The organism is Pseudoxanthomonas wuyuanensis, from assembly GCF_900215535.1.
Taxonomy (GTDB): Bacteria; Pseudomonadota; Gammaproteobacteria; order Xanthomonadales; family Xanthomonadaceae; genus Pseudoxanthomonas_A; species Pseudoxanthomonas_A wuyuanensis.
The window spans coordinates 1-57,007 of record NZ_OCND01000003.1; the positions used below are offsets into that span (position 1 = coordinate 1).

Sequence of the window (57,007 nt, forward strand, 5' to 3'; positions counted from 1 at the left end):
CTCCCGGTATCGACGAGACAAGCCTTGTACCGTCCTTCCCACAGCGTCCCAGTGCGTCCATGGCGAGTGTTGAACAGCGCCACATAGTTTCGCCCGAAAACACGGCAATCGGTTGTTGCCGCGCTGCACGATATGCTGAGGAATACCCGGGAGGTCGAGTCGTGGAAGTCTCGCCATACCTCCAGCATCCATGTCTCAGCGGGCGGGTGAATTGGCGCCAGGCCGATAGAGGTGTAGGAGTTCCCCGCACCATACCGTAGGAAAGTGAACCTGACCCAGTTCTCCCGCATGCGGGACATCAGTCCCCTTCTTGGGAGAGGGTGCCGAAGGCGGGCCAGGGAAGAAAAGGCGGCCATTGGCCGCCTTTTGCATATCTGTCAAAAGGAAGTTTGAACCTGACCAGGTAGAGTGGAGCTTGCTCCGCTGCTCCGCGCAGGCAAGCGGAGTCCCGAAAAGAGCTGCAAGCACAGGCTCCACGTTGAAAAGCATGAGTTCTTGATCCGATGTCCTCTGCGTCCGGATTGCTCCTGTGGGAGCGCCGACAGGCGCGATGGGGCTTTTTCATGGGAGCGCTTCATCGCGCCTGTCGGCGCTCCCACAAGGGAGATCTGCGCTTCCTGCAGGCGCTCGCGACTGGATTGGAGCAACAACTTGAAAGGGATGGTTCTTATGTCCCTTCAGCGAGGAAGTCCAGCAAACCCCGGCGTCGCGACGATGACAGCGCGCGGAAGCGGGTGAGCAAGGCCATCTCGTCCTGGCTTTGCGCCAGCCGCGGAGATTCATCGGCCGCATCCCTGACATAGCGGCTCGCATCCACATGGGACTTCGCCGCAACCGCGTCGTCGATCAGGTAGTCCAAGGTCAGGCCATCGAGCGCGTAGAGGCGGCGGATCTTCGCCAGGTTCCCCAGGCCTGGCTCGGCGCGTCCGGTCTCCCACTTCGAGATGGTGGCCTTGGTTACCTCCAGTTCGAAGCCGAGGCGCTCCTGGGACCAGCCGCGCGCGTCGCGGAATTCCTTCAGCCGGGTACCGAAATTGCTCATGGGCGCCATTCTCGGTGCCCTGGAAACGCTTGTCGTTTCCTTTTAGTTGACAAATTATATATCCATAATGGATACTTCGGATGAAGCCAAAACGGAAACATGCCACATGACCCGTGCAGCCATCCACAGCGCCGACGCATTTCCTCCAGGCCCCACTCCCGGCGACGGCTCCAGTCCATCGATCCTGGCGCTCGACCTGCTGCTCAAGCGTGCTCTCGTCGAACTGCCGCCCGAGTGCCGCCTTGCCTTCATGCTCAGCCGCTTCGACGGACTGGCCCATCCACAGGTGGCCGCCAGGATGGGGATCTCCGTGAAGCGGGTGGAGAAGCACATCAGCCATGCCTTGCTGGCCTTCCGGGCCGCCGTGAGGGAGCCGGGCGGCTAGATCCGACCATGTTCGCCGCGCTATCGGCACGCCAATTCACGCGGTCCGCCATTTCCCGATCGGCGTCGGGATCACGGACGCCAACGACCAACGGAGCCAACCATGTTCAATGACACCCAGGCGGCATTGCCGCATCCTGCACCCTTTCCGCTCGCCGCTGGCTGATCGCCAGCGGAGACGTGAACAGCTGCCGTCTATGCCCGGCGCCGTTCGTTGCCTGTTGCTTGCCGCTGATGGCCACGGCCGTGTCGAACGCGACCGCGTCCCTGACGGCACAAGGAGCCCGCTGATATGACACACGACGGCTTGATCTATGGCGTCACCATTCGTCAGCTCGACGAGCTCAACATCGCGGTCGGGAAGATCAGCGCGCTTAGCGACATCATCATGGTCAGCGACGATCGGCTTGGCGATGACAACAGTCTTCCCGTGCTCGGGGAGATGATCTACAACGCCGCCCGCACGGCGCGGGGCTTGGTGCGTCAGGTCAACGTGCAGAGAATCGAAAACGCTGGCCGGAACGCCGTTCTTGCCGAGACGACAGATCTCCCGGCGTTCGCCAGCGACATGCTGCACAGTCTCCTGAGGGCTCATACGATCATGCTGGAGATGAAGATCACGGCAGGCCAATCCGATGGAATTGGCGAGCTTTTTGATTCCTGCCGAATCGTAAGCAAACTGGTGTGGAGGGTGAGCAAGTACGTCATGGAAAATTTCGAAACGTCCGCAAAGCCAGACGATGAGCCATGACAGCCAAGTCCATCAACTAGCCCGATGTGCTGCGTCGGGCCTATTGAGAGGAGGGCGCTTGAGGGACGAGGACGGGTGGAATTGCTGACGCCAATGCCTCTCACTGAGGCGCCCATGCCGACGGCGCAGTCCCATCGGCTTCCGATATTCCAGTTGCTCAAGTGCGCCCTCGTCGAACTGTAGCCCGAGAGGCGCTTGGCAGTTTCATTCTCAAGCAAGTGAACCGGACCCGTTCTTGTCCATCTCCCAACTGAGCGCGCGTACGCGCGTAGCGGCCAACCTCCGCCGGATACGCAAGGAACGAGGTTTGAGCCAGGAACGGCTCGCCGAACTGGCGCAGTTCCATCGCACCTACGTGTCGCAGCTGGAGCGCTGCGTCGCCAACATTTCCATCGACGGGGTCGAGCGGCTGGCGGGCGCGCTTGGTGTGGATGTGTCGGAGTTGCTCGCTTCCACACTATGAAGACCAAAGGGGACGGAGGAAGGTGTGCCACGAGCACAAGACAGGAAGTTTTGTGAAGCTGTGCCAATGATGGGAGTCGGTCTCCCGAAGTCGGCGTACAGGCGTTGGCTTCAAACCGCTGCGGTGCTGCTGCGCTAAAGAGGCGTGGTGGTGAGCGACTGTAGAAAAGGCGTTCAAAGAGAACGTCAGGTGAGTATCGGAAAGATGAGCGCAAGCGAACTACTGTTTCACAGGCGCAAGCCGACGCGATGCCTGCGTCGGGAGGGCGGCTAATACAACACCCGCAAGGGGAATATGCCCGCCGGCTACGTGCGGTTTCGAACCTCCCGACTTCCCGTCCGCCGTGGGCGGGTCACTTAATGGAATAAGGAGGCAACGATGTCGAAGCATGAATCAAACGATTTGGGCACGCCAGGCTATTTCCTGCCGGAAGACAGCCAGTTCCGGCTGAAGAAGCTGCGCGATTACACGGATTTCCTGTCTCGATTGGCGCGGCCGCGCACGTCGGACGAGGCGAACGAAAGCACGCCCGACGTGCGGGTAGGAGAGATTGCGATCTGCCTGGAGTTGCTGTCAGAGCAGGTCGAACTGGTGTTGGAAGAGCTGTCGTGGCCCGCGGAGCGGAAGGCGAGGGCGGTTAAGGCGGATGCCGATGCGGAGGAAGAGGAAGAGGAAGAGGAAGAGAAAGACGAAGAGGAAGACGAAGACGAAGACGATGCGCCCGAGAAGATGCAGGAAATTTCCGCCGCAGTCGCCAAACGTTATTCCTTCGGTGTCACCCTGGCTCAGATTGATTCGCTGGACCTGCTGACTCAGACCATCTCGGCGCATGGTGATGTGGTGGCGGGCAGCCACGAGGCCGAATTCGCCGACCATACGCTGCCGCGGATAGGGCAGGCCATCTATGACGGGGTGGAAGCCGTGCGCGCAATCCTGGACGAGGTGGAAGACCAACCGCTCGGGCCGTCGCGGCGTCCGCCGAACCGCGTGGGTGAAACGCGGGCGGTGTACGACGCGGGGTTTGCGCACCCGCCCGCAAGGCCGGGGGCGCAGTCCGGCTTCCGCCACGGCCAGAACCGGACGCTGCAGTAACACACCTGCCGTGTTTCACCGTCGGCCCGGCTTGCCCGGGCCGACGCTCGATTCAAGGGGCCGCAGGCAGCTGATCCGCGGTGAGCCGATGTAGCCCGGGTAAGGCCAACGGCCGCACCCGGGGAACGGAAAGGTTACGTGCAGAGCGCCCCGGGTGCGGCCGTTGGCCTTACCCGGGCTACCGGCTGAATCGCCGGTTAGGGCGGTGATGCTTAAACGGATTGCGCCCGAGACCGGGTGATCTGTACCGCGGTCCCGCCCGGGTGCGGCCTCCGGCTTGCAGCCCCACCTCAAAGTAGTAGGATTAAATCCTACTGTTCCCTACTGGAGTTGGCCATGCGCTCAACCCAACAATTCAGCATCACCTTGCCGAACGAAATGGCGGACCTGGTGAAGTCGAAGGTCGCCGCCGGCGAATACGCCACTGAAAGCGAAGTGATCCGCGACGGGCTGCGCACCCTGCTGGCCCGCGACCGTGCTGTGGAAAGCTGGTTGCGCGAAGAGGTGGCTCCGGCCGCCGCCGCGCTCAAGGCGGACCCCGGCCGTGCACTGTCCGTTGACCAAGTGCGCGATCACTTGACCGGCAAGCGCCAACGCCGAGGCGCAGGCAAGGCGTGACCTATACCGTCGTCTTCGCGCCCGAGGCGCTAGACCAGCTCGATGCGTTGGAAGATTTTATTGCGAAGGCTGGCTCGCCTGTCATTGCCGCCCGTTACATCGATGCCATCGTGGCCTACTGCGAAAGCTTGGCCACATTTCCCCTGCGTGGCATACGGCGCGATGATCTCGCACCGGGACTGCGCGTAACCAACTATCGGCGCAGTGCGGTTATTGCCTTCGTGGCAGACACCGACACTGAGACAGTGTCGATTCTCGGCATTTTCTGCGGCGGCCAAGACTACGAAACCATCTTGCTGGATGAAGTTGGCGACTAAGAGGATCCCGAACCTGCACCGGTTGTTCGGCATGACGAACAACCCGGCCAAGCCGCAAGAGCAGCGGCAAACGCGCTCAGCGAGTCGTTGGCCAGTGAAGTCGAAGCGTTTGGTGTGCGCGTGCATACTGTGCTTCCGGGTTCCTCGGGCGAGACGAGCTTTCGTGACACTGCGCTGACCAACCTGCGCGGCATTGATGACGAGGTCTATGACGAGTTCATGAGACAGACCATTGTCCGCATGCTCAAGTCCGTCGGGCCGGGGACGCGCTCGAAGGAGGTGGCCGAGGCCGTGTGGCGCGCGGCCACCGATGCATATCCCCGCCGGCGCGGATGCTGGGCAGTGGGCCGCGGAAGCCGCTGATCTAGCGTCCGATCAGCCTCGATGCTCTTTAGTAATGACGGCCTGCCGCTTGGTGGATCGGAAGCATGGGCATTAGCCGATGATATTCCGAATAGCGTCGCGTTCACGGTGCTCAAAGGCATCGACGAACTGGTCAAGCTCGGTATTGCTCATCCCGATGGAATGGCCGACCTGGCGCCACCGGCTGGTCGCTCGTTCTACGTCGCCCAGGATCCGGATGGCAGCGTCTTGGTCGATCCGGAAATACGGGGCGACCGACATCAAGGCCTTGATTGATGCTTCGGGGCCGGTGTCTTCCGATATCCAGGTTTTCAGTTCGCGAGCGCGCTCGGGGAAGGGATTGATGTCGAAGGCTGGCGCCAGGGTCCATTGGCCCTGTTGGCTATGCAGGAAACCGTGGTTGTGCAGATGGTCATCCACGTTGGTGATGAGGATAGAGAAGGCGATGCGTCGCCACAGCTCTTCAATGTCCGTCTTGGGCCGTGCACCCTGTTGCCGCAGGGCGTCGACGATCTCGGTGTAGGTATGTTCGCTGCCATCGCTGGTGTCTACTCCGAGCATGGTCGCTGCCGAGATGTACATCAGGCGGCCACCGTCGTCCGGTCGATCGAATCGGCGGATCAGGGCGACCGGGCTGCCATCGCTGTCCACCAACTTGGCCTCGGCGGCATTGATGCCCGCTTCCCGCGCCAGCCGGAGCGCCAGCACCTCGCCCTTGGTCACGGCCCGGTCGTCTTGCACGCTCGGGAATTTGCCGATGGACAATCGACCGTCTTCGTCGATCACCGTGCATTTGGGGCGCAAGCCGGCCAAGGAGGTGCCCCGGCCGCGCAGGTAGGCCAGGTCTGCAGCCGTTTCAGTGTGCTGCTCCACCGCCCGCGATGCGGAAAGCAGCAGGCCCAACTCGATCAACGGTGGCGTCGTACGTTTCTCAGGTTCCGGTGTCCGCTGGAAGATTCCGTCTTCATCGCGAAAGCGCAGTGCCCCGACACGACTGCTGTCATCGACCGCCAACAGGAAATCCAGATGGTTCAATGCACGTGTTTCAACCGCCGCACCGCTCTCCCGCGCTTGTTGGCGTTGTTTGGCATGGTCGCGCAGGATGACCTTGCGCCCCCAGCCATCGGGTTCGGTGTCTGCGATGGCGCCGTGGAATAGCGAGCCGTCGCGCGCCTGCTGGTGGAACTGCATGCCCGATACGAGGGGCAGCCCTGGCTCGAGTGCGAAGCGGTCCTCGTCCACCAACCAGTCCGCGTGATATTCGAAGCCCGCGCTCTGGCGCGCGCCCTGGGCTTCGAATCGGAGCGTGCCGATCTGGTGGGTGGTTTCGCCCAGGAAAACGTCGAGGACCCGTTTCATAGCGATTTGGCTTTCTTGGGCCGTACCCGCTGCGGCAGGCGGCTGCTGTCCATCAGCAGTCCGGTATCGTCGCTGCGACTATCGGCGATCTCGGCCAAGGCGTTGGAGAATCCGAGCGTGAACAGGGTCATCGCATAGACACCCATGGACACGCTGGGGTCGCCTTTCTCGACCTTCAGGTAGGTCGCCTTGGAGACGCCGACGCGTTCGACCATCATTTCCACGGTCAGGCTGCGCTTGCGCCGGGCGTCCTTGAGATCCTTACCGAGTTTGGCAAGGGAGCGTCGGACCCGAGGAGGTAGGATGTCGATGACGGAGGATCGCATGGATAAGGTCTCATAAAATGACCCTTAAGCGACTTAAGGGCTAAATTATTAGCCCTTATCCTCCTGCATGGGAGTCAAGTCAAGTCGCTGGGCCGCGCGGGGCGTAGCCGGTGAACAAAAAAGGGGTACAGATGTGTCCCATGTCCGCCCTCAGCCCCCGCTGCGTCGCCGTGGCGCGCGGAGCAGCGCGTGCCGGCGTTGTCCGAGGCCGGCCGGATCGAGGTCACGACCGGGCACGCATGGAGCATCCGCCCGGCTGGGATGCGGGCGCAAGCCGACCTGCTGCGGGTGCCGGCGCCGGAATGGATCGCGGCCGGTCCTCCGAGCGGCGCCGATGCCGAGAAATGTGCGCGCATTTGCACACGGAGTTCGCTGCATCGCCAATGATCGCCATTGCCGACGATGCGATCAGAGCAGCCACGCAACCGTTGTCATCCGCGTTGACATTTCAAGCAGGCGTCAGACTATACGTCTCACCTTCTCTCGCTTGCACAAGGGCACATGTCGATTCGAACCAGCGACCACACGCTGCCGCGGATAGGGCAGGCCATCTATGACGGCGTGGAAGCCGTGCGCGCCATCCTGGACGAGGTGGAAGACCAGCCGCTCGGGCCGTCGCGGCGTCCGCTGAACCGCGTGGGTGAAACGCGGGCTGTGTATGACGCGGGGTTTGTGCACCCGCCCGCAAGGCCGGGGTCGCAGTCCGGCTTCCGCCACGGCCAGAACCGGACGCTGCAATAACACACCTGCCGTGTTTCACCGTCGGCCCGGTTTGCCCGGGCCGACGCTCCGGTCACGCCGACCACGTTCGCGGCCGGCTTCACCCTCAACCCAACGGCCGAATTTTCCAGTTCACGCCGGACCCGATAAGGGGAGAACGTCAGCCCTCACCTTTTCCGGTTGCTCTGTTTTCCGGTTGGGTGGCAAAGCCTGGTGATCACTGGCGGTCCATTGATCTGGACTATGCGTGACACGATGTACTTTCAGATAGTTTGTAGCTACGGCCCGAGCATCGAGGCGCTACAGGGGAGCTTTCCCGGATGTCGCCAGATGTACCCCGCAGCGTTATCGTCGCGGATAGTGCGGTATGCGATGGTTCAGGAAAATCTCGGCATCGGTCGTCGCCATTGGGAGCTTGCCTGATAGACCTTGAGAGTCGACCTGTTCAGGTAGTTGAAGAGCGGTCTTGCTTGGGCTGAAATAAGTTTGCTATAAAACACAACATATATTTTATAGTAATTTATTATGAAACTCCCAGTTCCCGCACCGCAAGTCACTGAATTGATTGAACAACTTGGGGAAAAGGCTGCTCAGTTGCTATTTCGAGGAATAGGCCCCGAAGTTGACGGGGCGTATGAGCACTGGGACAAAGTGCGCCACAGGGTCCCTCCGGAGGGACTCTCAAGCGAAGCCTGGTGGCTGGGGATCAGGATGGCGCGCTCCACGTTGGCAAGGCCTTTGCGCTTGCTCGACAAGCATGGAAGTCGATTCCGGGTATCCCTGACCGACTCGATGCTTAGACGGCTTCACTACATCGATCGTGAGGCAGCAGGAACCATTCAAGGCGACGATGGTGCCGATCATGGAAGATTCCTGATCCGATCTCTCATCGAAGAGGCTATGACATCTTCCCAACTGGAAGGTGCTTCAACAACACGCGCGGTAGCAAAGGAGATGCTATCCACAGGGCGCCAGCCTAGAGATACCAGCGAGCGCATGATCTACAACAATCATCTGGCGATGCAGATGATTCGTTCAAGAGGAAAACGACCTTTCACGGTAAACGAGATCCTCGAGCTACACAGCGTGCTCACTGACGGCACCTTGGATTCCCAAGCCGACTGCGGAAGATTGCGGACCGCTGAAGACAATGTCGTTATCTATGACCGAGGTTCACCTCCAACCCTGCTTCATGTACCTCCTCCTGCCAGCCAGGTGAGAGAGAGATTGGAGGCACTGTGCGCATTCGCCAATGACAAAGGGGAGGAAGAGTTCTTGCATCCCGTAGTCCGGGCGATCGCCGTTCATTTCCAGATCGGATACGACCACCCCTTCGTTGATGGAAACGGACGCACTGCACGCGCCCTGTTCTATTGGTCCATGATGAACTCCGGCTACTGGCTGACAGAGTACCTATCGATTTCCAGCGTTCTCAAGAAGCATCCCGGCAAGTACCTCAAGGCGTATCTCCATACGGAAAGCGATGGGCAGGATCTGTCCTATTTCATCGCCCAGCAACTTGAGGCCATCGAAGGATCAATTGCGGCCTTCCACAAGTACGTCGCGAAGAAATCGGAAGATGATCGAAGGGCCAGGGCGCTTCTGCGAAATGCGACAGTGGGTGGAATCTCGCTCAATCACAGACAACGTTCCCTGCTGGCCAACTCGCTACGCGACCCGGATCGCGCGTATACGGTGGCCAGCCATCAGGCGGCGCATTCGATCACCTACCCGACAGCATTGAACGATCTGAACAATCTGCTAGCCGCGGGTCTCTTGCAAAGAATACGAGTAGGAAAGGCCCATGAGTATTTCCCCGTCGTGGACCTTCCTGCCCGATTGAAGTAGCGAAGCGCCGACCACCGTGCGGAAATAGTTTCGGCGTAGACCGGTGTCGGCCAACCTTGAGGTTCCACAGCTGTGGATTCTGGGGGGGACAGGACCGCGATGCGCCAGTTGGTGAAACCTTGCGTCGCCTGGTCTTGCTGAGAAACGCTGGCCACCCGGTCACGACGGCGGTTTTCCCCGACGCTGAGCATGGCTTGTACGAGTTCGAGAAAGGTCCCGATGGGGAACGTCTCTCGACGCGGCAACCGGATGGTTACTTCGACATGATGAGGGACTTCATCAACGCGAAGGTTCTGGCCTCCGGATATGGAAACGCTGAAATGTCGGATGGACAGCCTTGAGAAGGTACTCGTGACCAAATTCAACACCAGCACACAGATGTCCGCGTCCTGCCCAGGAACTGCCAGCCGCCGTTGGCTTGCGACCCAGCGATCATTTCGTCAGCACGGATCGACATGAAGGCGTCAGTTTTGGAAATATCAATAAATCGTAGCCAAGCTACTATTCACGTATAAATCTCAAGTTGGCAACACTTTGGAAAAGTGGTAATAATCGTAGTATGACTACGATCCAGAAAAGCAAATTAAACACTCTCCTGTCCAGCTGGGCACCCGGCGCTCCCATGACTTCGGAGGATCTGGCAGCGCGGGGGGTGTCTGCCGACTTGGCTGTCCACTACGTGCGGGCCGGCTGGCTGACGCGGCTGGCGCGTGGTGTGTTCTGCCGCCCCAACGACACCTTGGCACTGCATCCCAGCCTGCTGCTATTGCAGCGCAGGCTCACGGGGCTGCACGTCGGCGGCAAATCGGCGCTCGATTGGTACGGGGTGCGCCACTACCTGTCCGAGCGGCCGGTCCTGACCCTGTACGGCTGGGCGGCCGGCAAGTTGCCGGATTGGTTCGTCTCGCGTTTCCCGGCGGAGTACCACCGCAAACGGCTCTTCGACGAACTCCCGACCGCCATGCTGCATGTCGGGCCGTTCGAGCAACGTAGCGGCGCGCCGGAGGTCTCGGCGCCCGAACGGGCGTTGCTGGAACTGCTGAGCGAGGTCGGCGTGCGGCAGCCGTTGCAGGAGGCCCGCGAACTGACCGAAAGCACCTATGGTCTCCGCGCCGATGTGCTGCGCGAACTGCTGCAGCGTTGCACCAGCATCAAGACCGTGCGGTTGTGTCTGCAGCTCGGTCGTGAACTCTCCCTGCCGTGGGCCACCAAGCTCGACCCGACCATGCTGCCGACCGGCAGCGACCGGCCCTGGGTGTCCCAGTCGGGCGATGGCCTGCTGGTGCTCAAGCCATGAACCGCATCTACCTCGAGACCGCGCGCCTGCTGACGCAGATCGCGCCGCTGGTGTTCGCGGACGAGACGTTCGCGTTGAAAGGCGGCACGGCCATCAATCTCTTCGCACGGGACATGCCGCGCCTGTCGGTTGATCTCGATCTGGTTTTCCCCGACTACACGGTGCCGCGCGATCCGGCGCTCGCGCGTATCGGCGAAGCGCTCCGGCAAGCCGAAGCACGATTGAACGCGCGGGGGTTCAATACGCATGTCCTCGGCGCCGGCGCCGGCGAAACCAAGCTTCTGGTGCGCCGCGGCGACATCGAGGTGAAGATCGAAGTCAACTTCGTAATGCGCGGTACCGTACGACCGGTGCAACGCGTCCCGCTCACACCCAAAGCGCGCGCGACGCTGCTGGCGGACCTGGAGATTCCGGTGGTGTCGCTGGAGGATATGTACGGCGGCAAGCTGGTGGCCGCACTGGACCGGCAGCATCCCCGTGACCTGTTCGACGTGATGCAGCTCTTTTCGCACGAGGGCATCACCTCCGACATCCGGCGCGCGTTCGTGGTCTATCTGGCCAGCCACAACCGGCCGATCCACGAAGTGCTGTTCCCATCCCCGCGCGACGTGCAGGGCGACTACGCGCACGGATTCCAGGGCATGACCATCGAGCCCGTGCGGCTGGAAGCACTGCTCGCGGCACGCGAGCGCATGATGAGAGAGTTGCAGCAAGGGCTCGATGAAAGCGAACGCCAATTTCTGCTCTCGCTTGCGGCAGGCAACCCGGAATGGACGCGACTGGACATAGCCCACCTCGATCAGCTGCCAGGCATCCGCTGGAAGATGCATAATCTGGAGCAGTTGCGGAAAGCGAATCCGCGCAAGTTCGCCGAGCAAGTCGATGCATTGGCCGCTCGTCTGGATTCCGGAACCGAATCAGACAAAGCCCGCGAAAGTGGGGCCGGCCGCGAGTCGTGATTTCGGCGTCGTGACCACGGAATTTCCATGACTCAATGGGCTGCATCAGCCTTTCGAAGACTGGTGGGCCGGCCAATCCAGGCGCATCCGTGTTCGGCAAATCATGAATGTGGCATCTTTTTCCTGATACATCAGCGATACCGACCAGAGCGGCTCGATGGCGGCGAATTCTTGCTCGGATTCGTCAGCGCGCGATCTCGACGAACACCGGATTGGAGTAGAACCACAGATCCTGCCAGGGGTCTTCTCCCGGTACATCCGCCAGCGGCGTTGTCTCTGCGGTGCTGCTGCCGCGGGCACGCACGAAGGCACCGTGCTGCGGCACCGGCAGTTCCCAGGACACCGTTCGCCATTGACCCTCGCTTTTCCATTGCTCGGGGCCGAAGCGCTCGACCTGCATCTGCGGTCCCGCTTCGCCGTCGCCAGTGCCGACAATCACGTCGATATGGTGCAACGCCGGCCGTTGGCCATTGAAGTTCGGCTGCGTTGGCTGGCGGACCTTCACGTCCACCCGCAACGTGGCGCCCGGCGGAACGGCCAGGGTTTCGCCCATGCCGGCGCTGCGGTCGGCGGTGCCGCTGGCGTGCACCGTCAGATCCAGCGCATCGATCAGATCGCCGGTTACCGCGAACATTCTTCCTGCACGCATGCCCTCCAGAATGTCTTCGGCTTCATGCCGCGCCCAGACGTAGGTTTTGCTGTATTGGCCGGGGTCGAAGTCGCGCCCGCCATCGCGCAGGTTCACATGCGAATCGGAAGTCGCGGTAATCCAGAAACGGCGGCCCTCGGCCAGCAGGGTGTCCCAGACGCCGCCGACCTGTGCTGTCATCTGGTCGAAGCCGCCGAACGTGGGCGCAGCCTGGTTGCGGTACAGGCCGCGATGAGCGGGGGCGGCCTGATGTCCCGGCGCGCCTTCCATGCCCACCAAGATCTGCGGCGCGGCATCGTGCCAGGCGCGCAGTTCGGCCGGGTCCACATCGCCCCATTGGCCGACGCCGCTGGCGGTGCGGGAAGGATGGTTGACGAAGACCAGCGGTGGCGCTGGCAGCGTGCGCATGTGCGCCAGCGCGTCCAGCATCAGCTGCCCGTCGTCGCGGCCGCCGGGTTGCAGCGGCTCATTGCGGCTGTAGTCGCGTTCGATTGCGATCAACTGGTCGCGTTCCTCCGGTCCCGGCGCGATGATCAGCGAGGCATGCTCGGCCGCCGGGACATCGAACTCCATGCCGTTGAACTGGATCAGCGACGGAACCTCTCGCCTGGCCTGCAGCAGCGCCGGCCAGGCATGGTCGCGGGTGACCGCCGAGTGGCCCGGGCCGCCGTGGTCGGTATGCACCATCCAGCTCAGGCCATGCGCCAGCGCCTGCTGCGCATTGCGGGTGCGCGTGTAGGGCGAGTCGCCGCCGCGGATTGGCGTAGGCGGGGTGGTCGAGCGGTCCCAGTCCACGCTCCATTCGCTGTGTACGTGGTGATCGCCGGCAAGCCAGCGGCGGCCGTCGTCTGCAGCGGCGCGCGCTTGATCGGCGCAGGCGGCCAGCGCCAGCAGCGTGAGCAGGGGCAGGGTGCGCATCGGTAACTCCTTGGTTCTTGACGAGGATGGCAGCGGTTGCGTGGTCCGCCACTGGTCCCGGCAGCGCGTCAGTGGCTATCTCGTGGGAGTGGTGCCGGCATGCCGGCACCGGTCAGTCGCGACGTGATGCGTCCGTCGCGACTGACGTCGCTCCCACAAGGATGCTGTTCGTGAGAAGTGCGGGGATTCAAGGCGTAGATGCGCTGGAGCAGGCCTGAACAAGTCCATCCATGGACGTGTCCGGAGGTCTCTCAGAAATCCGCGCGTATGCCCAGGCTGATGCGCCGGCCCGAACGTTCGTACATGGTCGGGAACGACGGATCCATCGTGTAGCCGGTGGTCTCTTCGTCGGTCAGGTTGATGCCCTTCAGGCTCAGCTTGATGGTGTCGGTGAGCCGGTAGCCGATGGACATGTCCAACTGGCCATAGGCGTCGCGCCAGATCGGGTACATGTTGTAGCCGATGGACTCCACGTACTCGTCCTTGTGGTTGTAGGACAGGCGGGCGTCGAAGCGGTCGTTCTCGTAGTACACGGTGAAGTTGTAGGTCTTCTCGGCCAGGCCGGGCATCGGCGTGCTGATGCCCAGGTCGGATTCGCCGGCCAGCGAACTGTCCAGCATCGTGTAGTTGGCGTTGATGCCGAAGCCTTCCAGCGCGCTGTGCAGCATGCCCAGCGGCAGTTGGGCGATCAGTTCGATGCCGTCGACGTCGTAGGAGCCGTCGGCATTGACCGGCTGGTAGACATCGAAATCGTAATAGCCGTTGAGCGTGCCGTTGGCGTTGTACACCGCCACGTCCTCGACCACGCCGGTCAGCGAGTTGACGACCACGCCGTCGATCTTCTTGCGGAAGTACGACGCTGCCAGCAGGCCGCCGTTGTGCAGGTACTTCTCCAGGCCGATTTCCCACTGTTTGGCGTAGGTCGGCTGCAGATCCGGATTGCCGTCGGTGAAGCGGAACGAACTCCAACTGGCCGTGCGCTTGTAGGCCACGTCGGTCAGCGCCGGGCGGATCAGGGTTTCCGAGGCTGCGGCACGCAGCAGCAAGCCATCGGACAGCTCGGCGGTCAGGTTGATGCTGGGCAGGACGTCCTTGTAGCTGCCTTTCTTTGAAACCGGCGTGTCAGTATAGCCGGTGCTGCCGTCCGGGTTCTGCACCGGGTGGTAGCCGAAGGACAGCACCGAAGTGTCGACATAACGCGCACCGGCGTTCACCGACACCGGCACGCTGCCCACGTTGAAGGCCAGGTCGGCCATCGCGTACAGGCTGGCCACTTCCTCGTCCACGCGGTAGTACTGGCCGTCCTCGAACGGAGTGGCGAAGCCGGGATAGCGGAAGAAGCCGCGGGCCCAGTCGTTGGAAACCTGCTGCCAGTCCAGGCCCTTCATGCTGTAGGCGCCGCCGGGGACGATGTCGCTGATCCACTGCAATGGGCTGTCGGCCAGCGTGCGCGTGTTGACCCACGAGCTGTCGCCGGCACCCGGTCCGGTGATCTTGAGTTCGCCGTAGTTGCGCTCCTTCGACTTGTCGGTATAGCGCGCACCGAACTGCACGCTGCGCAGCGCCGGCAGGAAGGCCAGATCCAGCGCCTTGCTGAAATCCAGCTGCGCGGCGTACTTGTCGTCGGTGATCTTCTCCAGCGTGGTTTCGTACGCTTCGAACAGGTAGCTCTGCGGAGAGTCGTACATGTCGATGGTGCCGGGATTGGCGCTGGGGATGGTCTCGCCGCTGTCGCCGGTCCAGCGCGTGCGCGAGGGTGCGTAGGCGACATGCTTGAGGTTGGAGTAGTCCAGGGTCTTTTCGGCGCCGGAATAGCCGACCATCGCATCGATGTCCCAACTGTCGCCTTTCCAGTCCAGGGTCAGGCTGTACTGACTGAAGTCGGTCTTGTTGATGCGCTCCTTGCTGAGGAACTCATGCTGGGTGGCGGTGTAGGACACATCGCGCAGCACCACCATGCCGTACCTGGAAAGGGTGCTGGCATCGTATTCGTGGATGGTTTCCAGCGTGCTGCGGCTGGAGGCCGAGTAGGCGGCGGCGTCGTACTCGTCCTCGGTGGTGTCGTAGCCGCCGACCATCGCGTCGAAGGTCAGGCTGAAATTGTTGCTGGGCTTGTACTGCAGCGATGCGGTGGCGCCCCATTTGTCCTGATCGTTCAGATAGACGCGGTCGCCCACCTTGTCCTGGAACACGATCAGGTTGGTCTCGCCGGTATCGGTGCGGTTGTCGATGACCACGTTGGTATCGCGCTCAAGCACGGCCTCGGCCTGCGAGCCGCGCGTTCCCGACGCGCCCAGGAAACGCGACAGCGGGCGGAAGTTGATGCCGGACGTCGAATCGGTGCGGTTGGTGCGCTGCGCCGTGGAGAACGACACCAGCGCGCCCCAGTCGCCCCAGGTGTCGCTGGCCAGGAACGAGAACTTGGGATCGGTTTCCTCGGAGATGGAGTTGTGCGCGCCTTCGGCGGAAACCACCAGCTTGCGGCCGCTGTAGTCGAACGGCCGCGCAGTGGAAATCTGCACGGAGCCGGCGATGCCGCCTTCCTCGTCGGCGGCGGTGGGCGACTTCTGCACTGTCACCTGCTGGATGATTTCCGAGGCGAAGATGTCGAACTCCACATCGCGGCCGCCGCTGCCCGAGGCCGTGGCCAGGTTGTTGATGGAGACGTGGGTGTACTCGGACGGCAGGCCGCGCACGTTGACCTTGCTGCCCAGGCCCTTGTTGCGTTCGATGGTCACGCCGGGCATGCGCTGCAGCGCCTCGGCCAGGTTCTGTTCCGGGAAATCGGCCACGTCGGTGGCAACGATGGAATCGGAAAACCCGGTGTTGTAGCGCTTGATGTCCACCGCCTGTTCCAGGCTGCGGCTGTAGCTGCCGACCACCTCGACGCTTTCGAGCTGCACGGCAGCTTCCGCTTGCGGCGACGCCGCGGCATCCGGAACGGCGCCGGTTGCCGGCGTTGCCGTTGCCGGGGCTGGCGCCGGCGCGGTCCCGGCGGCGATGTCGGCTTCGATGGTCACCGTGCTGGTGTTGAGATAGCGGTAGCGCAGGCCGGTGCCGTCAAGCAGCTGCTTCAGCGCCTGCTCGGGCGGCAGGCCCGCGGGAATGGCGCGGGTCTGCGGATTGCCCGCCGCCTGCGCGCTGTAGACGAACTGCAGGCCGGTCTGGCGCGACAACGCGTTGAGCGCGCGGTCCAGCGGTTGCGAGGGAATGGCCTCGGCCGCGATGCGGGCTTCCTGCGCGGTGGCGGCGGTAGTGGTAGTCGCTTGCAGGGCTAGGGCGATGGAGAGGAACAGGATTCGGCGCATCGTAAAGTCCAGTGGGGTGGTGTGGGCATCGCGGCGCATGGGCGTTCGCGCATGCCTGACTACGATGGCGACGAGCGGAGGTCGGGCACCGTTTTTTCGATGAATTTTTTTTGACAGCGCAGATCGGCTGCAGAGATCGGGCAGTCGCCGCATTGACCCGACGCGGGTTGCTGACCAATCCGGCCCGCAGCGCTCGCTTCCGCACGCTGCGGTCTGAATCAGTCGCGCGTCACGTCGCCGGTTTCCGCTGCGCGGCTGCTTACGGCGATCCGGTTGCCGGTCACCGTCGTTGTGAGCATCGGCTGTTCGTCCAGGAAGGCGCGCAGCGACGCCACGTGGTCGCCGCTCAGGTTGCCGGTCAGGCGCAACGCGCCCGCAGCCGCGTCTTCTATTTGCAAGTGGACAGCGTTGAGGCGGTTGAACTGGTCGGCCACCTCGCGCAACGGCTGGTCGCGGAACACGACACGGCGCTGCCACCACGCCGTCATCGTGGCGACATCCTCGTCGCTGACACTGACGGCATGATCGCGATGGTCGACACGGGCGCTCTGTCCGGCGCGCAGGTCGGCCAGCAGCCGGCCGGCGCCGGCGTCGCTGACCACGCGCACGCGGCCTTCGGCTACGCCGATGCGCGCCTGTTCGCGCCACAGCGACACGTCGAACGTCGTGCCGATGTCCTGCACCTGCAGTCCGGCCGCATGCACCGCAAACGGACGACGCCCGGAGGCGACGACGAAGCTGGCCTGCCCGCGCAGCAGTTCGACGCGGCGCTGGAACAGGCTGAAGCGCGTGGACAATTCGCTTTCGGCGTTCAGATGCACCACCGTGCGATCCGGCAGTTCGAAGCTGCGCGGCGCACCGTGCGCAGCCACGTAGTGGCCGGACTGCGGCCAGACGCCGTGCACCGCCATGCCCACGCCCAGCAGCAAGGCCGCTGCCGCGGCGATGCGCGGCAACCGCTTCGCATGTGTACGCACCGCGGCGGGAGACGGCGGAGCACGCCTGGCCGGCAGCGCAACCACGTTGTCGGATCGCGATGGAGCGGAGGCGCCGGCAATCAACGCCTCCAGGTCGATCGGCATCGCGCGCATCGCCTCGCCCAGTTCACCGGCGACCCGGCCGATGGCCAGGTACTCGCGCAGGTGTTCGGGCGAGGCCACCAGCCAGTCCATGAACCGTGCCTGCTGCGCCGGGCCCAATCCGCCCTGGCGTTGCAGCGCATGCCAGTGCGCCGCTTCCTGCGTGATGTGCGCCTGCCGGGGGCCGGCATGATGGGAGCCGACCTGGTTCACCACGCCTCCGCGGTATCGGCCAGCGCGCGCCGGCACACCGACAGGCCACGGACCACATGCTTCTTGACCATGTGCGAGGACACGCCCAGGCGTTGGCCGATCTGCCGGTAGGTCAGGCCGTCGCGGTATTGCATCACCAGCACCGCGCGGGTGCGCTCGGGCAGGCTGGCCAGCAGATCCTGCAGGCGCTGCCGCCGCTGGGCGCGTTCGGCCGCATCCTCGACCGATTCCTCGGCGGCCAGCAGCGTGGTGATGTTCTCCAGTTCCTCCAGCGGCAGCAGCGACCACCGGCGGCGTACCGCCTGTTCGCGCGCAAGATTGAGCGCAACGGTGAACAGGTAGGCTTCCGGATTGGCGATCCCCTCGCCCTGGCCTTGATGCGCGCGCAGCAGACGCAGATAGGTTTCCTGCACCATGTCGTCGGCGTCGTGGCTGGCGCCGCGGCGCACGAAGAAGCCGCGCAACACCTGCCGGTGTTCCGCGAACATGCGCGCCAAACCCCGTTTTGCCTGCTCGGCCACTGCGCCGCCTTTCCCCTGAGTGCGGGGCAGGGTAGATGCGTCTGATGACGTTACGATGACGGTACGGCGGCCGCGCGAAGCCGCCAGCACCGGGCATACCGTCGCCGGTCGTTGGCCGCAGTCGGCGCTATTCCGCCAGAGGCTTCGCGTGTGATTCGTGTCCATCCGGGCCGGGCCCGCGCCGGTCATTTCAAGGAAACCCTGTTACTTGTACCGCGCAGGCAATCGCGGGCGATGCAATAGGTCTGATGCCGCACCGGAATTGCGGTCTAAGTATTTCTGCGTAATCACATCTGTCGCTTCTCCGAATATAAAACCGGAAGGGCAGCTGGCAGACTGGAATGAACCGATTCAGCCGACGGCAGCCGCACAGTCGAAGCGACAGCTTGGGTGTCCCATCGCTTGCTTCCGGCCAGGCAGGGATCAGGTATCGCCAGATGCACGAGGCATCTGGCTGTCTCCGACAGGAATGGGAGCTAAGGAAGTATGCGAGCCTGGAGAAGTACGTGGAAATTCCCTGCTACGGCGCTCGCGATGGCACTGGCGTCGAATGCCACGGCGGCCGATTGGGACTGGATGGTGGCGCCTTATGCATGGGCTTCCAGCATCCGCACGGATGTGCGTACGGACACGCCGGCAGTACAGGGATCGTCGGAGATGGAGTTCAAGGACATCCTGGACAAACTGGATGGATCCCTGCAGCTGCACATCGAGGGGCGCGGTGATGGTCAGGGCGTATTCGCCGACATCACCTATCTCGGGATAGCTGACACCCGCCAGGGGAGTTTTGCCAGGACGGAGGCAGACTTGGACACGCGTCTATTCGAAGCAGCTTGGGTATGGAATCCGGCGGGGCACCGAGACCTCGGCTTCGATCTATTCGGTGGAATACGCTATCTGGATGTGGATCTGAAACTGGTGATCGCGCCGAACAATCCGGCGTTCACCGGCCGCGTTCTGGATGTCGGCGACAGCTACCTGGATGCCATGGTTGGCGGCCGATACACATGGGCGCCAGCGGAACGCTGGCGTTTGACGGCACGGGCCGATACGTCGTTCGGGCAAACCGAGAGCTCCTGGAATGCCAGCGTGACCGCCCAGTACCGCACTTCCCACGGGACGCTGCTGTTCGGGTATCGACATCTGGAGATTGAGCTGGAAAGCGCCGGGGCGCGTACCGATCTGACCATGACCGGTCCGTCGTTCGGCTACGGCTTTGTCTTTTGAACTTCCAACCCGCTCAGAGGACGACATGAGATCAAAGAATGATGCCGCCGCCGACGTCTACAAAGACGCCTACATCTATGGATTCCCGATGGTGGACAGTTACAGGATCCAGCATTCGTACTTCATAGATGGTTCGAATCCGGAGTACAAGGGGATCTGGAATGTGCCGCACAGTGTGGCCCGTGTGTACACGCCGAAGGACAAGGCCATCCAGACGCCAAACTCGGACACGCCCTATACGTTCCTGGGCGCCGACCTGCGTACGGAGCCGCTCGTGCTGACGGTCCCAACGGTGTCCAAGGAGCGTTACTACTCGCTGCAGTTCATCGACATGTACACCCACAACTTTGCCTATGTGGGAAGCCGCGCCACAGGCAACGATGCGGGTAACTTCGTGCTGGCGGGGCCGGATTGGGATGGTGACGTGCCGGCCGGAATCAAGGCGGTGATCCGATCGGAGACGCGGTTCGCCTTCGTCCTCTACCGGACCCAGCTGTTCGACGACAACGATCTGGAGGAAGTTAAGAAGGTCCAGGCCGGTTACACGGTGCAGACGTTGTCTCGGTTTGCCGGGACCAAGGCGCCGCCGGCCTTGCCTGCGGTTGATTTCATGCCGCCGCTGAGCGCCCAGGCGCAGAAGGACTCACCGCAATTCTTCGCCATCCTCAACTTCCTGCTGCAGTTCGCTCCAAGGCATGCCAGCGAAACAGCTCTGATGGAACGTTTCGCCAGGCATGGGATCGGCGCAGGCTTGCTGTTCAATGCCGACGAAATGCCTGCAGAGCAGCGCGCCGCTATCGGGCAAGGCATGGCCGACGCCTGGAAGACCTTCGCCCAATACAAGGCCGAACAGGTGGATACCGGCAAGAAGAGCAGCGCGGACGGGTTCGGAACGCGCGCGTTCCTCAACAACGACTATCTCGCCCGCATGGCATCAGCAGTGCTTGGCATCTATGGCAACTCGAAGGAAGAGGCGAACTATCCGGTCTACTTCGTCGATGCCGACGGCAAGCCACTGGACGGCGCATCCAACCGTTATACGGTTCGCTTTCCGCCGGGCCAGTTGCCGCCGGTAAACGCATTCTGGTCACTGACCATGTACGAGCTCCCGGCCAGCCTGCTGACCGAAAACCCGATTGACCGCTATCTGATCAACTCCGCCATGGAAAAGGCGCTGGTCCACGACCCGGACGGCAGCGTCACGCTCCTTATCCAGCATGAACCCCCAGGACAGGAAAAACAGGCGAACTGGCTGCCGGCCCCCAAGGGCCCGTTCTTCATGGTGCTGCGCGAATACTGGCCAAAGCCGGCCGCGCTGGATGGCACCTGGAAGGCGCCGCCGGCAGTTCGCGCCGCCGCGTGATGCGCCGAAGAGACAGGATGCGTCGTGTCCGTGCGGGATCCGGAGCGATGTTCACAATCACCCACGAGTAAGGCCTTCTTCTCATGAATATCTTCAAGCTTTCTCTCGCTCCGTTGGCAATGGCTACGCTGGCATCGGTCAGCGCATGCAGCAACCCCACCGGGTCTTCTACCGAGCCCGAAGGCACTCGCAGTGCGGCTCCTGCCGGGGCAGGGATGTCGGCGCCGCCCCCGGCACCAACTCGGGTTCCACCCTTGGGCGATTCGCGCTTCTGGACGGAAAGCCCGGATGGAAAGGTGCTCGTCACACCGGACAACTTCATTCGTGCGGAATCGGACGTGTACATGGCGGGCCAGGTGAATGACGGTGCATTCGGAACCTTCAAGCACACGCGAGAGGCCGCACCGGTGGACAAGCAACTGATCGTGCGGCTCAATCGCGACACGATCTACTCGTCAGGCATCTTCGATCTGAACGCCGGTCCGGTCACGTTCACGCTTCCGGAATCGGAGGGCCGTTTCGTTTCGGCGCTTGTCATCAACGAAGATCACTTCAATCCAAATGTCTACTACGGGGCCGGCACCTACACGCTTACGAAAGAAAATGTCGGCACGCGGTATGCCATGGTGGGTATCCGCATCTTGGCCAATCCGAACGACCCGGAAGACATGAAGAAGGCCAATGCGATCCAGGATGCGATCACGGTCGAACAGCCAGGCGGACCAGGCAAGTTCGAAATCCCGGATTGGGACCCGGTCAGTCAGAAGCGGGTACGTGAAGCGCTGATTGCCTTGTCGAACACGCTGCCGGATCTTCGCTACGCCGCCGGTCCCGACGCGGCATCGGTCGACCCGGTCAGGCGGCTGGCCGCCGCAGCCTCGGGCTGGGGGCTGAATCCGGACAGGGACGCCATCTATCTCAATGTGTTTCCCGATCAGAATGACGGCAAGACTCCTTACAGGCTGACCGTAGGGCAGGTGCCCGTGGATGCGTTCTGGTCCATCACGGTGTACACCGCGGACGGATTCTTCCAACCCAACAGTCTCAATGCCTACTCGGTCAACAGCATCACCGGCAAGAGGAACGAAGACGGCTCGATCACCGTCAACTTCGGCGGCTGCACTGCGGACAGCGTGAACTGCCTGCCGTTGACCCGCGGTTGGAACTACATGGTGCGCCTGTATCGTCCGCGCGCCGAGATCCTTGACGGCACCTGGTCGTTCCCCGTGGCCGAGCCTGCCCTGTAAACCAAGGTGCACGAACAGACACCGGGGGGATGCCCGCAGGATATCCGCCACCGTATCGGCGGCAGGGATCGATGGCGCTGAGCACCCTGCATCGCGGAGCCGATGTGCGAGTGTTTTTTCCCCGCCTATTCGCACGACCACGCAAGGTCGTGCGGGTGTGACGCCCCCAGCCTGGCTACTGGAGATGCATGAGCGATCACTACAAGGAAGCAGGACATGTCCTGCGGTTGAGGCACCCGGCGGCGCTGCTGCTGACAGTCGCCGTTGCCGCTGCTGACACGGGTGCGGCAATCGCCCAGGAAGCCGAGCGCGATCCCAATAACGGAACGGATCCAACCCGGCTCACCACGACGGCCGCTGTGGCATACGAGTACAACGACATCAAGCCGAACAGCTCGCGTCATGCGCCACGTCTTGACTTGACCATGCCGTTCGGGGAGAAGCAGGACTACAGCATTCGTCTGCGCGTCCCTGTCGTCAGCAACGACGTAACGGGAGACGGCGATTTCGGCATTGGCGATGTGTCGCTGACGGGCACTCATGTATTTGGGTTGACGCGCAAGCGCGGCCTTGTAGTGCAGGGTGAACTGATCTTAGACAGCGCTTCGCGCGACGAACTGGGGACAGGAAGAAACGTACTCAAGGGCACCTTCATCTATGCCAGGTTCCTTCCGCAGGGAATCTTCGCTCCGGCGTTGGTGCATAGCGTCGACATCGGCGGCGATGACCGCCGTGCCGATGTAAGCGTAACCACGTTCGATTTCTACTACGTGCCAAAGATATCCAGTCCGCGTACTTTCATGACGATCGACCCTGCGCTGAACTTCGATTGGGAAAAGGACGCGCAGTTCTCAAGCCTTGCGGTCACCGCCGGTATGGCGGTCGGAAAGGCGTTTGGCGGCCAGGCACAGGTCTATGTGAAGCCCACCGTCATGTTCGGTAGCGAGCGGCCGGGCGATTGGAGCATTGAAGTCGGCTTCAAGGTGCTCGGGTTCTGAGGCTACCAAGGCAGTCCGCCGTGCCATGACCAGTATGCGCATCCCGGGCCGCGTATCCACCCAACTCCCATCCGGACAAGCGTTGCCACCATGAACTACGGAACACGTTCACCGCGCAGATCATTCCGGTTGCTGCCACGCCGGCGGCTGCCACTTGCCGGGCTTCTGCTGGTGTCTTTCTCTTCCCTGGCGGTGGACGGCCCGGCATCCAGGGTTTGCGCACCAGGAGATGGCAGCGACCGGCCATCCATCGGCCTTGCGCTGGGCGGCGGCGGCGCCCGCGGCATCTCGCATGTCAGCCTGCTCAGGAAGCTTGAGGAGATGCATGTCCCGGTCGACTGCATCGCCGGCACCAGCATCGGATCGCTCGTAGGCGGGTTGTACGCCGCCGGCCACTCGGTCGACGAGCTGGAAGCGCTGGTCACGTCGATGGACTGGATGAACCTGTTCGACGATTCGCTCGCGCGTCCGGAGCGTTCATTCCGGCGCAAACAGGATGACCGCGACAGGCTTGCCACCATCGGCGTCGGCATCCGCGGCGGAAGGTTGCGTCTATCGCCCGGGGTTCTGCAAGGGCAGCGCATCCTGGCGCTCTTCGAGAAGGAAACGTTGCAGGTCAGCGCGATAAGCGATTTCGATGCGCTCCCGATTCCTTACCGGGCTACCGCGACCGATCTCAATACCGGTCAGGCCGTGGTCCTGGATCATGGCAGTCTTGCGATGGCGATGCGCGCGTCGATGTCGCTGCCCGGCATCTTCCAGCCGGTCGAGATCGATGGCCGCGTCCTGCTCGACGGCGGTCTTGCGAACCAGGTGCCGGTGGACGTGGTTCGCAGCATGGGCGCCGACATCGTGATTGCGGTCGATGTTGGCACCCCGTTGACGACCTATGGGACAGACGCCAGCGTACTGGATGTGGTGTCGCAGATAAGCACGATGATGACCACGCGGAATGCAGCGGAGCAGCGGGCCAATCTCGGTTCGCAGGACCTGTTGATAGTTCCCGAGCTGGGCGCCGAAGTCGCCACCGGCGATTTCACCAAGGCCGCGGAGGCGCTGCGCATCGGCAAGGAGGCCGCCGAATCCGCGCAGGAGGGCCTTGCTCGCCTTGCGATCCCGCCGCAAGCATATGCGACGTACGTCGACCATCGGCGCCATGCGCCAAAGGGCGATGTCATCGTCAATTTTGTTCGGATAGACAACCAGACCCAGTATGCCGACAAGTTGCTGCTTGGCGGTCTGCAGGCGGAGACAGGAAAACCGCTGGATACCCGAAAGATGGAGGATGGGCTGCTGCGGGCGTACAGCTTCGGTACGATTTCCAGCATGACCTATGAGGTCGTCGAGGAAGACGGCAGGACCGGTGTGCTCGTGCGGGCGCGTCCCAAGCCGCATGGCCCCAACTACATCCAGGTGGGCCTGCGGTCCGGGTCCGACTTCTCGGGCAATCATGAAAGCAATCTTCGCGCCGCCGTTCTGGTCTCGCCGCTCTCCAGCTACGGCGCGGAAGCCCGCCTGGCCGTCGACATCGGTAGCGAACCGGGACTGAAGGCGGAGTACTTCCTGCCCTTTGACGTCAGGAACAGGTACCAGCTGTACACCCAGCTCGAGTACAGGAATCCGAACGTTCACCTGTACACCGATGATGGCGACAAGGTCGCAACCTACAGCGTGCGTACGCTTGGGGGAGAAGTCCGCTTCGGTCGCGAATTTGGCAACCACGCCGCGGTATCCGTGGGCATCGAGCGGTCCACAGGCAAGGCATCGGTCGAGGTAGGCCTGCCTGCGCTGCGATCCTTCGATTCCGAAAATGGCGCCTGGTCGGTCCGCGCCATCGTGGACCGGCTGGACAGTCTGTTTTTCCCCCGCTCCGGCTACTACGCTGCGCTCGGATACACGTCATCCGAGAAATGGCTAGGCAGCGACACCGAATACAATCAGGTGGAGGCCGATATGTTGCTCGCCAAGGACTTTGGCAGGCACGCCGTCCAGTTCGGTGGCGCGTACCACTCCACCATTTCCGGGATCCTGCCGCTGCAGGAACGCTATCGTCTTGGCGGACGCGGGCGGCTTGCGGGATTCCACTACAACGAGCTTACCGGCCAGAACTATGCGCTTCTGATGGCCGGGTACAGTTTCCAACTGGCCGAGCTGTTCGGGCGTTCCGCAAGCGTTGGCATGACCTTGGAGTACGGCAACGCCTGGGAGCTGCGTTCCCGCATGGCTTTCGACGACGGCATTCTGAACGGCAGCGTCTATATCGGGTTTGATTCATGGCTGGGCCCGCTCATGTTCGGCTACGGCATGCGGGAAGGCGGTGACGGCGTCGCCTTCCTGGAGATCGGCACGCCCTTCTGATCAGGCGATCACGGAAACGAGACGGTCCAGCAACTCCTCCAGCGGCATGGCGATGACGAAAAGCGGCAGGAACGGCAGCGCCGCAAGCAGAAAGAACCACAAGATGGTCGCACGTGTCATCGGAAAGATGGACATGCTGCGGACCGTCGCGTACACCGAGCCATAGTCGGCCAGCGAAGAGGGGTCCCCGGAGTCGAGCAAGGACTTCTGCCGATGCCGGGCAAGCCAGCGGCTGCGGAAATCCGACGCGGCCGAATGCCCCAGTTCGGAGAACGCGAGCAGCGCCTTCTGCTTCACGCCGAACAGTCGTCGCCCCAGCAGCAGCAACGGCGCCAGCAGGCAGCCGACGGACAACAGAACGTAGGCGATCACCAGATGCTTCTGCTGGTCGATGGATTCGCCCAGATGCATGACGTGATTCATGCAGTTGCCCGACACCAGTATGCCGCCGGCAAGCGCAAGTACAACGAACCGGAATTGCGATTCGCCTAGGAACAGGATTCCGCCGGAGCCATCGGGATGGCCTGCATCGAGTCGCAGGTGAAGCTGCGACAGGCGCCACAGCAGGTAGGTCCACAATGCGAATCGCCACAGCCACAGGAGCGACACGAAGCGGAAGAGGGGCAAAGCCACCCAGTCCAGCCACGCTGCCGCAAACCGGCTCATTGCGTCGCCGCCGCTACGCCAGCTATCGATTCCAGGCATGGCATCAAAGGTCGTCTCCAGATAGAGCAAAGGAGTGAACGCCAGGATCAGCAGCAGGCTTTCCGGCCAAACCGGGTCGCGGAGAGACCGGATATGCGACAGTAGGCGGTCATAAGCGGGCTGCTTGCCGACGGGTACAAGTCCGCATTTCGGAATATGGGCGATCGTCCAACGCATGAGGCGATCGCACTGGGGTGCGGCGATCACCAGAAGCGGTACGGTCAGGAGGAATCGCCCGAGCATCGAGAAATCAAGCAGCAAAGGAACGTCCGCTGACGAGCCGTACAGAGTGCCGTTGATGGCCGCTGCGATGGCGATCGGCAGCAGGCAGAACAGGGCCAGCAGCACGGCCAGCCATAGGTGCAGGTATTCGGGCTTGCGCCGCAGCAGGCGGTCCAGGACCTGATAGATCAAACCGCCGTGCATCAAGGAGTAGCGATGTTTCATTTGCGCCCTCGTGACCGGACTCATACTCTGGGACGCATCGGGTTCGCGGTGACGTTCCGATACGCGGTTTGGCGCGCCGGGCTTGGCTAGCCGGCGTTCTCCCGTGGCATATCTCCTGCAACTTCCCGGATGTCCCGCTCAAGGAAGTAGTTCAGGAAGGTGCGTATGGCCGCGATTGCGCCGAGCTGCGCGATGGCCTGCCAGGAGGGTGCGATCGACGATTCCAGTATGTCCGCACCAATCTGCAATGTGAGCGCCGCGACCAGCCAGCGGGCATAGTCGAGCCAGATCGGGCGAAAGTCTCCCCGCTGCCCGGAGCGCGAGCGCGCGGCGAGTCGAAGCATCTCCCACGCGGCCCTGGCTGTGGCGGCGACGATGGCCAGCAGAACCAGTGCATCGATGAACAGGACCGCGAATTCTGTGGCCTCAATCAGAAGTTTCTCAAGTGTCTCCATGCGTTTCCCTCCACCGCTCGTTGCCTGAGGATGGCCCTGGTCATACGGTGTCAGCCGAAAGGATGCACGCCGAACACCATGCTGGAGATCGCCAGGATTCCCAGGAGCAGTAGCGCGCAGGCGACCACCAGGGTCATCGAGACCGGGTAGGGACTGAGGCCGCGAATCTGGCTGGATGCAATTCCCTCTTCCCTGTCTGCGCGGAGCGCCAGCATGAAGCTGATGTGATAGGCGATGCCGACAACCAGCATGCCGATGCCAAGCGCTACCAGTGCGGTGCCGAAGTTGCGAGGAGCGTTAGCGCCGATGCTGACCTGGCTCAGGCTCTGTGCGCTGCTGAAAACCTGGTAGATGGTGAAACCGAAGCCAATGAGCGAGAGAGAAGTACGGATGACGGACATCAGGGTCCGCTCCGCGCTCAGCCGCGTTCGCTGGTACGCCATGCCGGTCCGTCTTGCGCCCATCTGCAGGGATGGATTTCCTGCAGCTTCGTTGACGCTTTCGCCGGCGGCCTGGTTTGCATCATTCAACGACATCATTTTCTCCGTTACGCATGAACTGGATGGGACTATTTGCTGGCGGGCTTGCGCCGCCGGATGATGAGGCGCGCGAAGCGGGCGATGGGTCCGCGGAAGAGCAGATACGGCACAAACCCGAGCACCAGTGCGACCGTCACGGCTTCAAGCGGCCGCACCAGACCCTCCATCACTTTGTACTGGTAGATCGCATCAATGACGATGCCTATGAACATGATGCGACCTGTCGAACGCAGCCCCTCGTACAGCGCCTCTTTGCGCGACGAACTGTCCGCGGAGGCGATATGCCACAGATACGGGGTCTTTCCCGAATGCGCGTCCTTGATGCCATCGCGCATCGCCATCAGCAGCGACATGAGCGGTTGCAAGATGAAGCGGAATGCCATGGGTCCCTCGGGCCTTGCCGCAATCTCGGAGGTGAAGGTCCGTAGCATCTCGATGAATACATCCATTATCCATTCACTCTGCAAGGGAGGCGGGGAGCGCCGACGCACGGCGGCAACACGTAGCTGTTCCGGCGCAGCGGCCGGGATGGCAGTGATGTCCAACGTTGCCTTGGAACAGATGAAGATTCTCGATGCCTCTCCGGCATCCTTCAATCCGCAATAGATCGGAACTTGCGAAGGCAATTTGCGTCGTGCAGCTAAGTAGAACTACTTAGCCATTGCGTTCCGCGTGCTCATACTGAGATGCAGTAGGTAAAATCACCTGTGCCGGCGTAGTTGATTACGCTGGGCTTGCGTAGCAGAATCCCTGTCGGGGGGCCAGACCAACGCGCCGCGAGTATGGAGCCGTTTCCGGGGTGGGATTATGTCTGCGCGGGAGATAGTGGGGCGAAGGATACTCGGCCCGCCAGCCGCCTTGGAGCGATGGCGGTCCCGGCTGGCTGCGATCGGCATAGGTTTTGCGTGCGGACTTGCCGGGCAGGTGGCCTCGCACGCGCTTCTCGTCAAACCGGCCGAAATCACTTCCATCTGGATTCCGGGCGGACTCATCCTGGCGTACCTTGTATGTCGTCCCGTGCAGTCCTGGTTGTTGCTGCTGTCTGGCTTCACTGCGGGCGGAGTTCTCGCATTCGCGCTGCGGTCCGGCGTCGGCATGGTGGTCCTGCCGGCGGTCGGCTATCTCTGGATATCCGCTTGCATCGCGGCCGGTGCTGCGGCCATCAAGCTCGGTCCGAGACAGCGGGTCATGTTCCCTACCATCGGCCACCTTGCGCGGTTCTTCCTGATTGTCGTGGCGGGCGTTTCCGTCGCGTGCTCATCCGGCTTTGTCGGCGTAGTGGCGATGATGCGCGACGACATATCGCTTCCAAGGCTTTGGATGCTGGGAACAACGGCTTTTGCCGTTGGCTTCATGTTGGTCACGCCACTGATGGTCGAACTGCAGAGGGCGAAGTTTCCGCCTTGGCGCGACGTCAGGAAGCAGGTGGTCGGGTTTTTCCTTTTCAGCGTCGGACTCTGGATGATATCGGCCCTGGCCTGGCATGCGGCGCCTTCCAACCTCAGCAACATTCCGCTGGCGCTGTTTGTACCGATTCCTCTGCTCATGCTGGCGGCATTCCAGTTCGGTACGTTCGGTCCCAGCGTGGGTCTTGTGGTTGCGTTTCTTCCCGCCATGATCGTTGCGATCAGGCTGGACCGGGTCGATACCTTCGAACTGGGGCACGTCAACAGCTACATCATGCAGCTATGGACGCTGGCGGCGGGAGTTCTGGTACATGCGCTGGCGATTCAGGCCCGGCAGAGAACCGACATTCTCCACCGGCTGTCGGTCACCAGCGAGGAAAACAGGAGCCTAGCGGCGCGGCTGATGCAGAGCCAGGAGGAGCAGAGCATCCGGATATCCCGTGAACTGCATGACGGCGTGAATCAAAAACTGACGTTCTTCTCGATCGCCTTGAGCTCAATCAGGCAGCGAAGTCCGGAAGACCTGCATGCGCCGGTTGACGAGGTCACCGCTGGCATCAGGGAACTGATCGACGAAGTGAGGAACATCTCCCATAGCCTGCACCCGTCGGTGTTGGAGCATGCAGGCATAGGAGGGGCTATCGACGATCTTGTGCGGGTCATCGAGGGGCGTTGGGGGGGCGAGATTGCGCTGAGGATTGAGATCGATCCAGCTTTGGATGAACTGGAGGGCGAGCGCGCGCTGTGTATGTACCGGGTGGCGCAGGAATCCATCCGCAACGCCATCGAGCACTCCGGCGCAAGCGCGATGAAGATCGTATTGTCCGCCGCGGATGGGCGCTGGCGTTTGCGTGTTTCGGACAACGGACGGGGTTTTGTGCTGAAGGAGGTTGCGATGCATAGCGGTCTTGGCCTGGTCAGCATGAAGGAACGGGTGCAACTGGTACGCGGCAAGCTGCACATCCGTTCCCGCCCAGGCAGGGGTACCAGTGTGACCATGGAGCTAAGCGCATGACAGACCGACGGAGACCGCTGGTGCTGCTTGCCGACGACCATCGCATGGTCGCGGAGGGTATCGCCAATCTTATTTCGAAGGACTATGACCTGCTGGAAGTGGTTTCGGACGGCGACGCGCTTTTCGAAAGCGCGGTCCAGCACCAACCCGACATCATCCTCACCGATGTCTCCATGCCCGGTTGCGACGGCATCGAGGCGGTCAGGCGGCTGTTCGCTGCGGGCCAGCAAACGCCGGTGATATTCATGACGGTGCACAACGAGCCAGCGATGGTGCGAGAGGCCATCCAGAGCGGCGCCAGGGGATATGTTCTGAAGGCTGCGGCGGGTGACGAACTCCTGAAAGCCATGCACGAAGTGAGCAATGGCCACATCTATGTCAGTCCCGAACTGTGGCCCTATATCTCCGGTCAGAGGAAGGTGCCGTCGCTGACGAATATGCAGAAGAAGGTGCTCGGTTTGCTCTCTTCCGGCATGCGATCGCGGGAGATCGCCACAAAGCTGAGCGTGTCTGTCCGGACCGTCGATTCGCACCGCTATTCGATCATGCGCACGCTTGGGGTCACCAGCAGCGTTGCATTGATCCGCGAAGCCGAGCGTCTGGGCCTGATAAAGAGCTAGCGGCCGGCGCTGGAAAAACTGTCATTTGCCGTGCGCGAGTCCGGGTATGGGCAGGACTGGCGACTTGCAACGCGCACGGGATTGGCGCTCTTCAACGACCTGGGGGTGGCAGCGGCCACGCCTTGACCGTGCGCGTTCGGTGGCGACCGACCTGTCCGGTGGTGCCGCTCGACCTCAGCGAGCTCCTGACCGGCAGACCCTTCTGCTTAATCGGGGGAAGGGGCCAACGACGCCGTCCCGCGGAATCTTTTCCGGCGTCCTCAATAAGATTTTCAGTTATATCAATGAATTACAAGATGGCACCTGCATTGGTGCGCCGCAGCTTGTTTGATTCAAATATGAGATGTAAATTCGTATATGAAACATACAGGGCCCATGGGATAGTCGGCGCAATCCGTCCAATGCGCCGCTGCCATCGGTTCTGACTCCCTGGGAGGGGACAGCATGCGTGGATCCAATTTGGTGGCTTCAGTCCAGAGCCTGCGCGCGCCGGGTGCGCCCGCCCGTGGCACGGTGCCGGCGCCGGCAACGCGCATCGCGCCAGCTGCGCAGCCGGCGAACGGAGATGCCGGTGCAGCGGTATTGACCAGGTGCAGGTGAAGTGACCCAGACCCTGGCCGCCGCAACCGAGATTGCGCAACGGCGCTTGGGCACGACCCGCGTGCGCCTGCCGATGCTGGGTTTCGGCGCCGCGCCCATCGGCAATCTGTACACCGCGGTGAGCGACGACGAGGCGATGCGGGCGATAGGCAGCGCGCTCGGGGAGGGCATCCGCTATTTCGATACCGCGCCCTACTACGGCTATGGCCTGAGCGAAGCCCGCCTGGGCCTGGGCCTGAAGGGCGTGCGCCGCGACAGCGTCCGCATCTCCACCAAGGTCGGGCGGCGAATCTATGAAGACACCAGCCGCGAGCCGGGCCGGGAAGGCTTTGCGGTGGCCGGCCGCAAAGCCGAGTTCGACTACAGCCGCGATGGCGTGATGCGCTCGTTCGAGTCCAGCCTGCAGCGGCTGGGAACCGATCATGTCGACATCCTGCTGTTGCACGACATCGGCCGGCTCACCCATGGCGACAACCATCCGGCCATGCTGCGGCAGGCGCTGGACGAGGCGTTGCCGGCGATGGCGGAGCTGAAGTCCTCCGGCGCCTGCGGCGCCATCGGCATCGGCGTCAACGAGGAAGACATCGCGGTCGAACTGATGCCGTTGTTTCCGCTGGACTGCGTGATGTTGGCCGGTCGCTACACCTTGCTGGAACAGCACGCGTCGCGACGGATCATGCAGGGCGCGCAGGCGCGCAACATCGGCGTCCTGGTGGCCGGGCCGTACAACTCGGGCCTGATGAGCGATGCGCGTGCGCCGGGTAGCACCTACAACTACGCGCCGGCAGAGCCGGAAGTGCTGCAGCGCGCCCAGCGCATCTATGCCATCTGCGCGGAGCACGGCGTGGACGTGGGTGCTGCCGCGTTGCAGTTCCCGCTGGCCCATCCGGCGGTGGTCAGCGTGGTGGCCGGCATGCGCAGCGCCGAAGAGGCCATAAGCGCATCGCTGCGGTACCGTGCGGAAGTGCCTGCCGAACTCTGGCAGCAGCTTCGCGCCGAAGGGCTGCTGCAGGACTGGGCAAGAACGCTGGGAGGGGCCGCCGCATGAGAGCGGTCGATTCGCACCTGCACTTCTGGCAGCTCGCACGCGGCGACTATCTGTGGCTGACGCCGGAATTTTCCGCGCTGTATCGCGATTTCGTGCCGAATGACATCGACGTGACCTTGCGCGCATGCGGGGTCGATTCGGTGGTGGTGGTCCAGGCCGCGGCCACCGAAGCCGAAACCCACTACCTGCTCGATCTCGCACGCCAGCATCCTTTGATTGCCGGCGTTGTCGGATGGACCGACTTCGAGGCCGCAGACGCGCCGCAGCGGATAGCCGCGCTGTGCCGCGATGCGCAGGGCCGCCTGAAAGGACTGCGGCCGATGGTCCAGGACATCGCCGACCCGCAATGGCTGCTGAGGTCCGAACTGGATCCGGCGTTCAATGCGCTGGTGGCCAACGATCTGTCGTTCGACGCCCTGGTGGCGCCGGTGCACCTGCCCGTGCTTGCGCAGCGGCTTGCCCGTCACCCGCAACTGCGGGCCGTGCTTGACCATGCCGGCAAGCCGGACATCGCCGGCGGCGGATTCGCTGGCTGGGCCCAGCAGATTGCCCACCTGGCCGGGCAGACCAATGTGCTGTGCAAACTGTCCGGTTTGCTGACCGAAGCCGGGCGCAGCGCATCGGCGGCGGACATCGAGCCCTACGTGGCCCATCTGTTCGCCAGCTTCGGGCCAGGACGGATCATGTGGGGCAGCGACTGGCCGGTACTGACCGCCAGCGCCGACTACCTGGACTGGTTCGACATGGCCAGGGCGCTGGTGGCGCGCCTGGCCGCCGGGTACGAGGAAGACGTCTTCGCCAACAACGCCCAGCGCTTCTATCGCCTGGCGCAGAAATCCTATCCATGAATCGCGGGAGCAAAACGATGTCCCCATCATCCACCTATCTGCAGGCAGCGCCATGAGCGGCCGTCTGCAAGGCAAGCGCTGCCTGATCACCGCCGCCGGCGCCGGCATCGGCCGCGAAAGTGCGCTGGCATGCGCGAGCGAGGGCGCGCGGGTGCTGGCCACCGATATCGATGCGCAGGCCCTGGCTGCGCTTGCCGCCGAATGCGAAGCGATTGAGACGCATCTGCTGGACGTCACCCGTCCGGCGGACATCGACGCGTTCGTATCCGCGCAGGGCGCGTTCGACGTGCTGTTCAACTGCGCCGGATACGTGCATCAGGGCAGCATTCTCGATTGCGATGCGGAGGCGTGGCGGCGCTCTTTCGCCATCAATGTCGATGGCATGTACGCACTGTGCCGCGCGGTGTTGCCGGGCATGCTGGCGCAGGGCCGGGGCAGCATCATCAACATGTCCTCGGTTGCATCCAGCATCAAGGGCGTGCCCAACCGGTTTGCCTACTCCACCACCAAGGCGGCGGTGATCGGCCTGAGCAAGGCGATTGCGGCCGATTTCGTCACCCGCGGCGTGCGCTGCAATGCGATCTGCCCCGGGACCATCAAGACCCCGTCGCTGTCCGAGCGCGTGGCCGCGCTGGGCGGCGACCAGGACGCGGTGTGGAAGGGTTTCATCGAGCGCCAGCCGATGGGCCGGCTGGGCGAGCCGAAGGAGATCGCGGCGCTGGTGGTCTATCTGGCGTCGGACGAGTCCTCTTTCACCACCGGACAAACCCACATCATCGACGGCGGCTGGTCGAACTGACGAATGAACGAGAAGGAGATGTTGCAATGAAACTGCTGCGCTACGGGCCGAGCGGGAACGAACGGCCGGGATTGCTGGATGACGAAGGACGCATCCGCGACCTTGGCCACATCGTCGACGATATCGCCGGCGATCACCTCACTGCCGCCGGCCTGGAGAAGATCCGCGCGCTCGATACCGCCTCGTTGCCGCTGGTTGACGGCGATGTGCGCTTGGGCGCAGCGGTGGGCCGGATCGGCAAGTTCATCTGCGTAGGCCTGAACTACGCCGACCATGCCGCCGAATCCGGCATGGCCGTGCCGGAGCAGCCGGTACTTTTCATGAAGGCGACCAGCGCGGTAATCGGGCCCGACGATACGGTGGTGATCCCGCGCGCCTCGCGCAAGACCGACTGGGAAGTCGAACTGGGCGTGGTGATCGGCGACAGGGCGCACGATGTGCCGGTCGAAACCGCATTGGAGCATGTGGCCGGCTATGCGGTCATCAATGATCTGTCCGAGCGCGAATTTCAGCTCGAGCATGGCGGGCAGTGGGTCAAGGGCAAGAGCTGCGACACCTTCGGCCCCATCGGGCCGTGGCTGGTCACCCGCGACGAAGTTGCCGACCCGCAGAACCTGGCGATGTGGTTGGAAGTGAATGGCCACCGCTACCAGGATGGCAGCACCCGCACCATGGTGTTCGGTGTGGCGACGCTGGTGAGCTACATCAGCCGCTACATGACCCTGATGCCGGGCGATGTGATCAGCACCGGCACGCCGCCGGGCGTGGGCCTGGGCCAGAAGCCGCCGGTCTACCTCAAGCCGGGGGACGTGATGGAACTGGGCATCGAAGGACTGGGCCGGCAGCGGCAGCAGGTCGTTGCGTACGAAAGCACCCGCTAAGGAACGGACATGAGCAGATTCACCGCAATAGACACCTACGATGTCCGCTTTCCCACCTCGCGCGAACTGGACGGTTCCGACGCGATGAACCCGGACCCCGACTATTCGGCGGCCTACCTGATCCTGCGCACCGACGACCCGGATGGACTGGCCGGCCATGGGCTGGTCTTCACCATCGGCCGCGGCAACGATGTGCAGACTGCCGCGATCTCCGCGCTGTCGCATCTGGTGCTGGGGCGCGACGTCGATGCGGTGCTGGACGATCTGGGCGCCTTCGCGCGCAGCCTGACCGACGATTCGCAGCTGCGCTGGCTGGGCCCGGAGAAAGGCGTGATGCACATGGCCATCGGCGGCGTCATCAATGCCGCCTGGGACATGGCCGCGCGCCGTGCGGGCAAGCCGTTGTGGCGCTTCATCGCCGACATGACGCCGGAACAGCTGGTGCGCACCATCGATTTCCGCTACCTCTCCGATGCGCTGACGCCGGAGCAGGCGCTGGAGCTGCTGCGCGCCGCCGAACCGGGCAAGGCGCAGCGGGTGGCGGCGTTGCTGCAGGAGGGCTACCCGGCGTATACCACTTCGCCCGGCTGGCTGGGCTATTCGGACGAGAAGCTGACCCGCCTGGCCAGGGAAGCGGTGGCGGAAGGCTTCCGCACCATCAAGCTCAAGGTCGGACTCAGCGTCGAGGACGATATCCGCCGCTGCGGCCTGGCGCGCGAAGCGATCGGCCCGGATGTGGCGATGGCGGTGGACGCGAACCAGCGTTGGGACGTTGGCCCGGCCATCGCCTGGATGAAACAGCTGGCGCAGTTCGACATCGCCTGGATCGAAGAGCCGACCAGTCCGGACGACGTTCTCGGCCATGCCGCCATCCGCCGCGGCATCGCGCCGGTGCCGGTGTCCACCGGCGAGCACACGCAGAACCGCGTGGTCTTCAAGCAGTTGCTGCAGGCGCAGGCGGTGGACCTGATCCAGATCGACGCCGCGCGCGTGGGCGGGGTCAACGAGAACCTGGCCATCCTGCTGCTGGCCGCCAAGTTCGGCGTGCGCGTGTTTCCGCATGCCGGCGGCGTGGGCCTGTGCGAACTGGTCCAGCATCTGGCCATGGCCGATTTCGTCGCCATCAGCGGCAGCAAGGAAGACCGCGCCATCGAGTTCGTCGACCATCTGCACGAACACTTCGTCGATCCGGTACGTATCCGTCATGGACGTTATCTTGCGCCGGAGCAGCCGGGATTTTCGGCGGAGATGCATGTCGATTCCGTGCGGCAGCATCTCTATCCCGCCGGCCCGGTCTGGAGCGGCGAAGTGCCCGCGGTTGCCTCGGATGGCCTCAGCGCGCAAGCGGCGGGATAGCATTGCGCATCGCTGCCCTGCATAACGACCGGAGTTGAGCATGGCCAAGCCTGTTTCGGATCTGCGCGACGCCGCGCGACGCCGCCTGCCGCGGCTGCTGTTCGACTACATCGACGGCGGTTCGTACGACGAGATCACCCTGCGCCGCAATATCGACGATTTGAGGGCGATCGCGCTGCGTCAGCGGGTGATGACCGACATCTCCGTGTTGTCGATGGCGACCACGCTGTTCGGTCAGCCGATGAGCATGCCGCTGGCGCTGGCGCCGGTCGGCTTTGCCGGCATGTACGCACGGCGCGGCGAAGTGCAGGCGGCGCGCGCGGCGCACGCGGCCGGCGTGCCGTTCTGCCTCTCCACGCTGAGCATCTGCGGGCTGGAAGAAGTGGTTGAGAGCAGCGGCGGCCCGGTCTGGTTCCAGCTCTACATGGTCCGCGACCGCGGTTTCTGCAAGCAGCTGATCGAACGGGCCAAGGCCGCCGGCAGCCCGGTGCTGTTGCTGACCGTGGATCTGCCGATCGCCGGCGCGCGCTACCGCGATCTGCGCTCGGGCATGTCCGGACCTGGCGGCGCCAAGGGTGCCTGCATGCGCGCCTGGCAGGGCATGACCCATCCGCGCTGGCTGTGGGATGTGCGCCTGCGCGGCGGGCCGCACCGCTTCGGCAATATTCCGCCACAGGTGATAGGCGAGGGCGGACTGGGCGCATTCGCAGGCTGGATCAAGAACAACTTCGATCCGACCGTGACATGGAAGGATCTGGATTGGGTGCGCAGCCATTGGGACGGCCCCATCGTGGTCAAGGGTCTGCTGGATCCCGCCGATGCGCGCGCGGCACTGGCGGCGGGCGCCGACGGCATCGTGGTGTCCAACCACGGCGGGCGTCAGCTGGACGGCGTGCCGTCAGGCATAGCCGCCTTGCCGGCGATGCTGGACGAGGTGGGAGGACGCGTGCCGGTGCTGATGGACGGCGGCATCCGCTCGGGCCTGGACATCCTGCGGGTGCTGGCCACCGGCGCGCAGGGCTGCCTGGTGGGCAAGGCCTGGGCCTATGCGCTGGGTGCGGCGGGCGGGCAGGGCGTGAGCGAAATGCTGGCGACCTTCAAGGCCGAACTGGAAGTGGCCATGTCGTTGACCGGCTGCACGGATCTGGGCAAGGCCGGCCGCGAATTGCTGGTGCTTTGAACGTCGGATGCGCTTTTCTTGCACGGAGGTCCGGGCGAGGCTTGCCTGGAGCGTTTCGTTTCAAGTGCCTGGGCGGAACCAATCCATCGTCATGACTTGAAACATGGTGCCCAAGGCAACGCCGCATACGGGCTGGAACCAGTCAGGCCTCGGTGCCGTCGTCGTTGTCTCTGCGCGATTGGGATAGCGAGAAGATACGTGTCATCGGCCGCCATTTCTCACCGGGCGCCGAACCGGGCAGCGGCTTCTGGAAGGTGGACATCAGCGCTTCCCAGGCCTGCACGCGCGGGTTCCCGTCATCGGCAGCGGCCTTGGCCTCGGGCGAGTAGTCCTCGTCCACCTCCATGGTCAACACCAGCCGGTCGCCGACGCGGTGTATTTCCATGTCATGGATTCCCGCGGCGACGATGGATTCGACGATTTCAGGCCAGATCGCCTCGGGGCTGTGCCAGCGCTCGTACTCGGCGATCAGCGCCGGATCGTCGCGCAGGTCCAGCGCGTAATAGAGTCGCGGCATCGCTCAAGCGCTCCCGGCCGCGCGCGCGCCTCGGGCGGACGCGAAAGCGAACCACAGGATCACCGCAAAGCACAGCGCCGGAACCGCCATTGACCAATGGATGCCCGCCAGATCCGAAACCGCGCCCATCAAGGCGGTCAGGATGGCGCCGCCGATGATCGCCATGACGATCAGCGAGGAACCCAGCTTGCGTTCGTCATCGCCCAGTCCTTCCAGCCCCAGCGCGAAGATGGTCGGGAACATCACCGACATGAAGAAACTGCTGGCCACCAGCGCATACGTGCCGATCAAGTGCGGCGACGCCACCGCGACCGAACAAAGCGCCAGATTGATCAGCGCGAATATTCCCAGCAGGCGGGCAGGCGGCAGATAGCGCAGCAGCGCCGTACCGACGAACCGCCCCAGCATGAACAGCACCAGCGAAACGGTCAGGTATGTCGCCGCCGATTTTTCCGGCGTGCCCGGCAAGCCGTCCTGCACGTAGCGGATCAGGAAACTCCAGATGCCGACCTGCGCGCCCACGTAGAAGAACTGCGCCACGACGGCAAGGAGAAAGCGCCACTTGCGCAGAAGGCGGCCGAAGATGCCGTGGCGCTGGCCTGCCGGTTCGGCCGCGCTCGAGGTCGCAGGAAAGCGCACCAGTGCGATCAGCAGCGCCCACAGCACCACGACCGCACCGATGACCAGGTAAGGGGTCTGCACCGCCGAAGATTCGGCCACATAGAAGGCCTGCCGCGCCGCGGGCGTCATTGCCGCCAGATCCTCGGCCGTATGCTCGACGCCGGAGAAGATGAAATGCTGTCCTATCAGGATGCCGGTGATCGATCCCAAGGGATTGAACGCCTGCGCCAGGTTCAAGCGCCGCGCGGCGCCTTCGGCCGGACCCAGCACGGTGACCAGCGGATTGGCCGTGGTTTCCAGAAACGCCAGACCGCTGGCGATCACGAACAGCGCCAGCAGGAACAGGTTGTAGGTATGCGCCTGCGCCGCCGGATAGAACAGGAACGCGCCGGCGGCGTACAGCAGCAGCCCGAGGATGATGGCCGCCTTGTAGCTGTAGCGCTTCATGAACATGCCGGCGGGAATGGCGAACACGAAGTAGCCCAGGTAGAACGCGCTCTGCACCAGGCCGGCCTGGAAATCGGAAAGCTCGAAGGCTTTCTTGAACTGCTTGATCAGAATGTCGTTGAGATTGTTGGCCATTCCCCACAGGAAGAACAGGCTGACAATCAGCACCAGGGGCAGGATGGCGGCGCGGGCCAGGGAATTGGGCGCAACCGTAGTGGTGTCTTCGAAGTGCATGCCGCTTACCCCTCCCAAGGTTTGCTGCGCGCTAGCGTTTCCGGAGCCTACTGCGGCTGCCGCGATTATGCAAATATAAAAATAGTATTCATATATGAATGATGTGTTGGCTGCGGTGCGGCAGGATCTCGGACCGTTGCCGCTGTGCGCTGGCCCGTTCCCTTATCCTGTTCAGCATGACTGCCAAGACTCCCAAATACCGCGCACCGGCCCTGGACAAGGGCCTGGACATCCTGGAACTGCTGGCGCAGAACGCCGGGCCGCGGTCGATGGGCGAAATCTCGGAAGGCGTGGGGCGTTCGCGCAGCGAGATCTTCCGCATGCTGCAGGTGCTGGAGGAGCGCGGCTACCTGGCCAGAGCCGCCGGCGATGGCGGCTACGTGCTGACCAACCGCCTGTTCATGCTGGGCATGCAACAGCCGCAGGTGCAGAACGTCACCGAAGTGGCGCTGCCGGTGATGCGGCATCTGGCCGACCGGATCCGCCAGCCCTGCCATCTGGTTGCGCCCTCGGACGATCAGATCGTGGTGATCGCGCAGATCGATGCGCCCGCCGACCTGGGCATGGTGGTGCGGCCCGGCCATCGGCGGCCGCTGGCGCATTCGACTTCCGGCCTGGTGCTGTTCGCATTCCAGCAGGAAGATGTGCAGGCGCGGTGGCTGAAACTGCTGGATGAAAGCGAGGTGCCGTACCAGCGCGCCGAGTTCCTGAAAGCGGCGCAGCAAGTGCGCAAACAGGGCTATGCGATGCATCCCAGCGAGGCCGTGGTGGGCGTGATCGATCTGACCGCGCCCATCCTGCAGCAGGAGCACGCCACCTATACGCTGACGGTGCCCTTCATCGAACGCCGTCCGCAGCAGATCGATGCACAGGAAGCCCTGGCAGCACTGCGCGAAGCGGCCGACCAGATATCGCAGGCGCTGATGTATCGTCCGCCGCGGAATACTGGGACGGGGTGAGATACTGGTTCAAGTAGCTGCTGCACAGCTGCCGCGGTAATCCCGTCGATGCAGCCTATTGCTTGTCCAGTAGTCCCCGCCACTCACGCATCTGCTCATCATCCTCTGCGCCCAGATCGGTGAGTGCCGAAATCGCCGCCGCCAATAGCGGACGGCCTTCCTGCTGCCGCCCGGATTGCATCAATATCCGGCCGCGCAGCGCCTGTAGACGGTGTTCCCAACCGGGCGTGGAATCGCCAGCCGTCAACGCAGGCACGCTGAGGCCGTCGACCATCTCCAACGCCTCGGCGTGGCGGCCCTGGTCGGCCAGCTGATTGGCCAACGCGTAACGGAAACTGTGCGCCGCCACGTTGTCTTCGCCGAAGTGGCGGCGCAGGCCGCTCTCGGCCTGGCGCAGGTAGGCCAGTCCGGCCTCGCGGTCGCCGCAATCGTATTCCTTGAAGCCCAGGTTGCCGGTTTCGATCAGTGTGGCCTGACGCTCCTCGCCATACCGGTGCGCCACGCGCTCGCGCACGGTGCGTGCAATCGGAAGCGCCTTGGCGCAGGCGCCGGCATAGTCATGGATGCTGGCCACCAGCGACAGCTGTACCAGGGTGGTGTAATCGTCCGGACCGAGGATGCGTTCGGTCGTGGCGGCCGCGGTTTGCGCTATCGGCAGCGCTTCGGCGTAGCGGCCCAGGCTGCGCAGCGCTCGCGCCAGCATTACCCGGTAGCCGGCCGTGGTCGACTCGCCTATGCGGCTGGCGTCCAACAGCGGATCGGCCAGGAGCGCGCGCAGCAGCGGCACGGCTTCCTCGGCCTTGCCCGAGCGCAGCAAGGCATCGGCAATGTTGGAGCGGATCAGCGCGGCCATTGATGCGTCGTCCGGTCTCAGCTTGCGTTGCAATGCGTCCGCGCGTCGGTGCGCGGCCAGCGAGGGTTCGATCTGCAACTGCTGGAAATGCAGCTGACCGCGTGCGATCGCCGCATACAACGCCAGCGGATTTTCGCTCCGCAGGCGCGTGCTGCCCGCCAGACGGTCGGCCTCCCGCAATTGGCGTTCGGCTTCAGCGAAGGCCTCGGACGTACCGGCATAGGCCAACGTCCGCACCAGACCGTAGCGCGTGATCAGGGTGAGTTCGTCGTCGACGCCGAAGGCCCGGCCGTAATCCTGCACCGCGTTGCGCAGATGCCCGGCGGCGCGTTCGCGATCGCCCAACGTGCGCCAGGCATCGCCCAACGCAGCGTGGATGCCGCCGCGCACGGCGGGATCGCCGTCGAAGCGTGTGGTCAACGGAGTTCCGGCGTGCTCCAGCATCTGCCGTACCGTGGGGTCGCGTTCGAATCCTGCACCGCCGGGACTGAGCGCGCCGATCAGATCGTCGCTTAGGAAGCGCACCACCGCTTCCGCGCGGGCCGCCTGCATCGCCGCGCTCCTGCGTTGTTGCTCGCTGCGGTACCAGAACAGCGAACTGGCGATCAGACCGGCGCTCAGCATGGCGATAGTGGCGATCACCCACGGCCTGCGCGCACGGGTCTGTTCCAGCGTGCGTTGCGCCGCATGCGCGGCCAGCGCGGTGGCCTGTTGCCGTTCGGCCAGGGCGCGGCGCTGCGGCAACGCCGACAGCCGCTCCATCAGCTCCGCCACGCTGCCCAGGCGTTGCGCCGGATCGCCGTCGGTGGCGCGGCGAATGTCCTCGACCAGCAGCGCATCGTCGATGTCGCGTTCCCAGCCCGGAGCCATCGGGCGCCGAAGGTCGCCAACCAGCCACTGGTAGAGCAGCACGCCCAGCGCATACAGGTCGCTGCGCACGGTGGCGGCCTGGCCGGCGATCAGTTCCGGTGCCAGGTAAAGCGGCGTCCCGGAGCCGTTGCTGGCAGTGGTGACCGTCAAACCCATGCCGGTGATGCCCAACTCGGCCAGCCGCTCGGGTTGCAGCAGGCGGCTGTTGCCGAAATCGGTCAGGCAAGGCTGCCAGCGAGCCTCCCGGCGCGCGCGCACCAGCACGTTGGCGGGCTTGATGTCCTTGTGCAGCACGCCGACGCTGTGCGCGGCATCCACGGCGGCAGCGATCTGCAGGAAGAACGCCAGTCTGCGCTCGCGGTCCCATTCCGCGAGCGCGCCTTGCGATGCCGCCCATTCGGGCAGGGACTCGCCGCCGTACTCGCATTCCAGGAAGAACGGTTCGGTCTCGAAGTTCCAGTCCAGCACCCGGACGAAATCGTCGCGCTCGCCCAGGGTGTCGCGCAGCACCCGCATCAGCGTGGCTTCGCGCTTGATCGCCGCCAGCCGTTCGCCGCCGAGGCTGAACTTGAACACGCGCGCGTCGCGGCTGCGCGGTTGCCGCGCCAGCCAGACTTCGCTGCCCAGGGTGCGGCCCAACGGCCGTTCCAGCAGGAAATGCTCGCGGCCGGGTACCGGCTGGCCGGCCACGAAACTCAGCGCAGTGCCCAGGCGCTGACCCTGCGCCACGCGCTCGACCGGCCCGTCCATCCGGTAGCCGATGCGCGGCACGGTGACGATGCGGTCCTCGCCGGCGGCGTCCAGCATCTTGCGCAGCTTGCCGATCGCGGTGGCCAGAACATGGTCGACGGTGATGCGGCCGGCCCAGACCTGCTCGAACAGTTCTTCCTTGGTCACCACCTCGCCGACATGGCGCAGCAGGACCGACAGCACCTGCAGCGGCTTGTGCTCCATATCCACCGCCAGGCCGGCCACGCGCAGTTCATGGCGGCTCTCGTCGAACTCGACAGCGCCGAAGCGCCACCGGTAGAGCCTGGCATCGGGCGAAGGCTGGGAGGACGGCATGCGGCCGATGATAGCGCCTGTTGCGCAGGCTCCGGCTGCGATGCCGGGCCCGGCTGGACGCGCTTGAAGGTTTCTTGAAAAGCGGGTGAGGACACCTGCGCCCGTCGCCTGCAGCATCCGCCGTGTGCCACCGGATACGCACGCGGTGGCTTTCAGGGTTCATCACGCGGAGAAAGACGATGGCAATGGACGTGATACGGCGGCCAAACGGCACGTGGCGGCTGCCGGCCGCGCTGATGGTACTGGCCCTGCTTGCGGAGCCGGCGATGCCTGCCGCGGCGCAGTCGCCGCCGAGCCGCAGCGTACTGGGACCGTGGGTGGGCACCTACGTCTGCGCGCAGGGCCTGACCGGTCTGACCCTGAGCATCACCGAGGCCACGCCAACCCAGGCGCGTGCGCTGTTCCACTTCTACGCCGACCCACGCAATCCGCGCGTGCCGACCGGCTGCTTCACCATGAGCGGCACCTACGAACCGTCCACTGGGCGCCTGCAACTGAAGGGTGGGGACTGGCTGCTGAGGCCCGCCGGATATCACGTGGTGTCCTTCGACGGCCATGTCGATGCCGCGGGCCGCCGCTTCACCGGCAAGGTTGGCGGCGCGTCGGCCTGCAAGCAGTTCGACCTGGCCCGTACAGCCCCGCCATCCCCGCCGCCAGCGGCCTGCGCGGTCGCCATGCCGGTGGTGCAGGCCGACCTGCAGGACGCTGGCCGCATTGGCGATGCGCTGGCCGGGCAGGGGCGCGTCGATCTCAACATCCTGTTCGATTTCGCCCAGGCGACGATCCGAGCCGACAGCCTGCCGCAGCTGGACGAACTGGGCCGCACCCTGCTGGCGCCGCCGTTGGCCGCGCGCCGCATCGGCATCCACGGGCACACCGACGCGGTCGGCAGTGTCGATGCCAACCTGCGCTTGTCGCGGCAGCGCGCCGCGGCGGTCGCCGACTATCTGGCGCGCACGTTCGGCATATCGCCTCAGCGTCTGGAGGTACAGGGACACGGCGAAAGCCGGCTCAAGCAGCCGCGCGCTCCAGAGGCCGAAGCCAATCGGCGCGTGGAGATCGTGGTGCTGGATTGAATCGCCGGACCGCCGCGTCCGCGCGACACGCGGTCCGGCCCCACTTGCGGAGAGAACGATGCGAACCAAAACGACCAATACGATGCTGGCCTTGTCCGTCCTGCTGCTATCGGCGTGCGGAAAAGGCCCGGAACTGGCCGACGGCGAGAAGAAGATAGGCGTGCCGGTCGACGAACTGGAAGAAGCGGCGGTCGCCGCAACCGCGGCAGCGGCCCCGTTGCGATGCCCGCCCAAGGTGCGCAAGGGCCTGAACGGGCCCGACATCATGGCCCTGCGGCTAGGCATGACGCTGGAAGAAGCGCTTGCCACCGCACGCTGCGGGCTGGGCGAGGACGCCGTGGTCACCGAGGAGAAGCGCTGGCTGGACCGCATCGACACCCATGGCATCGAGCTGGGTACCCAGTTCTTCACGGTGGAGAAGGGCAGCTACCGGCCATGCAATTACGCGCGCGAATGGCAGGAGTGCCGCGGCAAGTTCAAGTGGGAGCATGTGGACGAGGTCGTCAGCGTGGCCACGCCGGGGGGGCCCGGCAAGGAGACGGCAGCGGTGATCTGGCGCACGCAGAATTTCCGCGACGGACAGATGCCGCCGGTGGACGCAGCATTGGAGGCCCTTATCGGCAAGTACGGCCAACCGCAGATCCGCGAAAATTCCGATGCGCAGCGTGGCTATTCGGCCGGCTATCGCGATCTGCAATGGGTCTACGACCGCGCCGGCAATCCACTTAGCAAGGCCAATCCGCTGTTCGATCAGTGCCGGGGAGCGGTACATGCGCACAGCGGCGACAAGCGCGCGCGCTGGCGCGAAGGATGCGGTCTGAACATCGCCGCCCGGGTGTCGATGAGCGGCAAGAATCCGGGCCTGGCGATGGAGCTCACCACTGTGATGGTGCAGCAGAGCGACCTGTACGCGCAGGTGGAGGCCATGCGTTCGGACCTGCAGCGGGTCGGGCAGGCGCGCCGCGAAGAGGAAATCAAGGAGGCCGGCGATGCCAGCGATGTACGCCTTTGACGCATGCCTGCGGACCTGCCTGTTGACAGCGCTGACCGCGATGATCGCCGCCTGCGGCGCGGAGGGTGGCGGCGGCGAAACGCCGCCGACCGCTACAGGGACAGCAACTCCGGCCGGCGTCGCGCCCGTATCCAAATCCGTATCCGCGTCCAACGCCAAACTGGCGCCCGCTGCCGGCACGGACCGGTTCGGCCAACGCCAGCTCGACCACCCCGACGACCTGCAGATGCTGATGCTGGCGTACCGGCTGGAAGGACGACAGCCGCCGATTGCGGAATGGGCAGCTGCACAGTCGCGTGTCGTCCACGCCAACGAGTTCGAACGATCCGCGCTGCTTGAAGCGGAACGGCAGCGCCTGCAGGGAATCTACGACAGCACGGCCGACGTGGGCCGCCTGCGCCTGAACGTCAGGGCGCGATTCGGCGAATACGACGCAACCCGCGGCGGGTACTACCTGGACGCCTTCATGCCAGGCAGCGTATTCAACTTCAATGCCCGTCCCGCCCCGCATCCTGTTGTGCAGGAACGGGTCGACCTGCAGGTCGACAATTCCGAAGAGATCAACTTCTGGCCGCTGGATGTCGCCGCGGCGCAGGACGCGCTGCAACGCACTGGTGGCATGCGCAACGTCACCCTGGACAGCCGCTTCCGCATCACCGGCATCAGCCGTCGTAGCGGCGGCGCAGTGCTCAGCGCGCGGTTGCTGGGCTACACGATCGGCAGCGAACGCTATGGGCGTCCCGTTACCTTGGGCGTACGCCAATTCGACGGTTCAGCACAAGGAGAGAACTGAAATGGCGAGTACAACCGGAGTGGGCGCGTTGTGCCTGCTGGTCATGCTGCTCTCGGCCTGCGGGAACGGCCTGCGTGGCACCTACGAAGACGAGATGGAACTGACCCGCCTGCGCTTTGACGGCAGGGGTAAGGTCGTGCAGTCCTCGGATATAGGCGGAATCGAACTGCAGATGCGCTACGAGATGGATGGCGACCGCATCCGCCTGATCAATCCCCAGGCCGAGGGCGCCGTACTGATCCTGACCAGGATCGACGACGATACCCTGTCCGGCCCGATGGGCATCACCTTGAAACGTGTCAGCGACCCCTGACGTCCGCGGATAGCTCGCGCCCAATCGGCCTAAATGCACAGCGGTGTACCCCTGGCCAGGCGTTTCTTCATCTGCCGCAAGATCCCGCTATCATCATGCGGGACCAGAAATGCTGGTAGCCGGATTCCTGCATGATGGACTGCCAATGAAGAAGGGCGATGGTCCATGGGCAGCGCGAACCGGATCCTTCGTCAATGCCGAAGGTGCCGATCTTTTCTATCGCAGCTATCGCGCTGCCAATGGCGATCCGGCTGCAGGACCACATTTTTCATCAGGGAAATGGCCATCGTGAAGAAGATCGATCTGAAGAAGGAGCTCAAGCAGCTCTACCGCCCTTCCGCCAAGGAAGTGGTGCAGGTTGATGTTCCGGCCTTCCGGTTCCTGATGGTCGACGGAAAAGGCGACCCGAACGCTTCGCTGGCGTATGCGCAGGCGGTGGAGGCCCTGTTCTCGGTGTCCTACACGGCCAAGTTCATGCTCAAGAAAGGGCCTGCGCAGATCGACTATGCGGTCATGCCGCTCGAAGGGCTCTGGTGGGCGGACGACTTGTCGGCCTTCGTCGCCGACGACAGGGCCAACTGGAAATGGACGATGATGATCATGCAGCCGCACTTCGTGGCAACGGAAGTCATCGATGCGGCGATTGCGGCGGTCAGAAGCAGGAAGCCGCTGCCCGGCCTCGACAGGCTGCGCCTTGAGGAGTTCTCCGAAGGCCGCTGCGCCCAGGTGCTGCATGTTGGCCCGTTCACCGAAGAGGGGCCGACAATCGAGCGCCTGCATGCGTTCATCAATGCGCGCTCCGGCCTGGCCGGAAAGCACCATGAGATCTATCTGAGCGACATTCGGCGCGCGGATCCGGCGAAATGGAAAACGATCATTCGCCAGCCGATGCAATGACCGCCAACCGCCGCCGGAAGCGGGCGGACGGCCGGTGCCGCCGGTGCGCATTCGACGGGGCAACGGGCGCTGCGATTCTTCACGTCGACTTTCCTTGCGGCGGTGAGAATGGCCCGTACGAACGCACCGGGATCCTCTCATGGCTCGCCCCATCTGGACGGGAACACTTTCCTTCGGACTGCTGAACATCCCCGTTTCGCTGATGTCCGGCGAACGCAAGGTGGACATCAGCTTCCGCATGCTGGATTCGCGCGACAGGAAGCCGATACGTTTCGAACGGGTCAATGCCGAAACCGGAGAGGAGGTCCCGTGGAAGGAAATCGTCAAGGCCTTCGAGTACGACAAGGGCAGCTATGTGGTGGTGGAGAAGGAGGACATCGCCTCCGCCGCGCCGCAGACGCATGAATCGGTGGACGTGGAGGCCTTTGTCGACCGCGACGAGATCGGTGTGCGCTTCTACGAGAAGCCCTACATCCTGGTGCCGGGCAAGAAGGCGGAAAAAGGCTATGTCCTGCTGCGCGAGACGCTCAAGAGCACCGGCAAGGTGGGCGTGGCGCGGGTGGTGATTCGCACGCGCGAATACCTGTGCGCGGTGATTCCCGAGGGCGACGCGCTGGTGCTGATGCTGCTGCGCTATCCGCAGGAACTGGTGGCGCCGGACGAGTACAAACTGCCGACCGGCAAGACGGGCGACTACCGCATCGCCGCCAAGGAAACCGAGATGGCCAAGAGCCTGATCGATTCGATGTCGGCGCGGTGGAACCCGGACGACTACCAGGACGAGTTCCGCAAGCGGCTGGAGGCGATCATCAAAAAGCGCGTCAAGGCCAAGGGCGCCACCACCAGGATCGCCAGCGAGGAACCCCCCGAGCACGAGGACGCCGCCACCAACGTGGTCGATTTCATGGCGCTGCTGCAGAAGAGCCTGGACAGCAAGAAGCGCACGCCGGCGAAGAAGAGCGCTACGCGCAAGGCGCCGGCCAAGAAGGCCGCGCGCAAGGCCGCGAAGAAGGTCCTGGGCAAGCGCGCCCGCAAGAGCGCTTCGCGCTGATCGCGGAAGCCGGCCGGTGAGCGGGCGCCGCATCGTGCCGCTGGACGGGGTCGGCACCGGCGCGGGCGGACGCGCGTTCCTGTATGTGTTTCCCTGCGCGTACGAGGATTTCGCCAAGCTGGGCATGTCCACCGACCCGTTGGCCCGGTTGCATGCGTTCTCGTCGCGCTACTACGAGTTTTTCGATCTGCAACGCGGCTGGCTGGTGGAGGCCGAATCCGTTGGCGAGGCGCGGCAATGGGAGACCCGATGGAAGCGGCAGCTGCGCGATCATGCCGCGCCCGCCCCGTTGCTGGTGCCGGCGCGGGCGGCAGGGCATACCGAATGGCTGCGCGGCGCGCAGCCGGCGCTGGAGGCGGCCCGTGCGCAGTTTGCGGCGCAGGGATTCGTGGTCCATGCGCCGCTCTCTGCCTGGGTGCGCCAGCGCCTGGCCGAACGGCGCGAGCGGCTGGACGCGGGCGAACAGGCGGCTGTGGCGCGGTTCGGGCCCATCGATGCGTGGGGATGGCCCGCGCCCGGTACGCCGCTGGCGGCGCTGCGCGACGCGCTGGATGCGTATGCCGAACTGGACATTGCGCTGGAGGGCGCCATTTCGCCCGCGTTGCGGGACTGGCACCTGCGCAGCGGCCTGTCGGTCCGGCTCATGCAGTCCGTTTGCACGCCGCGTTGACGCGGCCGATCGCATAACGGAGCTCCCGAGGAGACGGCGATGAGCCTGCAGGAATACCAGCGCAAGCGCCGCTTCGATCGCACGCCGGAGCCGGCGCCGGCGGCACGCGGGGCGCGCAGCCGCCGTCCCATCTTCGTCGTGCAGCTGCATCACGCCAGCCATCGCCACTACGACTTCCGCCTGCAGGTCGGCGACACCCTGAAGAGCTGGGCCGTGCCCAAGGGCCCAAGCTTCGATCCCGCGGTGAAGCGGCTGGCGGCGGAGGTGGAAGACCACCCGCTGGACTACGCCGATTTCGAAGGAGAAATCCCGAAAGGCCAGTATGGCGGCGGCCATGTGGCGACCTTCGACCGCGGACTCTGGACCACCGATGGCGATCCCGAAGCGCAGCTGGCCAAGGGGCACCTGCGCTTTGAGATGTTCGGCCAGAAGCTCAGGGGCGGCTGGCACCTGGTGCGCACGCACAAGGCCGCACGCCAGCCGCAGTGGCTGCTGTTCAAGGAACGCGACGGCTACGCCGGCAAGCAGCAAGCCGACGACCTGTTGCAGGATGTCACCCCGCCACCGGGCCAGGCGCCGCCGCGCCCGGCGCGCAAGGCGGCCCGCAAGCGCGCAAGCGCGCACGCCGCCGCAGGCGATCGCTGGGCGCGCCGCGCCGCCAGGCTGGAGCACGCGCGTGCCGCCCATCACCGGCCCGCCTTTCGCGCACCGCAGCTGGCAAAGCTGTACCAGCATGTCCCCGATGGCGATGACTGGCTGCATGAGGCCAAGTGGGACGGCTACCGCCTCATCGCGCAGATCGCCCGCGGCAAGGTGCGGCTGTGGTCGCGCAACGAACTGGAGTGGACCGCCAGGGCGCCGGAGATCGTCGCCGCACTGGAATCGTTGGGCCTGTACGATGCGGTGCTGGACGGCGAGCTGGTGGCCGGTGCGGGCCGGCAGGAGGACTTCGGCCTGCTGCAGGCCACGCTGTCCGGCGAAAAGAACGCCACGCTGTCGTACGTGCTGTTCGATGTCCTGCAGATCGACGACGTCGACCTGGCGCGCAGCCCGCAGTACCAGCGCAAGGCCTTGCTGGCCGAAATCCTGAAGAATCCGCCGGCGCACCTGGTCTACAGCTCGCATATCGTCGGCCGCGGCCAGGAAGCGCTGGCCAAAGCGATCGAGCGCGGACTGGAGGGCATCATCTGCAAGCGCGCCGACGCGCCCTATCACGCCGGCCGCAGCGACGCCTGGCGCAAGATCAAGCAGCGCGCCTCCGACGAGTTCGCTGTCGTCGGCTATACCGCACCCAGGGGCAGCCGCACCGGACTGGGCGCGCTGCTGCTGGCCGCACCCGACACGGCGCATGGCTGGCGCTACGTCGGCCGCGTGGGGACCGGCTTCAGCAATGAATTGCTGGGGTCGTTGGCCGCAAAGCTGTCGAAGTCCTCGCGCGCAAAGCCCACGGTCTTCGTCGGCGTCGACGATCCCGAACTGCGCCAGGCCCGCTGGGTGGTACCCCGGCTGGTGGCGGAAGTCTTCTATCACGGCTTCGGCAATCAGGGCCTGCTGCGGCAGCCGTCGCTGAAGACCATCCGCGCGGACAAGCGCGCCACGGATCTGGGCGATGGCGACGCCCCTGCCCCGAAGGAGAGCAACATGCCCGCCACGCGTGGCAGCAAGAGCGATTCGGCACCGGTAGAGCTGACCAGCCCCGGCCGCGTGGTGTACCCCGACAGCGGCATCAGCAAGGCGCAGGTGTTCGACTACTACCGCACCATGGCGCGCTGGCTGCTGCCGGAAATCCAGGGCCGCCCGCTGTCGGTCGTACGCTGCCCGCAGGGCGCGGCGCGGCCATGCTTCTTCCAGAAACACCACACCGCCGGCATGGACCGCGTCCAGGCGGTTGCGCTGGAAGAAGAGGGCGGTACGCGCGCCGACTACCTGCTCGTCAACGACGAAGCCGGCCTGCTGGAGCTGGTGCAGTTCAATGCGTTGGAGTTTCATCCGTGGGGCGCGCGGGCCGACACGCCCGATCGGGCCGACCGCATCGTCTTCGATCTCGACCCCGGCCCCGACGTGGCCTGGCCGCAGGTGGTGCAAGCGGCGCGACTGGTCCGCGCCCGGCTTGCCGCGCTGGGTCTGGCGTCATACGTGCGGACTTCCGGCGGCAAGGGCCTGCATGTGGTTGCGCCGCTGAAGCCGACGTCGCCATGGGCGCAGGCAAAGGCGTTCGCGCATGCATTCGCCGAATCGATGGCGGCCTCCGAGCCGCTGGCGTTCGTGGCCACGGCGGCGAAGAAATTCCGCAAGGGCCGCATCTTCATCGACTACCTGCGCAACGGCCGCGGCGCCACCAGCGTGGCATCGTTTTCGCTGCGCGCACGCGATGGCGCGCCGGTGGCGATGCCGCTGCGCTGGGCAGAACTGGGCCGCATCAAGGGCGGCAACGCCTACGATCTGGTGTCCGCGCAGCGGCGCATGGCGCGGATGAAATCGCACCCCTGGGGCGATTACGCCCGTCGCCGGCAGGATCTGGAAGGCGTCGGCCGCGCGCTGGCCGGCCAGGGCAAGCAGAAAGCCGGGCGCGCGCCGCGCAAGCGCTAGCGGGCATCGGGCGGGAAGGCGGCCAGGCGCTTGCCTGCCATCGCCGCGCCTGCGGAAGTCAGCCGGTGCGGTGCGCGCGCTTGAGGAAGCGGATGGCAGCCAGTTCCCACTGGCGCAGCCCTTTCGCATTGCGGGCGGCGCGGCGCACGCGACCGTCCTGCCAGCCGTCGAACACGCGCGGGTCCACGTAGCATTTCTCGCAGATGCGCGGCGTGTTGCCCAGAATGGCGGCGGTCTCGCGCAGCACCTGCTGCCTGACCTGCGCGGACAGCGCCGGGTCGCCCTCTGCCGGGGGATCCAGCGCGGCCAATCGACGGAACGCGTACAGCGTGGCGCCCCAGGTGCGGAAATCCTTGGCGCTGTAAGGGCCGCCCAGTTGCGCCTGCAGATAGGCGTTGATGTCGCCGGAACCGATGCGCTGGACTGCGCCGCCTTGGCGGTACTGGAACAGCGCCTGCCCCGGCAGTTGCTGGCAGCGCCGCACCAGCGCCACCAGCCGCGCGTCGTTGACCGTGCTTTCCAGCATGCGTCCGCCCTTGCCGCGGAAAGCGAAGCGCACCTGTCCCGATGCCACGAATCGGGCATGCGCATTGCGCAAGGTGGTGATGCCGTAGGAGCCGTTCTGCCGCTGGTAGCCGGCGTTGCCCACGCGCAGCAGGGTCTGCCCCAGCAGCGCCACCACCAGCGCCACCACCCGCTCGCGCGGAAAGCCGGGCAGCGCCAGATCGGCGCGGACCTGGCGCCGCAGTCGCGGCAGGGCTTCGGCAAAGGCGATGATGCGGTCGTACTTGTGCGCGCCGCGCTCGGCCTGCCAGTGGCGATGGTAGCGATACTGCTTGCGGCCGCGCGCGTCGCGGCCGGTGGCCTGCAGATGGCCGCGCGGATCGGCGCAGATCCAGACATCGGTGTAGGCCGGCGGAATCGCCAGCTGTCGGATGCGCGCAATCGTCGCCGGGTCGCGTACCTGCCGGCCGCGCGCATCCAGATAGACGAAGCCGCGTCCGGCGCGCCGGCGCCGCAGCCCCGGCATGGCGTCGGACGTGTAGATCAGCGCTGCCACGGCGTCGCCTGGCCTGCCTGGATGTCGGCAGCGCATCGCCTGGTCTTTGGCATCGCATCCTCCTTCCCGACTGCCTGCGCCGGCAACTGCCGGAGCGGGCGCACCGAGAGCATATGCACGGCCGCAACCGCGCCTTGTGAAATCGGCAAAGCGCCTGCGTGGGCGATGCCGCCGTTGCATGCGCGCGGCGCATGTCCTGCCTTGTGCACGTTGCCTTACGCCGACCGGCGCTATACCCGCCGGTGCACGCCACCGGATCGAACTGCGACGAGGCACGCATGGCCCAACGACCTGCACTGATGATCCTGGACATGATCAACCTGTTCGACTTCGAAGGCGGATCGGCGCTGTCGTCCGCCGCACTGGCCTGCGTTCCGCGCCTGCTGTCGTTGCGCGATCGCTTCGATGCCGCGTCCTGTCCGGTCATCTACGTCAACGACAACTTCACCCGCTGGCAGGGCGAGTTTGCCGACCTGATCGCCCGATGCATCGACAGCGGCGGCGATTCGGCGCGGATTGCCGCCGCGCTGGCGCCACGCGGCAGCGACTACTACGTGCTCAAACCCAAGCACTCGGCGTTCCAGGCCACGGCGTTGCCGGTGCTGCTCGGCAAGCTGGAGGTGGACCGCGTTGTCCTGGCCGGCATCTCGGCCGACTCGTGCATTCTGGCCACGGCGCAGGACGCCAAGATGCGCGAGTACCCGATCTGGGTACCCAGCGATGCGGTCGCCGCCATCAGCAAGGAGCGCAAGGAAATGGCCCTGAAGCTCATGGATCTTTCATTGCAGGCCAGGGTCGATTCCACGTTCGCGGTCAGGCAGACGTTTCCGCCATAGGCGCTCCCAGGCCGGCTTGCGTAAAGGCAACGGGCGCCGGGTCACTCCTTTGCGGCCGCCGCATGCCCGGGTGGCCGTGGCGGCGCCACCGAGCCGCGCGTGACCAGTTGATGCGGCACGATATGGTGGACGACGGCGCGCGCGCCCCGGTCCGGGCGGCGGACGGCGCGCAGCAGCATATCGATGGCGGTATCGGCCATCGACGCGATCGGCTGGTGAATCGTGGTGAGCTCGGGCCAGACCATGGTCGCCGCGGACGTGTCGTCGAAGCCCACCACCGACAGGTCGCCAGGCACATTCATGCCCTGCCGGTGCGCCACCGATACCACCGCCGAGGCCATGTCGTCGTTGCTGGCGAAGATGGCCGTGGGCAGGCGCTGCAGCGCCAGCAGCTTTTCGGCCGCTTCCAGGCCCGAACGATAGGTGTAGTAACCCTGCTGGACCAGCGCATCGTCCAGCGCAATGCCGGCCTCGTCCAATGCCTGCCGGAAGCCCTCGAAGCGGTGCGCGCTGGCGGTCTGGTTGGGATTGCCCTTGATGTAGCCGATGCGGGTGTGGCCATTGGCAATCAGGTGGGCGGTGATTTCCTTGCTGGCGCGGAAATCGTCGATGCGCACGCAGGCAACCTCATCGCTGAAATTTCCCGAGGCAATGGACACCACCGGAATGCCGGCGTTGACGAACTCCATGACCACCGGCCTGGATTCGCACAGCGGCGGCGGCAGGATGACGCCGGCCACGCTGTTGGCCAGCAGGCGTGCGGCATTGCGCTGGGCATCGGTGTCCAGGTTGTCCCAGGTGGCGATGGTCAGTTGCGCCGCCGCGCGCGCCGAGCCGCTCAGCGCACCGACCAGCAGTTCGCGAAGATAGGTCGAGCTGGGATTGGTGTAGATCAGCGCGATGCAGGTGTGCTGGGCGGCGGCCAGCGAGCTGGCCGCCAGGTTGGGCCGGTAGCCGAGCTCGCGCACCGTGCGCATGACCCGTTCCCGGGTCGCGTCGCGCACCATGCCGTAACCGTTGATCACACGCGAGACCGTCATCGGCGACACGCCGGCCTTCGAGGCCACTTCGTCTATCGTCACCGCGCGTCCTTTCCGGCGCACCGACTTGATTGGTTTCTCCAAGGTAGCGTCCTCCCCTGAGGGTGCAGCCGATTGCGTGGGCAGAAGCTTTTCCGGCGAAGCAGGACACGGCGCAACCGGCATTGCAGTGGCATGGTTCGCCGTCACTCGGATGATAGCGCTATCAGTGCGGCCGCATTCCCGGCGCGCGTCGCTTGCCGTGAGGCCGGCGGCAAGCGCTGCCGCGGCCGCGGTTTCGTTCCGCTGGCCAGGCTGTCGACGACCGGCGTTGCCGTAACGGGCGGCAACGGTTCGCCCGGTCCGGAGACCGGCTCGGCCAATGCGTTTTTCCCAGGGATGCCGGCCGTGTCCAGGCTGCGCCCGCGCCTTCTCCCACCCGCTTCGCGGGCACCGGTCCGGCCCTCACGCGTGGCGTTCGGTCGCTCATCGGTCCGCAGGCCAGTGGCCCGCAAGCAGACCTCTTTGCCCCGCGCGGGGAGAGGGGAGAAGCGCGCTAGTCCGCCAATCCGGCCGGTCTGCGAATGCCATTCTTCTCGAGCATGGCATCCAGCCGCCGTTGCGCGTAGGGCCGCTCGTCCGGTCCGGCATGGTCCAGGATTTCCTTCGCCAGCGCGTCGAACTGCGGCCAGAACTGCGCCGGGTGGCGCAGATGCTCGCACCACAGCGGCAGCATGCCGGCCAGGCGATCCAGCTCGGCATCCAGCTGCCGGCGGGCCATCATGGCTGCGGGCGCGGCCAGTGCGCCAGGACATGGTGGACGGACTGGTCATCGACCAGCGGGAAATGCAGGCCGGACTGTTCGATACCGTCCAGCGTCAACGTGGCCGGCCCGTCCGCGCTCTGCACCACTTCGATCTGGTACATGCTTTCGCCGTGGCGGTATTGCAGGCGATAGCCCGGCCAGTGCGCCGGGATGCAGGGTTTCAGCCGCAGCTGGCTGCCATGCCGCTGCAGACCCAGCAGCGATTCGGTCAGCAGCCGGTACATCCATCCCGCCGAGCCGGTATACCAGGTCCAGCCGCCGCGCCCGACATGCGGTTCGACAGCGTAGACATCGGCCGCCAGCACATAGGGTTCGACCTTGTAGCGGGCGACGCCATCGGCGTCCTGCGTATGGCTGATGGGATTGATCATGCGCGCCAGTTCCCAGGCGCGTTCGGCATCGCCAAGCTGGGCGAATGCCATCGCCGCCCACACGGCCGCATGCGTGTACTGGCCGCCGTTCTCGCGCACGCCCGGCACGTAGCCGCGGATGTAGCCCGGGTCCTTGCCGGTCTTGTCGAACGGCGGATCGAGCAGCTGGATCAACCTGGCCTGGCGACGCACCAGGTGCCGGTCCAGCGACGCCATCGCCTGCCGCGCACGTTGCGGATCCGCCGCGCCCGACAGGACCGACCAGCTTTGCGAAATCGAATCGATCCTGCACTCATCGCTCAGTTTCGAACCCAGCGGCGTGCCGTCGTCGAACCAGGCGCGCCGATACCATTCGCCGTCCCAGGCATGCGCTTCCAGGCTCTCCTGCAGCAACTCCGAGGCATCGCGGCAATAGCGGACGAAATCGCCGTCGCCGCGCGCCTGCGCGACCCGGCGGAACCGCTGCAGCGCGGCGAACAGGAAGAAGCCCAGCCAGACGCTCTCGCCCTTGCCGCCTTCGCCGACGCGGTTCATGCCGTCGTTCCAGTCGCCGGTACCGATCAGCGGCAGCCCGTGCTCGCCGAGCAGGCCATACGCCCGCTTCAGCGCACGCACGCAATGATCGTAAAGCGACGAGCGCAGCCCGGATGCCGTTGGCAGGTCGTAATAGGATTCCTCATCGGGACCGACCAACCGTCCTTCGATGAAGCGGATGCGTTCGTCCAGCACGCCGGTATCGTCGGTGACGTCCAGGTAGCGGCAGACCGCCAGCGGCAACCACAGATAGTCATCCGAGCAGCGCGTACGCACGCCGCGCCCTTGCGGCGGATGCCACCAGTGCAGCACGTCGCCCTGCGGGAACTGGTGAGCCGCGCTGAGCAGCAGGTGGGCGCGGGTCAGCGCCGGCATGGCGTGCACCGTGGCCATCGTGTCCTGCAACTGGTCGCGGAAGCCGAAAGCGCCGCCGGACTGGTAGTAGCCGCTGCGGGCCACGTACCGGCAGGCCAGGGTCTGGTACAGCAGCCAGCCATTGGCCAGCGCATCCACGGCCGGTTCCGGCGTGGCCACCCGGATCGTTCCCAGCGTATCCAGCCAATGCATGCGGACCGCGTCCAGGCTGTCGTGCGCGACGGCCTGGCCCTGCACGCGCATGGCCAATGCGGTGGCGGCCGGATAGTCGATGGCGGCGCCCAGGCGGAAGATGGTCTCGCGGCTTTCCCCCGGCTCCAGATCCATCACGACCTGGATCGCCGCACACGGGTCCAGCCCGACCCCCAGCCTTCCGGACAGCCGCTCGCGCTGCAGCGCCGCCGGTGCGGCCAGGCTGCCGTTGCGGCCGATAAACTCGGCGCGGTCGGCTGTGAAGGCGCGGTCCTTCGCGTCGGTATCGAAGAACGCCACGCGCCCGTTGAAGGCGGTGTTGTAGGGGTTGCGCGCGGTCAGCGCGCCGGAGGCTCCATCGAGTTCGCTGACCACATGCATCTGCGACCTGGCGCGGATGTCGCCCAGCACCCATTCCACGTAGCCGGTGGCGGAAAGGCGGCGCGCGCGCGCGGACAGGTTGCGCAACCTCAGCACCGAGAACTTGACCGCTTCTTCCAGCGCCACA

General features: G+C 64.5%; 54 protein-coding genes and 1 pseudogene (1 of these 55 cut by a window edge). 36 read left to right on the forward strand and 19 right to left on the reverse strand.

Annotated elements, in window-relative coordinates; genetic code table 11:
* Positions 1-177, reverse strand: a pseudogene (locus tag CRO39_RS21195) (transposase); the annotation flags it as partial.
* 490 nt (positions 178-667) lie between these two features.
* Positions 668-1,042 (reverse strand): helix-turn-helix domain-containing protein, encoded by a 375-nt coding sequence (locus tag CRO39_RS07770; RefSeq protein WP_202926344.1) that lies wholly within the window; start codon positions 1,040-1,042, stop codon positions 668-670.
* A gap of 106 nt (positions 1,043-1,148) precedes the next feature.
* Between CRO39_RS07770 and CRO39_RS07775 the strand changes: the two genes are divergently transcribed.
* From CRO39_RS07775 to CRO39_RS07805, 7 genes are all read left to right on the forward strand, one after another.
* Positions 1,149-1,427, forward strand: a complete 279-nt coding sequence (locus CRO39_RS07775) for a sigma factor-like helix-turn-helix DNA-binding protein (RefSeq protein WP_238394706.1) — start codon at positions 1,149-1,151, stop codon at positions 1,425-1,427.
* A 291-nt stretch (positions 1,428-1,718) separates the two neighbouring features.
* Positions 1,719-2,177 (forward strand): hypothetical protein, encoded by a 459-nt coding sequence (locus tag CRO39_RS07780; protein ID WP_097121344.1) that lies wholly within the window; start codon positions 1,719-1,721, stop codon positions 2,175-2,177.
* 235 nt (positions 2,178-2,412) lie between these two features.
* The gene (locus tag CRO39_RS07785; protein WP_238394705.1) at positions 2,413-2,640 is read left to right on the forward strand and encodes a helix-turn-helix domain-containing protein; all 228 of its coding nucleotides are present in this window, start codon (positions 2,413-2,415) and stop codon (positions 2,638-2,640) included.
* A gap of 378 nt (positions 2,641-3,018) precedes the next feature.
* Positions 3,019-3,732, forward strand: a complete 714-nt coding sequence (locus CRO39_RS07790; protein WP_176520174.1) for an XAC0095 family protein — start codon at positions 3,019-3,021, stop codon at positions 3,730-3,732.
* Between the two features lie 336 nt (positions 3,733-4,068).
* On the forward strand, positions 4,069-4,350 hold the full coding sequence (locus tag CRO39_RS07795; RefSeq protein ID WP_097121345.1) for a ribbon-helix-helix domain-containing protein: 282 nt from the start codon (positions 4,069-4,071) through the stop codon (positions 4,348-4,350).
* The gene (locus tag CRO39_RS07800; RefSeq protein ID WP_097121346.1) at positions 4,347-4,667 is read left to right on the forward strand and encodes a type II toxin-antitoxin system RelE/ParE family toxin; all 321 of its coding nucleotides are present in this window, start codon (positions 4,347-4,349) and stop codon (positions 4,665-4,667) included. The genes CRO39_RS07795 and CRO39_RS07800 overlap by 4 nt, the downstream gene beginning before the upstream one ends.
* An 87-nt stretch (positions 4,668-4,754) precedes the next feature.
* Complete coding sequence (locus tag CRO39_RS07805; protein WP_097121347.1) at positions 4,755-5,030, forward strand: Rossmann-fold NAD(P)-binding domain-containing protein; 276 nt, start codon at positions 4,755-4,757, stop codon at positions 5,028-5,030.
* Positions 5,031-5,102: 72 nt separating this feature from the next.
* Here CRO39_RS07805 and CRO39_RS07810 read toward each other — a convergent pair whose 3' ends face one another.
* Positions 5,103-6,389 (reverse strand): type II toxin-antitoxin system HipA family toxin, encoded by a 1,287-nt coding sequence (locus tag CRO39_RS07810; RefSeq protein ID WP_097121348.1) that lies wholly within the window; start codon positions 6,387-6,389, stop codon positions 5,103-5,105.
* Positions 6,386-6,715: a helix-turn-helix domain-containing protein gene (locus tag CRO39_RS07815; protein WP_097121349.1), complete on the reverse strand. Its 330-nt coding sequence runs from the start codon at positions 6,713-6,715 to the stop codon at positions 6,386-6,388. Before CRO39_RS07815 ends, CRO39_RS07810 begins: the two co-directional genes overlap by 4 nt.
* Positions 6,716-7,216: 501 nt before the next feature.
* On the opposite strand from CRO39_RS07815, the gene CRO39_RS07820 reads away from it, so the two are divergent.
* From CRO39_RS07820 to CRO39_RS07840, 5 genes are all read left to right on the forward strand, one after another.
* Positions 7,217-7,456 (forward strand): hypothetical protein, encoded by a 240-nt coding sequence (locus CRO39_RS07820; protein WP_097121350.1) that lies wholly within the window; start codon positions 7,217-7,219, stop codon positions 7,454-7,456.
* A gap of 504 nt (positions 7,457-7,960) precedes the next feature.
* Positions 7,961-9,283, forward strand: a complete 1,323-nt coding sequence (locus tag CRO39_RS07825; protein WP_097121351.1) for a Fic family protein — start codon at positions 7,961-7,963, stop codon at positions 9,281-9,283.
* A 119-nt stretch (positions 9,284-9,402) separates the two neighbouring features.
* A complete protein-coding gene (locus CRO39_RS21085; protein WP_217991841.1) occupies positions 9,403-9,624 on the forward strand; it encodes a hypothetical protein in 222 nt (73 codons plus the stop codon).
* Positions 9,625-9,842: 218 nt separating this feature from the next.
* Entirely contained in the window at positions 9,843-10,580 is a 738-nt protein-coding gene (locus tag CRO39_RS07835) for a type IV toxin-antitoxin system AbiEi family antitoxin domain-containing protein (RefSeq protein WP_097121353.1), read from the forward strand.
* Positions 10,577-11,539 (forward strand): nucleotidyl transferase AbiEii/AbiGii toxin family protein, encoded by a 963-nt coding sequence (locus CRO39_RS07840; RefSeq protein ID WP_097121354.1) that lies wholly within the window; start codon positions 10,577-10,579, stop codon positions 11,537-11,539. The genes CRO39_RS07835 and CRO39_RS07840 overlap by 4 nt, the downstream gene beginning before the upstream one ends.
* 184 nt (positions 11,540-11,723) lie before the next feature.
* On the opposite strand, the gene CRO39_RS07845 is transcribed toward CRO39_RS07840, so the two are convergent.
* The 4 genes from CRO39_RS07845 to CRO39_RS07860 form a co-directional block, all read right to left on the reverse strand.
* Entirely contained in the window at positions 11,724-13,106 is a 1,383-nt protein-coding gene (locus tag CRO39_RS07845; RefSeq protein WP_238394703.1) for a CehA/McbA family metallohydrolase domain-containing protein, read from the reverse strand.
* 251 nt (positions 13,107-13,357) lie between these two features.
* Complete coding sequence (locus tag CRO39_RS07850; protein ID WP_097121617.1) at positions 13,358-16,414, reverse strand: TonB-dependent receptor; 3,057 nt, start codon at positions 16,412-16,414, stop codon at positions 13,358-13,360.
* Positions 16,415-16,632: 218 nt separating this feature from the next.
* Positions 16,633-17,706 carry a FecR family protein gene (locus tag CRO39_RS07855; RefSeq protein WP_238394702.1) on the reverse strand — a complete coding sequence of 358 codons (1,074 nt, stop codon included), beginning with the start codon at positions 17,704-17,706 and terminating at the stop codon, positions 16,633-16,635.
* Positions 17,703-18,194 (reverse strand): RNA polymerase sigma factor, encoded by a 492-nt coding sequence (locus CRO39_RS07860; protein ID WP_097121355.1) that lies wholly within the window; start codon positions 18,192-18,194, stop codon positions 17,703-17,705. Before CRO39_RS07860 ends, CRO39_RS07855 begins: the two co-directional genes overlap by 4 nt.
* A gap of 567 nt (positions 18,195-18,761) precedes the next feature.
* On the opposite strand from CRO39_RS07860, the gene CRO39_RS07865 reads away from it, so the two are divergent.
* The 5 genes from CRO39_RS07865 (at position 18,762) to CRO39_RS07885 (ending at position 25,420) form a co-directional block, all read left to right on the forward strand.
* Entirely contained in the window at positions 18,762-19,454 is a 693-nt protein-coding gene (locus CRO39_RS07865; protein WP_097121356.1) for a hypothetical protein, read from the forward strand.
* A gap of 25 nt (positions 19,455-19,479) precedes the next feature.
* On the forward strand, positions 19,480-20,817 hold the full coding sequence (locus tag CRO39_RS07870; RefSeq protein ID WP_097121357.1) for a DUF1254 domain-containing protein: 1,338 nt from the start codon (positions 19,480-19,482) through the stop codon (positions 20,815-20,817).
* Positions 20,818-20,900: 83 nt separating this feature from the next.
* Complete coding sequence (locus CRO39_RS07875; RefSeq protein WP_202926343.1) at positions 20,901-22,064, forward strand: DUF1214 domain-containing protein; 1,164 nt, start codon at positions 20,901-20,903, stop codon at positions 22,062-22,064.
* Positions 22,065-22,252: 188 nt separating this feature from the next.
* Positions 22,253-23,062 carry a hypothetical protein gene (locus tag CRO39_RS07880; protein WP_097121359.1) on the forward strand — a complete coding sequence of 270 codons (810 nt, stop codon included), beginning with the start codon at positions 22,253-22,255 and terminating at the stop codon, positions 23,060-23,062.
* A gap of 90 nt (positions 23,063-23,152) precedes the next feature.
* The gene (locus tag CRO39_RS07885) at positions 23,153-25,420 is read left to right on the forward strand and encodes a patatin-like phospholipase family protein (RefSeq protein WP_097121360.1); all 2,268 of its coding nucleotides are present in this window, start codon (positions 23,153-23,155) and stop codon (positions 25,418-25,420) included.
* Here the strand turns inward: CRO39_RS07885 and CRO39_RS07890 are convergent, their stop codons facing one another.
* The 4 genes from CRO39_RS07890 to CRO39_RS07905 form a co-directional block, all read right to left on the reverse strand.
* The gene (locus CRO39_RS07890; protein WP_141400749.1) at positions 25,421-26,572 is read right to left on the reverse strand and encodes a hypothetical protein; all 1,152 of its coding nucleotides are present in this window, start codon (positions 26,570-26,572) and stop codon (positions 25,421-25,423) included.
* Between the two features lie 86 nt (positions 26,573-26,658).
* The gene (locus CRO39_RS07895; RefSeq protein ID WP_097121362.1) at positions 26,659-27,027 is read right to left on the reverse strand and encodes a DUF1622 domain-containing protein; all 369 of its coding nucleotides are present in this window, start codon (positions 27,025-27,027) and stop codon (positions 26,659-26,661) included.
* 50 nt (positions 27,028-27,077) lie between these two features.
* Positions 27,078-27,563: a YidH family protein gene (locus tag CRO39_RS07900; protein WP_238394701.1), complete on the reverse strand. Its 486-nt coding sequence runs from the start codon at positions 27,561-27,563 to the stop codon at positions 27,078-27,080.
* Between the two features lie 32 nt (positions 27,564-27,595).
* Positions 27,596-28,015 (reverse strand): hypothetical protein, encoded by a 420-nt coding sequence (locus tag CRO39_RS07905; protein ID WP_097121363.1) that lies wholly within the window; start codon positions 28,013-28,015, stop codon positions 27,596-27,598.
* 409 nt (positions 28,016-28,424) lie between these two features.
* Here CRO39_RS07905 and CRO39_RS07910 point away from each other — a divergent pair, with 409 nt between their 5' ends.
* From CRO39_RS07910 to CRO39_RS07945, 8 genes are all read left to right on the forward strand, one after another.
* Positions 28,425-29,987, forward strand: a complete 1,563-nt coding sequence (locus tag CRO39_RS07910; RefSeq protein WP_176520176.1) for a sensor histidine kinase — start codon at positions 28,425-28,427, stop codon at positions 29,985-29,987.
* Between the two features lie 20 nt (positions 29,988-30,007).
* The gene (locus CRO39_RS07915) at positions 30,008-30,607 is read left to right on the forward strand and encodes a response regulator (protein ID WP_162125900.1); all 600 of its coding nucleotides are present in this window, start codon (positions 30,008-30,010) and stop codon (positions 30,605-30,607) included.
* A 673-nt stretch (positions 30,608-31,280) separates the two neighbouring features.
* Positions 31,281-32,255: an aldo/keto reductase gene (locus tag CRO39_RS07920; RefSeq protein WP_097121619.1), complete on the forward strand. Its 975-nt coding sequence runs from the start codon at positions 31,281-31,283 to the stop codon at positions 32,253-32,255.
* Entirely contained in the window at positions 32,252-33,103 is an 852-nt protein-coding gene (locus CRO39_RS07925; RefSeq protein WP_097121366.1) for an amidohydrolase family protein, read from the forward strand. Before CRO39_RS07920 ends, CRO39_RS07925 begins: the two co-directional genes overlap by 4 nt.
* Positions 33,104-33,155: 52 nt before the next feature.
* Entirely contained in the window at positions 33,156-33,902 is a 747-nt protein-coding gene (locus CRO39_RS07930) for an SDR family oxidoreductase (RefSeq protein ID WP_097121367.1), read from the forward strand.
* 26 nt (positions 33,903-33,928) lie between these two features.
* A complete protein-coding gene (locus tag CRO39_RS07935) occupies positions 33,929-34,783 on the forward strand; it encodes a fumarylacetoacetate hydrolase family protein (protein WP_097121368.1) in 855 nt (284 codons plus the stop codon).
* Positions 34,784-34,792: 9 nt separating this feature from the next.
* On the forward strand, positions 34,793-36,139 hold the full coding sequence (locus tag CRO39_RS07940) for an L-fuconate dehydratase (protein ID WP_097121369.1): 1,347 nt from the start codon (positions 34,793-34,795) through the stop codon (positions 36,137-36,139).
* A 40-nt stretch (positions 36,140-36,179) separates the two neighbouring features.
* Entirely contained in the window at positions 36,180-37,319 is a 1,140-nt protein-coding gene (locus CRO39_RS07945; protein ID WP_097121370.1) for an L-lactate dehydrogenase, read from the forward strand.
* Positions 37,320-37,461: 142 nt separating this feature from the next.
* On the opposite strand, the gene CRO39_RS07950 is transcribed toward CRO39_RS07945, so the two are convergent.
* Together CRO39_RS07950 and fucP are read right to left on the reverse strand one after the other, a co-directional pair.
* Positions 37,462-37,836: an L-rhamnose mutarotase gene (locus CRO39_RS07950; protein ID WP_097121371.1), complete on the reverse strand. Its 375-nt coding sequence runs from the start codon at positions 37,834-37,836 to the stop codon at positions 37,462-37,464.
* A 3-nt stretch (positions 37,837-37,839) separates the two neighbouring features.
* Entirely contained in the window at positions 37,840-39,138 is a 1,299-nt protein-coding gene (gene fucP, locus CRO39_RS07955) for an L-fucose:H+ symporter permease (RefSeq protein ID WP_097121372.1), read from the reverse strand.
* Positions 39,139-39,314: 176 nt separating this feature from the next.
* Here fucP and CRO39_RS07960 point away from each other — a divergent pair, with 176 nt between their 5' ends.
* Positions 39,315-40,097 (forward strand): IclR family transcriptional regulator, encoded by a 783-nt coding sequence (locus CRO39_RS07960; RefSeq protein WP_097121373.1) that lies wholly within the window; start codon positions 39,315-39,317, stop codon positions 40,095-40,097.
* Positions 40,098-40,152: 55 nt separating this feature from the next.
* On the opposite strand, the gene CRO39_RS07965 is transcribed toward CRO39_RS07960, so the two are convergent.
* Positions 40,153-42,885, reverse strand: a complete 2,733-nt coding sequence (locus tag CRO39_RS07965; RefSeq protein ID WP_162125899.1) for a protein kinase domain-containing protein — start codon at positions 42,883-42,885, stop codon at positions 40,153-40,155.
* A 179-nt stretch (positions 42,886-43,064) separates the two neighbouring features.
* Here CRO39_RS07965 and CRO39_RS07970 point away from each other — a divergent pair, with 179 nt between their 5' ends.
* The 9 genes from CRO39_RS07970 (at position 43,065) to ligD (ending at position 51,286) form a co-directional block, all read left to right on the forward strand.
* Positions 43,065-43,961 carry an OmpA family protein gene (locus CRO39_RS07970; protein WP_202926341.1) on the forward strand — a complete coding sequence of 299 codons (897 nt, stop codon included), beginning with the start codon at positions 43,065-43,067 and terminating at the stop codon, positions 43,959-43,961.
* A 58-nt stretch (positions 43,962-44,019) separates the two neighbouring features.
* Positions 44,020-44,973, forward strand: coding sequence for a hypothetical protein (locus CRO39_RS07975; RefSeq protein WP_141400750.1), 954 nt, complete (start codon positions 44,020-44,022; stop codon positions 44,971-44,973).
* Positions 44,951-45,766 (forward strand): hypothetical protein, encoded by an 816-nt coding sequence (locus tag CRO39_RS07980; RefSeq protein WP_141400751.1) that lies wholly within the window; start codon positions 44,951-44,953, stop codon positions 45,764-45,766. The genes CRO39_RS07975 and CRO39_RS07980 overlap by 23 nt, the downstream gene beginning before the upstream one ends.
* Before the next feature lies 1 nt (position 45,767).
* Entirely contained in the window at positions 45,768-46,079 is a 312-nt protein-coding gene (locus CRO39_RS07985) for an LPS-assembly lipoprotein LptE (RefSeq protein ID WP_097121377.1), read from the forward strand.
* A gap of 145 nt (positions 46,080-46,224) precedes the next feature.
* Positions 46,225-46,371, forward strand: a complete 147-nt coding sequence (locus CRO39_RS20885) for a hypothetical protein (protein ID WP_162125897.1) — start codon at positions 46,225-46,227, stop codon at positions 46,369-46,371.
* A complete protein-coding gene (locus CRO39_RS07995; protein WP_097121621.1) occupies positions 46,368-46,976 on the forward strand; it encodes a GyrI-like domain-containing protein in 609 nt (202 codons plus the stop codon). The genes CRO39_RS20885 and CRO39_RS07995 overlap by 4 nt, the downstream gene beginning before the upstream one ends.
* Before the next feature lie 139 nt (positions 46,977-47,115).
* Positions 47,116-48,027, forward strand: coding sequence for a non-homologous end joining protein Ku (ku, locus tag CRO39_RS08000; protein WP_097121379.1), 912 nt, complete (start codon positions 47,116-47,118; stop codon positions 48,025-48,027).
* A gap of 16 nt (positions 48,028-48,043) precedes the next feature.
* Entirely contained in the window at positions 48,044-48,697 is a 654-nt protein-coding gene (locus CRO39_RS08005) for a hypothetical protein (RefSeq protein ID WP_097121380.1), read from the forward strand.
* Between the two features lie 39 nt (positions 48,698-48,736).
* Positions 48,737-51,286 carry a DNA ligase D gene (gene ligD, locus CRO39_RS08010; RefSeq protein WP_097121381.1) on the forward strand — a complete coding sequence of 850 codons (2,550 nt, stop codon included), beginning with the start codon at positions 48,737-48,739 and terminating at the stop codon, positions 51,284-51,286.
* Positions 51,287-51,344: 58 nt separating this feature from the next.
* Here the strand turns inward: ligD and CRO39_RS08015 are convergent, their stop codons facing one another.
* Positions 51,345-52,346 (reverse strand): DNA topoisomerase IB, encoded by a 1,002-nt coding sequence (locus CRO39_RS08015; RefSeq protein ID WP_238394700.1) that lies wholly within the window; start codon positions 52,344-52,346, stop codon positions 51,345-51,347.
* Between the two features lie 278 nt (positions 52,347-52,624).
* On the opposite strand from CRO39_RS08015, the gene CRO39_RS08020 reads away from it, so the two are divergent.
* A complete protein-coding gene (locus CRO39_RS08020) occupies positions 52,625-53,182 on the forward strand; it encodes a cysteine hydrolase family protein (RefSeq protein ID WP_097121383.1) in 558 nt (185 codons plus the stop codon).
* Positions 53,183-53,223: 41 nt separating this feature from the next.
* Here CRO39_RS08020 and CRO39_RS08025 read toward each other — a convergent pair whose 3' ends face one another.
* From CRO39_RS08025 to CRO39_RS08035, 3 genes are all read right to left on the reverse strand, one after another.
* Complete coding sequence (locus tag CRO39_RS08025; RefSeq protein WP_162125896.1) at positions 53,224-54,306, reverse strand: LacI family DNA-binding transcriptional regulator; 1,083 nt, start codon at positions 54,304-54,306, stop codon at positions 53,224-53,226.
* 451 nt (positions 54,307-54,757) lie between these two features.
* Positions 54,758-54,982: a hypothetical protein gene (locus CRO39_RS08030; protein ID WP_238394699.1), complete on the reverse strand. Its 225-nt coding sequence runs from the start codon at positions 54,980-54,982 to the stop codon at positions 54,758-54,760.
* On the reverse strand, positions 54,982-57,007 hold the 3' end of the coding sequence (locus CRO39_RS08035; protein ID WP_238394698.1) for a GH36-type glycosyl hydrolase domain-containing protein. 6,614 nt of this gene lie beyond the right edge of the window; 2,026 of the gene's 8,640 nt are visible here — the last part of the coding sequence; the start codon falls outside the window, past its right edge; the stop codon is at positions 54,982-54,984. Before CRO39_RS08035 ends, CRO39_RS08030 begins: the two co-directional genes overlap by 1 nt.

Bases quoted from the DNA above. Each gene is read 5' to 3' on its own strand.
- ligD (WP_097121381.1), top strand. From the start codon at position 48,737: ATGAGCCTGCAGGAATACCAGCGCAAGCGCCGCTTCGATCGCACGCCG.
- CRO39_RS07940 (WP_097121369.1), top strand. From the start codon at position 34,793: ATGAGCAGATTCACCGCAATAGACACCTACGATGTCCGCTTTCCCACC.
- CRO39_RS07895 (WP_097121362.1), bottom strand. From the start codon at position 27,027: ATGGAGACACTTGAGAAACTTCTGATTGAGGCCACAGAATTCGCGGTC.
- CRO39_RS07935 (WP_097121368.1), top strand. From the start codon at position 33,929: ATGAAACTGCTGCGCTACGGGCCGAGCGGGAACGAACGGCCGGGATTG.
- CRO39_RS07930 (WP_097121367.1), top strand. From the start codon at position 33,156: ATGAGCGGCCGTCTGCAAGGCAAGCGCTGCCTGATCACCGCCGCCGGC.
- CRO39_RS08020 (WP_097121383.1), top strand. From the start codon at position 52,625: ATGGCCCAACGACCTGCACTGATGATCCTGGACATGATCAACCTGTTC.
- CRO39_RS07820 (WP_097121350.1), top strand. From the start codon at position 7,217: ATGTCGATTCGAACCAGCGACCACACGCTGCCGCGGATAGGGCAGGCC.
- fucP (WP_097121372.1), bottom strand. From the start codon at position 39,138: ATGCACTTCGAAGACACCACTACGGTTGCGCCCAATTCCCTGGCCCGC.
- CRO39_RS07850 (WP_097121617.1), bottom strand. From the start codon at position 16,414: ATGCGCCGAATCCTGTTCCTCTCCATCGCCCTAGCCCTGCAAGCGACT.
- CRO39_RS07825 (WP_097121351.1), top strand. From the start codon at position 7,961: ATGAAACTCCCAGTTCCCGCACCGCAAGTCACTGAATTGATTGAACAA.
- CRO39_RS07975 (WP_141400750.1), top strand. From the start codon at position 44,020: ATGCGAACCAAAACGACCAATACGATGCTGGCCTTGTCCGTCCTGCTG.
- CRO39_RS07870 (WP_097121357.1), top strand. From the start codon at position 19,480: ATGAGATCAAAGAATGATGCCGCCGCCGACGTCTACAAAGACGCCTAC.
- CRO39_RS07860 (WP_097121355.1), bottom strand. From the start codon at position 18,194: ATGTTCGCGGAACACCGGCAGGTGTTGCGCGGCTTCTTCGTGCGCCGC.
- CRO39_RS07845 (WP_238394703.1), bottom strand. From the start codon at position 13,106: ATGCGCACCCTGCCCCTGCTCACGCTGCTGGCGCTGGCCGCCTGCGCC.
- CRO39_RS07770 (WP_202926344.1), bottom strand. From the start codon at position 1,042: ATGAGCAATTTCGGTACCCGGCTGAAGGAATTCCGCGACGCGCGCGGC.
- CRO39_RS07810 (WP_097121348.1), bottom strand. From the start codon at position 6,389: ATGAAACGGGTCCTCGACGTTTTCCTGGGCGAAACCACCCACCAGATC.
- CRO39_RS07960 (WP_097121373.1), top strand. From the start codon at position 39,315: ATGACTGCCAAGACTCCCAAATACCGCGCACCGGCCCTGGACAAGGGC.
- ku (WP_097121379.1), top strand. From the start codon at position 47,116: ATGGCTCGCCCCATCTGGACGGGAACACTTTCCTTCGGACTGCTGAAC.
- CRO39_RS07985 (WP_097121377.1), top strand. From the start codon at position 45,768: ATGGCGAGTACAACCGGAGTGGGCGCGTTGTGCCTGCTGGTCATGCTG.
- CRO39_RS07905 (WP_097121363.1), bottom strand. From the start codon at position 28,015: ATGGATGTATTCATCGAGATGCTACGGACCTTCACCTCCGAGATTGCG.
- CRO39_RS07970 (WP_202926341.1), top strand. From the start codon at position 43,065: ATGGCAATGGACGTGATACGGCGGCCAAACGGCACGTGGCGGCTGCCG.
- CRO39_RS07965 (WP_162125899.1), bottom strand. From the start codon at position 42,885: ATGCCGTCCTCCCAGCCTTCGCCCGATGCCAGGCTCTACCGGTGGCGC.
- CRO39_RS07980 (WP_141400751.1), top strand. From the start codon at position 44,951: ATGCCAGCGATGTACGCCTTTGACGCATGCCTGCGGACCTGCCTGTTG.
- CRO39_RS07865 (WP_097121356.1), top strand. From the start codon at position 18,762: ATGGCACTGGCGTCGAATGCCACGGCGGCCGATTGGGACTGGATGGTG.
- CRO39_RS07795 (WP_097121345.1), top strand. From the start codon at position 4,069: ATGCGCTCAACCCAACAATTCAGCATCACCTTGCCGAACGAAATGGCG.
- CRO39_RS07880 (WP_097121359.1), top strand. From the start codon at position 22,253: ATGAGCGATCACTACAAGGAAGCAGGACATGTCCTGCGGTTGAGGCAC.
- CRO39_RS07815 (WP_097121349.1), bottom strand. From the start codon at position 6,715: ATGCGATCCTCCGTCATCGACATCCTACCTCCTCGGGTCCGACGCTCC.
- CRO39_RS07835 (WP_097121353.1), top strand. From the start codon at position 9,843: ATGACTACGATCCAGAAAAGCAAATTAAACACTCTCCTGTCCAGCTGG.
- CRO39_RS07875 (WP_202926343.1), top strand. From the start codon at position 20,901: ATGAATATCTTCAAGCTTTCTCTCGCTCCGTTGGCAATGGCTACGCTG.
- CRO39_RS07900 (WP_238394701.1), bottom strand. From the start codon at position 27,563: ATGTCGTTGAATGATGCAAACCAGGCCGCCGGCGAAAGCGTCAACGAA.
- CRO39_RS20885 (WP_162125897.1), top strand. From the start codon at position 46,225: ATGAAGAAGGGCGATGGTCCATGGGCAGCGCGAACCGGATCCTTCGTC.
- CRO39_RS07885 (WP_097121360.1), top strand. From the start codon at position 23,153: ATGAACTACGGAACACGTTCACCGCGCAGATCATTCCGGTTGCTGCCA.
- CRO39_RS07920 (WP_097121619.1), top strand. From the start codon at position 31,281: ATGCTGGGTTTCGGCGCCGCGCCCATCGGCAATCTGTACACCGCGGTG.
- CRO39_RS08030 (WP_238394699.1), bottom strand. From the start codon at position 54,982: ATGGCCCGCCGGCAGCTGGATGCCGAGCTGGATCGCCTGGCCGGCATG.
- CRO39_RS07840 (WP_097121354.1), top strand. From the start codon at position 10,577: ATGAACCGCATCTACCTCGAGACCGCGCGCCTGCTGACGCAGATCGCG.
- CRO39_RS07925 (WP_097121366.1), top strand. From the start codon at position 32,252: ATGAGAGCGGTCGATTCGCACCTGCACTTCTGGCAGCTCGCACGCGGC.
- CRO39_RS07890 (WP_141400749.1), bottom strand. From the start codon at position 26,572: ATGAAACATCGCTACTCCTTGATGCACGGCGGTTTGATCTATCAGGTC.
- CRO39_RS07945 (WP_097121370.1), top strand. From the start codon at position 36,180: ATGGCCAAGCCTGTTTCGGATCTGCGCGACGCCGCGCGACGCCGCCTG.
- CRO39_RS07780 (WP_097121344.1), top strand. From the start codon at position 1,719: ATGACACACGACGGCTTGATCTATGGCGTCACCATTCGTCAGCTCGAC.
- CRO39_RS07950 (WP_097121371.1), bottom strand. From the start codon at position 37,836: ATGCCGCGACTCTATTACGCGCTGGACCTGCGCGACGATCCGGCGCTG.
- CRO39_RS07790 (WP_176520174.1), top strand. From the start codon at position 3,019: ATGTCGAAGCATGAATCAAACGATTTGGGCACGCCAGGCTATTTCCTG.
- CRO39_RS07775 (WP_238394706.1), top strand. From the start codon at position 1,149: ATGACCCGTGCAGCCATCCACAGCGCCGACGCATTTCCTCCAGGCCCC.